The following is a 54,032-nucleotide window of genomic DNA, read 5'->3' on the forward strand; positions in this document are numbered from 1 at the left end:
CTTCCCCATCATGGAGGAAGTCCGCAAGCGAGTCCCCGGCGCGCGTATCGCGTTCGTGGGCGAGGGCCCGCTTTACGACGAAGTACGTTCCAGCGCTCCCGACTGGGCCGTCTTCACCGGCTACCTCTCGGGGGCCGAGCTCGCTGCCGCCTACGCTTCCGGCGATGTGTTGTTGTTCCCCTCCACCACCGAAACGCTTGGCTTCGCCGCACTTGAATCCTTCGCGTCGGGCCTTCCGGTCGTGGCTGCCAACGCCGGCGGCCTGCCCTTTGTCGTTGACGACGGCGAAACTGGCATCCTTGTGGATCCAGATGCGCCGGAAACCACGTGGGCCGATGAAATTGAGCGCGTGCTCCAAGACGACGCATTGCGCACCCAGCTTTCCACCGCAGCCCGGGCGGAGGCGCAGCGCTGGACGTGGCGAGCTTCCTCAGAGCAGGTGGTCGATTACTACGACGAGGTTATTCGAAACGCAGGACGGTGACCTCAGCGGTCTCCCCGCCCGCGTATTCGCGGGATTCCGTCGCTGTCCGCACCCTCGCCGAAGGATCAAATTCCTGGTAAGGGGTCACACCCGGACCACAGGCATCAACGTTGCGCGGGTCGAACCACTCGATATTTGCGCGGTCGTCTGCGATCACGCCGATGCCGGAGGCGGTCTCCCAAGCCTGGACATCGCTGTCAATGCCGGGCACGTCGTCTGGGTTGAAGCCGAGGCGCTGCGCTTCGGCCTTGTCCGTGTACGGGCAGAATACGTACGCCCGCTCCACTCCCGGCCCCGCCACATCCGCGACGGTGAAGTCTCCGGCGAGCGCGGCGTCCTGCAGCCCCATTTCGGTGCCGTGCGCACCGCAGCCGGCCAGCGCGAACACGCTGGCAACGACGGCGATCTTACGGCGCATGCCCATAGTTACTTGATGCTCTCCGGAGCCTTGCGCTCCGGGTAGATCTTCGGGCGCACGCCCGCGATCTCCTCCACCACGCGCACCACCTGGTGGGAGTAGCCGTACTCGTTGTCGTACCAGACGTAGAGCACCAGGTGGTTGCCGGAGGCGATCGTGGCCAGGCCGTCCACCACGGAGGCGTGCGTCGTGCCCAGCAGGTCCGTCGAGACGACCTCGGGCGACTGGATGTAGTCGATCTGCTGGCGCAAGTTGGAGTCCGTGGACACGCGACGCAGGAAGTTGTTGACCTCCTCCTTCTCCACCTCGGTCTCCAGATCCAGGTTCAGGACCGCCATGGATACGTCCGGGGTGGGAACGCGGATGGCGTTACCGGTGAGCTTGCCCTCGAATTCCGGCAGCGCCTTGGACACAGCCTTGGCGGCGCCGGTCTCGGTCAGCACCATGTTGAGACCAGCTGCGCGGCCGCGGCGGTCGCCCTTGTGGAAGTTGTCCGCCAGGTTCTGATCGTTCGTGTACGCGTGCACGGTCTCGACGTGGCCGTGCTTGACCCCGTAGCGGTCATTGATCACCTTGAGCACCGGCGTAATGCCGTTCGTGGTGCAGGACGCGGCGGACAGCACCTTTTCGTCGCCAATCATGCCCTCGTTGATGCCGTAGACAATGTTCGGGATGTCCCCCTTGCCCGGCGCGGTGAGCAGGACGCGGTCCACGCCCTTGGACTCGAGGTGCTTGGACAGCCCCTCGCGGTTACGCCACGCGCCGGTGTTGTCCACCACGATCGCGTCATTGATGCCGTAGGCGGTGTAGTCCACCTCAGCCGGATCGTTGGCGTAGATCATCTGGATCGGGGTGCCGTTCGCCCAGATGATTTCCTTTTCCTTATCCACGGTGATCGTGCCGTCGAACGCGCCGTGGACAGAGTCGCGGCGCAGCAAGGACGCGCGCTTCACAATGTCGTCCTCGCCCTTCTTGCGCACCACTACGGCTCGCAGACGCACGCCGCCGTAGGCAGCCTCGCGGGAAATGAGGATGCGGGCGAGCAGGCGACCGATGCGCCCGAAGCCGTACAGGACAACGTCGCGAGCCTGCAGCTCAGAGGAGGTCCCGACGACCTCGGCGAGCTCCTCTTCCAGGAACTCGCGCAGATCCTTGCCATCCGTGCGGGAGTAGTTTTTTGCCAGGCGGCCCAGGTCGATCGACGCGGTACCCAGGTCCATCTTGACCAGTTCCTTCAGGATGGGCAGCGTGTCATCAAGTGGCAGTTCGCGCTCGACGATGCGGCGCGCGTAGCGGTGCGCCTTGATGATGTCGATGTCCGTGGCCCCCAGGAGCAGGCGGCCGTAGATAGACGTGACCGCGTTGTGCTCGCGGTGCAGCTGGCTGATCAGCGGGAGCATCTCCTGCGCGAGGGTGAGCTTGTGGTTCCAGTCAGCGGCGGGGGTAGTTGATTGTGTCACTGTAGTCCTCAAATACGGTCGTTGGTGTACGAATCATGTTCGGTTCGGGGGCATTCCGAAGACCCACATGCACCCCTATATTAGCGCGCCCGGCCGCGCGCGATGACGAGAGTTCGCCCTAAAGAAAACCGCGTGTCACCTAGACATTCCCCGGCGCACACATCACACCTTTGATTGGTTCGGTGCCAGTTTCCGCGCACACCCCGGTTCGTACTTTCGCTCAGAGAGGGAGTTCCTGCGGCGCCAACACCGCTACTTCGGCGTAGCATGTCTGCCATGGATTTGAGCTCGCAGCTGAACTACAACATGCACTCCGGCGCGCAGGACCTTCGCGACGCACTTTTCACCCCGACGACGGAGATTCTGCCCGGATCGTGGCAGGCCTCCCTCAACGACCTGAGCTACTCAGTCATCGGCCTGTGGGACTCGATCGTCCGCGCAGTGGAGACGTTTCTGATTTAACCTCCCCTACTTCAGCACCTCCCTGTACTTCAGCACCTCCCTGTACTTCTCCGGCGACGGCTGGGGCGCGAACGACGGCGCCTGATCCTTGTCCACCAGCACCGCGCGCACACCCTCCGCAAAGTCCGGCTCTCCGCGCATCAGCTCGCCGAGCACGCGCTCATTGTCCAGGGAGTCGGCGAGGTCTTGGTTGGCGTTAGCGTGAAAAAGCTCGGCTGCGGCGACGAGCGCGGAGGGCGAGGCCTGCGCGGTAAGTTCGCGGACCTTGGCGCCGAATTCTCCGGCGGCGTCGAGGCGGCCCTCAATCTCGGCCCACGAACCGGAGAAGACCTCCTCGATCTGCTCGTACCACTGGGCAAGCCCGCTCTCGCCGGCGGGGAGGGCGAGAGCGTCAAGGGCGGTGACGCCCTCGTCGATAAGCCTTTCTACGAGCCCCTCGAGCGTCTCCACCTTGTGCGAGGCCAGGCCGAGCGCGAGCATGTCGTCCGCGGTCATACGGTAGCCGGTCAGCCCAAGGAACTTCCCGAGCGCGAGCGACGGGCGGGCCGGCAGGTGCTGCAGCTTCCAGGATTGGCCCACGTCCGTGATGTAGCCGATGTTCATCTCCGGCATGGAGGCGAACGCGTCCTTGTGCACCACCAGGTGCGAGCCGAGCGCCGAGATCCCCATGCCGCCGCCCATGTCCACGCCGGAGACCAGCGCGATATACGGCTTGGGGTAGTTGGCAATGTAGTTGTTCATCTCGTATTCCTCGGCGAAGAACGCGCTGATCTCCTCGGCCCTTCCGGCGAGGACGCCCTCGCGCGCGTACTTCACATCGCCGCCCGAGCAGAAGTGCTTGGAACTCGAGCAGACGATCACCTGCGTGATCGCCTCGTCGGCCTCCCACGCGCGCAGCGCCGTGTAAATGCCGTGGATCATCTCTCCGTTGAGCGAGTTCAGGGCCTTCGGCCGGTTGAGCGTGATGATGCCCGTGGTGCCGCGGACTTCGACGTTGAGCAATTCGGTATTCAAGGATTCAGTCATACCCCCTAGTGTTGCACATCACAGCGAATGCGGGTGTGGAGACAGCGGGTATGGTGTGAAGAATGAATGCCCCGCGCTTGGTTGCCCTCGATATGGACGGAACGCTGCTCGCCCCCAGCGGGGCGATCCCCGAGCACTTCTGGCACACGCTCGACCGGGCGCGCGCCGCAGGCATCACCGTCGCCCCCGCCTCCGGCCGCCAGCTAGCCACGCTGCGCTCCATGTTTGCGCGCAACGAACCCGACACCTTTATCGCGGAGAACGGAGCCGTGGTCCAGCACCTGGGCGAGATCGTCTCCGCCATCACCATGCCGGAGGACACCGTGCGCCGCTTTGTCGACGCCTTCCCGCACGCCCCCTTCACCGCCCACCCCGTCATGTGCACGCCCGAGGCCTCCTTCACGCTCGCCGACACCCCCACCGAGGTACAGCGCGAGGTGGACAAGTACTACCTGGCCAACGCGCAGATCAGCACGCTTGCCGACGCCCCCGCGCACCGCATCGTCAAAATCGCCCTCTTCGTCGACGGCGACGCCGAATTGGACGGCCTGCCCTGGGTCCGGGAGACGGTGCCGGAGCTCGAGGCGCTCGTGAGCTCCAAGCACTGGCTGGACATCATGCCGCCGGCCGCGTCCAAGGGCGCGGCGCTCACCGCGCTGGCGGCAACCCTCGGCATCGCGCAGGAGGACACCGCCGCGATCGGCGATTACCTCAACGACTTCTCCATGCTGCAGGCCGCCGGCACCGCCGTCGCGATGGGGAACGCGCACCCGGACCTCAAGGCGATTGCGCATGAGGTCATTGGGACGAATGGGGAGCACGCGGCCGTCGATAAGCTTGCCCAATGGGCCAAATGATCGACTTCGCACAACCCGCTGACCTCGTCGCCCCGCAGTTGCTCGGGTGCCTGATCACGCACCGCGGCGTGACGGTGCGGCTGACCGAGGTGGAGGCCTACACGGGCGCGAGCGACCCGGCCGCGCACACGCACCGGGGGAAGACCGCCCGCAACGCCGCCATGTTCGGGCCGGGCGGGCGGCTGTACGTCTACCTGTCGTACGGGATCCATCTCAACGGCAACATTGTCTGCGCGCCGGAGGGCGACGGGCAGGGCTGTCTCATGCGCGGCGGCGAAGTCATCGCGGGCGAGCCGCTGGCGCGGAAGCGACGGCAGCGGCCTGATCGCAACCGGATTCCCTTTGCAAATCTGGCGCGCGGTCCAGGGAATTTAGGGCAGGCGCTGGGGCTCGAGCTCGCGGACAACGGGACGCCAGTTGAGCTCACGCCGCGAGAGACGGAGCCGGAATGGGTGGCCGGGCCGCGCATTGGCATTAGCAAAAACGCAGACGCCCCACTCAGGTTCTGGATCCCGCGCGACCCGACCGTGTCCACGCCGCGCGGGTACCCGAAGCAGTAACGCTACTTCTTCTTCTTTTTGCCCTTCTTGTGCTTCTTGCCGGGCTTTTCCGACTCAACGCGGCGCTGCTCCAGCTTCGCGGCGGCGTCCGGCACGTAGCGGAACTCCTCGCGCGGGGGGCGCTCGTAGTCGGTGATCTCCGGGCGCTCCGGAATCTCCGGCAGGTCCACCTCGACGTGCTCGTAGGGCACCGTGGAAAGGAGGTGCGAGATGACGTTGATGCGCGAGCGCTTCTTGTCCTCGCTCTCCACCGTGTACCAGGGCGCGGACGGGATGTCGGTGTGGATAAACATCTCGTCCTTTGCGCGGGAGTAATCCTCCCAGCGCGTGATGGACTCCAAGTCCATTGGCGAGAGCTTCCACTGGCGCAGCGGGTCCTCCTTGCGGGACTGGAAGCGCTTGTATTGCTCCTCGTCGGACACCGAGAACCAGTACTTGCGCAGCATGATCCCGTCTTCTACCAGGAGACGCTCGAAAATCGGGGCCTGGTGGAGGAAGCGGCGGTACTCCTGCGAGGAGCAGAAGCCCATCACGCGCTCGACGCCGGCGCGGTTGTACCAGGAGCGATCAAAAATCACGATCTCGCCCGCTGCTGGGAGCCGCTCGACGTAGCGCTGGAAGTACCACTGCCCCTGCTCGCGCTCGGTCGGCTTTGGCAGCGCCTCGATACGGCACGTGCGCGGGTTGAGATACTGGGTGATTCGCTTGATCGCGGACCCCTTTCCGGCAGCGTCGCGCCCCTCCATCACGATGACGAGGCGCGCGCCGGTGCGCACGACCCATTGCTGCATCTGCACAAGCTCCGCCTGGAGTCGCACGAGCTCCTGCTCGTACGCCTTTTTGGAAAGCTTCGGCGGCTTCTTCGCCGCATGTTCTTCGCTCATGTCTTTCACCGTACCCAGGATGAAAGCTGCCGAGCAAAATGCTCAACCTAGCGGTTGACCTTGAACTCCGCCATCTCGTCCCACTCGGTCTTGCCCTCGATGAGCGTGTTGATGATGGTCGGGGTCTCCTTCAGGACCTTCGGGAACAGCTCCTGGGCGTCCTTGAAGTGCTGCGAGTTGACGTGCGCCTCAGCGGCGTCGTCCTTGAACGCCTCAACGAGCAGGTACTCCTTCGGGTCATCCTCGGAGCGGTACCAGTTGAAGAAGAGGCAGCCGTCCTCGGCGCGGCTGGCGTTGGTGAACTCCGACACGACCTCGCGGAAGTTCTCTACGTGCTCATCAAGCGGCTTGAATCGTACGTTAATCAAAATCATGTGGACCACCGTACCCGGACTTAGCGGATGGGGTTGCGCGCCAATTGTTCAACAACTCTGCGCTACGCTTGTCTGCAATGTACGCGCTCGCGCTCGGCCCGGTGCATAAAAGGGGGAGTTTCCCCTCCTCCACCCGGCTGTAGCGAGTACCGTAAATATGTTGTCTTCTTCCCCACCTCGAGCCGGATGCCATGCTTGCCCAAAATGTTGCCGCCGAAGTTCGCCGCGCCATCTCGCGTGGCGAGTTTTCACCTGGCCAGAAGCTCAACGAGGTAGCGCTGGCCGAACGTTTCGGCGTCTCGCGCAACACGCTGCGCGAGGCGTTTGCCATGCTGACATCGGAGGGGCTGTGCGAGCGACTTCCCAACCGCGGCGTATTTTTGGCCACCCCCTCCCCCGAGTTTGTCACGGACACCTACCGCGCCCGCGCCGCCATCGAGCCCGCGGCGTTGCTGTGGGGCGAGCACCTCGACATCGAGCGGCTCACCCTGCTCAACGAGGAAGCACGGGAGGCGATCGCACAGAACGATGATGACCTCGTCTCCGCGATCAATCAGGCGTTCCACCACGTCGTCCTCTCCGCGATGGGGTCCAAGACGTTGGGCGACACGATGGACCAGCTCGACGCCTTCTTGCGCCTGGCCACGCTGCCGATCGTGCAGCACCAGCCCACGTTTCACCGCCAGTTCATTGACGTCAACGAGCATCTCGTCGAGCTCCTGCTCGAGGAACGCCGGCAGGAAGCGTCCGATTACCTGCAGGAATCGCTGGAGGATCAGGGGCGGATGGTCAACGAGCTGATTGCCAAGATCAACAACGGCGAACCGATTTAGCCCACCGCATGCGTGGCGGAGTATAACTGTGTCAGGATCTGCCTGTGGCCCACGAGCCAGCACCCGCCTCGTGTGAGCCGCACCATGCATTCCGTCGCCCACGTTCAATGCTTCAGCTGTGAGAAGGGATGCCGCCTGTGAGCACCACCATTGACCTCAACGCCGACCTGGGAGAAACCACGGCCGGCAACCCCGTCGCCGACGACGCAGCCATGCTCGGCATGGTGTCGAGCGCCAACGTCGCCACCGGCTTCCACGCCGGCGACCCCCACACCATCGCGGCCACGCTGGCTGCCGCCGCGGAACACGGCGTCTCGGTCGGCGCCCACATCGCCTACCACGACCCGGCCGCGTTTGGCCGCCGCTTCGTGGACTACGAGCCGGGCATGCTTGCCAGCGAAACGCTCTACCAAATCGGCGCCCTCGACGCGCTCGCCCGCGCCCAGGGCCTGCAGGTGCGCTACGTCAAGCCCCATGGCGCCCTCTACAACGCGATCGTGCACCACGAGGCGCAGGCCAAGGCGGTCATTGACGGCATCAAGGCATTCGACCGCGACCTGCCCGTCATGCTGCTCCCGGGTGGCGTGGCCTGCGACATTGCTGAGCGCGCTGGGCTGCGCGTGATCCGCGAGGCCTTCGCCGACCGCGGCTACAACCCGGACGGCACGCTGGTGTCGCGCCGCGAGCCGAACGCGGTGATGCACGACCCCGAGCAGGTCGCCCAGCGCGTCCTGCAGGTCGCCGCAACCGGCTCCGTGACCGCCATCGACGGCACCGAGGTGCAGGTGCAGGCCGAGTCCGTTTGCGTCCACGGCGACTCGCCCGGCTCCGTCGAGCTCACCCGCAGCGTGGTCGAGCGGCTCGGCCAGTCCGGAATCACGATCGCGAGCTTCCTATGAGCGTACGCATCACCCCAGTAGGCACCCGCGGGCTCATGGTGGACCTGCCCGACCTGGCCACCGTGATGAACTGGCACGCCTTCCTCAAGGCGAACCCGCTGCCGCGCCAGACCGACGTCATCGCCGCGGCCCGCACCGTGCTCCTCACGTTCGACTCCCCGACGGCGACGCGTGAGGCGACGGACAGGTTGGCGTCGATAAGCCCGAGCTCCGCCGAGCAGCGCGCACCCCGCGACGTGGAGATCGCAGTGCTTTACGACGGCGCCGACACCGCCTCCCTGGCCGAATCCCTGCACATGAGCGTGGACGAGCTGATCGCGTGGCACACCTCCACGACGTGGGTCGCGGCCTTCGGCGGGTTTGCCCCCGGTTTTACCTACTGCGTGCCGGAGGACCCGGCGCGGGCGCTGAGCGTGCCGCGGCTGACTTCCCCGCGGACCGAGGTTCCCGCCGGCGCCGTGGCCGTGGCGGGCGAGTTCTCCGCGGTCTACCCACGCACCTCGCCGGGCGGCTGGCAGCTCATCGGCACCACGCACACCCCGATGTGGGACTCCGCCGCGACCCCGCCAGCGCTCGTCGCACCCGGCGACCGGGTTCACTACCGCGCCGTTGACGCGCTCGAGGACGCGACCGAGACGAGCCACTACCACCTGGCCACTCCGCCGCGCCGCCCCATCTTTTCCGTGGACGACCCGGGCATGCAGACCCTCTACCAGGACCTGGGGCGGCAGGGCAACGGCAACCTCGGCGTGACCACGTCCGGGTCGGCGGACCGGGCGAGCGCGCGCACCGCCAACGCCGCGGTGGGCAACAAGCGCAACGCCACCCTGCTGGAGAACATCGGCGGACTGACGCTGACGGCGCTAGCTGAGACGGTCATCTGCGTCACCGGCGCCGACGCGGACGTGACGGTAGGCGGCCGCCCCGCCCTACTGGCCACGCCGACGATCGTGCCCGCCGGCGCGGAGGTCGTCGTGGCGCCCGCCCGCCTGGGGATGCGCACCTACATTGCGGTGCGCGGCGGGCTCATCGCCGACACGGAGCTGGACTCCGCCGCGACAGACATGCTCTCCGGGCTCGGCCCCGATCCGATCCGCGCGGGTGACACCATCGCCATGTCGCTCACGCGGCCCCAGTCCGCGAACGCGCTGCTGTCCAACCCGCTACGCGTGCGCAAGGAGGGCGCGACCACCACGGGCACCGTCCGCGTAGTGCTCGGGCCGCGCGACGACTGGTTCAGCCCCGCGGCGATCGAGCAGTTCCTCTCCACCACCTACACCGTCACCGCGGAATCCAACCGCGTCGGCCTGAGGCTGGACTCCGAGCACGGCCTCGAGCGGGCGCGCACCGAGGAGCTGCCCTCCGAGGGCATGGTCGCCGGCTCCGTGCAGATCCCGCCGTCGGGCCAGCCCGTCGTGTTCCTGCGCGACCACGCCGTCACCGGCGGCTACCCGGTCATCGCCACGGTGATCAACGAGGACGTCGACATTGCCACCCAGCTCCCACCCGGGGGCACCATCCGCTTCGAACTGTTTGAGGAAAAGAATGACTAACGCCACCCCGCACCAGCCGCTGACCGCCGTCCTAATTGCCAACCGCGGAGAGATCGCCGTGCGCATCGCGCGCACCGCCCGCGACCTGGGCATCCGCTCCATCGCCGTCTACTCCGAGCCGGACACCGGCGCGCTGCACACCCAGGTGGCGGACGAGGCCTACCTCCTGCCGGGCAAGACCTCGGCGGAGACGTACATGAACATCCCGGCGCTGATCGACATCGCCTACCGCGCCGGCGCGGACTGCCTGCATCCCGGGTACGGCTTCCTGTCCGAAAACGCCGACTTCGCCCGCACCGTCGAGGAAGCGGGCCTGCGCTGGGTGGGCCCACCGCCGGAGGCTATCGAGCTGCTGGGCGACAAGCTGTCCGCCCGCGCGCTCGCCGTCAAGGTCGGCGCGCCGCTCGCGCCCGGCACCGGGGAGCCGCTGGAGACCTGGGAAGAGGCGCGCGACTTTGCCGCCGAGCACGGCATGCCCATCGCCATCAAGGCGGCGTTCGGCGGCGGCGGGCGCGGCCTGAAGGTCGTCTTCGACGAGGCCGACATTGAGGAGGGCTTTGCCTCCGCGGGCCGCGAGGCGAAAGAGGCGTTCGGGCGCGGCGAGTGCTACGTGGAGAAGTTCCTCGTCCACCCGCGCCACGTCGAGGCGCAGGTGCTTGCCGACGCCCACGGCAACGTCGCCGTCTTGAGCACCCGCGACTGCTCCACCCAGCGCCGCTTCCAGAAGCTCATCGAGGAGGCGCCGGCGCCGTTCCTCACCGACGAGCAGCGCACCGCCATCGAGGAGGGCGCGCGCGCCATCTGCCAGCAGGCCGGCTACCAGTCCGCGGGCACGGTGGAATACATCGTCTCCGAGGACGGCACGGTCTCCTTCCTGGAGGTCAACACCCGCGTGCAGGTGGAGCACCCGATTACCGAGCAGGTCACCGGCGTGGACATCATCGCCGAGCAGTTCCGCGTCGCCGCGGGCCTGCCCCTCTCCTTCGCCGGGAAGGACCCCGAGGTCAACGGCCACGCCTTCGAGTTCCGCATCAACGCCGAGGACATCACCAACGGCTTCGCCCCCTCCCCCGGCACGATCACCCGCTTCGACCTGCCCACCGGCCCCGGCATCCGCGTCGACTCCGGCGTGATGACCGGGTGGACCATCCCCGCCTACTACGACTCGCTGATGGGCAAGCTCGTCGTCTGGGGCCCGGACCGCGAGACCGCGATGCGCCGCGCCGAGCAGGCGCTCAAGGAGTTCTCCATCGGCGGCGTGCGCACCGTCCTGCCGTTCCACCGCGACATGATCACCGCGCCGGAGCTCACGGGCGACTCGCTCGACGTCTACACCGACTGGGTCGACCACAACTACTCACCCTCGGCGCAGCACGAGGTGGAGGACATTGAGCACATTTACGACGATCGCACGTCCCTGGTCATCGAAATCGACGGCAAACTTCACACCGTCGGCGTGCCGGTCGCACTGCTCTCCGGCAGCGGAGCTGCGGGCGGCGACGCCGAGCCTGCTCCCGGTACCGCTGATGCCGCTGGCGCAGTCACGGTGAAGTACGAGGCCACCATCGTTGAGTGGCTCGTTGCCGACGGCGACGTGGTGTCCAAGGGCGACGCCGTGGCCACCATCGAGGCAATGAAGATGGAGTCCAGCGTGAAGGCCACCCGCGACGGCCAGATCTCCCTGGCGGCGGCCGCGGGCGAGCGCGTGAAGGCGAACGCGACGATCGCCACGATTTCCTAGGGGACGCTAGGGCACCTGGTACTCGGCGTCGTGCACGTCCGTGATGAGCATCTTGCCCGGCGAGTGGCAGATGGCCAGGTCCGGCCTCGAGTGGATGACGATGGACTGCGGGGTCACCCCGCACGCCCAGAACACGGGGACGGTGCCCGCCGGGATGTCGATGGCGTCGCCGAAGTCGGGCTGCCCGAGGTCCTCGATGCCGATCAGGGAGGGGTCGCCCACGTGCACGGGCGCGCCGTGCACCGCCGGGTAGCGCGAGGTGATGCGCACCGCGTCTGCGACCTGGTCGGCCGGGATCGGGCGCATGGACACCACCATCGGGCCCGCGAATACGCCGGCGGGCTCGCACTGCAGGTTCGTGCGGTACATGGGCACGTTGCGGCCCTGGGCGATGTGGGCGACGGGGACGTGGGCGTCGAGAAGCGCCCGCTCAAACGTGAACGAACAACCGATGAGGAAGCCGACCATGTCTTTCGTCCAATACTCGGTGGCGTCGGTGGTTTCCTCAACGAGCTCGCCGTGGCGGTAGATGCGGTAGGCGGGGATGTCCGTGCGGATGTCGCCGCCCTCCATGAGGTGTGAGCTGACCTGGCCGGGCTCGAGGACGCCGATGACGGGGCACGGCTTCGGGTTGCGCTGCGCGAACAGCAGGAAGTCGAAGGCGTGCTGCTTGTCCACTGCGATCAGGTTGGCCTGCACGTTGCCCGGCGCGAAGCCTGCGGTCGTGGTGACGTTGTGCTCGCGGAAGTAGGCGCGCGCCTCCGCCGGATTCATGGCGGCCGGGTTTATGCCCACAGCGCGCTCAGCTTGGTCAGGGACATCACGCCCAGGACGACGGAGCCGAGCAGCACGACGAAGCCGATGATAAGCAGCGACTTCGGGTACCGGTACCCCTTGAGCAGGTCCGGGCGGCGCCACGCGGCCCACATGACCACGGCGAAACCGATGGGCAGGATGATGCCGTTGAACGCGCCCGCGAAGATGAGCAGCATCTGCGGCGCGGCGCCCATGAGCAGGTACGCCACCGCGCACACCACGATGAAGGAGACGGTGAGCAGGTTGCGGGTGCGCTCCGAGGTCGCTTGCGTGGTGACGAAGGAAACCGAGGTGTAGGAGCAGCCGATCACCGAGGACAGCCCGGCCGCGAAGAGAACGAGGCCGAACGCGCGGAGGCCGAACTCGCCGGCGGCCTGGTAGAAGGCGTCCGCCGCAGTGTTGTCCTCAGACAGCGCCACACCCGTCGCCACCACGCCAAGCACGGCGAGGAAGAGCAGCACGCGCATGATGCCAATGACGATGATGCCCAGCACCGAAGAGCTCGTGATTTGCTTGATGTTTTCCAAGCCCGAGTTACCGGAGTCAATGAGGCGGTGGACGCCAGCGAAGGTGATGTAGCCACCGACGGTGCCGCCGATCAGGGTGGTGATGGTGAGGAAGTCGACGCGCTCGGGCAGGACGGTCTGCTTCAGCGCCTCCCCCACCGGCGGCTGCGAGACGATCGCCACGTACAGCATGAGCAGGATCATGATGGCGCCGAGCGCCACCACAATGCGGTCCAGCGCCACGCCGGCGCGCTTGGACAGGAAGACGAGGACGGCGATCGCCGCGGAGATACCGCCGCCGATCTTCGGGTCCAGCCCCAGCATGGCGTTCACGCCCAGGCCGGTGCCCGCGATGTTGCCGATGTTGAAGACCAGCCCGCCGATGAACACCAGCACCGCCATGAACCAGCCCAGGCCCGGCAGCACGATGTTGCCCAGCTCGTTGGCGCGCAGCCCGGAGATGCCCAGGACGCGCCACACGTTGAGCTGGATCGCAATGTCCACGATGATGGACAACAGGATGGCAAAGCCAAGCGCTGCGCCCATCTGGACGGTAAAGACCGAGGTTTGGGTGAGGAACCCGGGGCCGATGGACGAGGTCGCCATGAGGAAGACGGCGCCGACCATCGCACCGATCCCCTTGCCAGAGCCTTGCGCGGCTTCTCTGGTCTGCTGCTCTTGAGTGGCCATTGCGGTGACCCCCATTTCGTTATACGCGGGAAAGTGACCCACGTAATGTTAGGCGATCATGTGACCTACGCGCCACTGCGCCCTACCCCTCGAGCTGCTCACCCAGCTCCAGCCACTCCATCTCCAGCTCGTCGCGCTGGTCCTTCAGCTCGCCGACCTGCCTCGTCTTCGCCCCGATCGCCTCGAAGTCGGGCGCGTCCTGCGCGGACATCGCAGCAATCTCGCCCTCCACGGCGGCGATCTGCTCGTCCGCCTTCGCAATCTTGCGGTCCAGCGCCTTCATCTTTTTCTGCAGCTCGCGCGCCTCCTGCGAGCTTAGGGCCTGTTGCTTCTCGACGCCCCCGTGCTCCTTCTCCCCCAAATCCAGGGGACCCGACGACGTGGACGTGGCCGCGCGCCGGTCCAGGTACTGCTGGATCCCGCCCGGCAGGTTGGTCAGCTTCCCGTCGCCGAACAGGGCGTAGGTGACGTCCGCGATGCGCTCGATGAGGTAGCGGTCGTGCGAGATCACCACGAGCGTGCCCGGCCAGGAGTCGAGCAGGTTTTCCAGCTCCTGGAGGGTGTCGATGTCCAGGTCGTTGGTCGGCTCGTCCAGGAGCAGCACGTTCGGCTCGCTCATGAGCACGCGGGTCAGCTGCAGGCGCCGGCGCTCGCCGCCCGAGAGGTCGCGCACCGGGGTGCGCTGCCGCTTCGGCGAGAACCCGAGCCGCTCGGCGAGCTGGGAGGCGGAGATCTCCTTGTTGCCCACGTGGACGTAGTTGGCCACGTCCTCCACCGCGTCGATGACGGTGCGGGAGGGATCCAGGTCGTCGAGCTCCTGGCGCAGCCAGCCGATGCGGGTGGTCTGGCCTTCGACGCGTTTGCCGTCACGAAGCGCGTGCTCGCCGGCGAGGGTGCGCAGCAGCGTGGTCTTGCCGGAGCCGTTGACCCCGACGAGGCCGATCCGCTCGCCCGGGGCGAGGCGCCAGGTGAGGTGGTCCACGAGGGTCCGGCCGTCGGGGGCGTCGATGCGCGCGTCCTCCAGCTCGATGACCACCTTGCCCTGGCGCTGCTTGGAAAAGGCCATGAGCTCGACCGAGTCGCGCGGGGCGGGCACGTCCGCGATGAGCGCCTCGGCGGCCTCGATGCGGTAGCGGGGCTTGGAGGTGCGGGCCGGGGCGCCGCGGCGCAGCCACGCGAGCTCCTTGCGCGCCAGGTTTTGCCGGCGTTGCTCAATCGCATCGGCTTGGCGGGCGCGCTCGGCGCGGGCGAACGTCCAGTCGTTGTAGCCGCCCTCGTACACGTCGACCGTGCCGTCGTGGACCTCCCAGGTCAGGGTAGCCACGGTGTCGAGAAACCAGCGGTCGTGGGTGACCACCACCACGGCGAGCTTGCGCGAGAGCAAGTGCTCGGCCAACCACTGCACCCCCTCCACGTCCAGGTGGTTGGTCGGCTCGTCGAGCACGATCAGGTCCAGGTCCTGCACGAGCGCGGCGGCGATGTTCACGCGGCGGCGCTCGCCTCCCGAGAGGTTGCCCACCTGGGTGTCCAGGCCGAGCTCCGCGACGCCGGTGCCCTGGAGGACTTCGCGCACCTTGCTATTCGACGCCCACTCGAACGTCTGCAACCCCAGCGGCTCCACCACCGCCTGGCCCACGGTGAGCTGCTCGTCCAGGTCGAAGCGCTGCGTCACCACCGCCATGCGCAGGTCCGAATTGTGCGACACGCGGCCCGCGTCCGGCGGCTCGATGCCGGTGAGCACCTCGAGCAGCGTGGTCTTGCCGCCGCCGTTGACGCCGACGATGCCGATGCGGTCGCCGGTCTGCACGCCGAGCGAGACCCCGTCCAGCAGGGTCTTCAGCCCCCACGTCTTGGACACGTTTTCCAGATTGATCAGATTCGCCATAACGAACCTGAGTTTACTGTGCCGCCTGTGCCCCCGGCGCAGGTCCCGTGGCGCCGAAGGACTCGTAGTCCGGGTAGCGCTCGCGCACCTGTCCCAGCACCTGCTCGGCCGCGGCGGCGTCGCGGCACAGCAGCGCGATCGTCGGCCCGGAGCCCGACACCATCGAGCGCGCGACGCCGGGCAGCGCTCCGGCAAAGGCGAGGATCTCCACGAGGATCGGGCGCATGGTCGTGGCGGCCGCCTCGAGGTCGTTGTGCATCGCGCGGCCGAGCTCGTGGGCGTCGCCCCGCGTCAGGGCCCGCGCTACCGTGGCGGTGCCCAGGCGCGGGACGAGTGCGGGGTCATTGTGCCGCAAGTCATCGAGCAGGCCGAACGCCTGCCCAGTCGGGATACCCACCTTGGGGTTGAGGAACACCCAGTGAGTGCTGCCGCGGGTGAGCATCTCCACGAGCTCGTCGCCGCGACCGGTGCCGAGCGCGGTGCCGCCCATGAGCGAGAACGGGACGTCCGCGCCCAGTTCTGCGGCGAGCCGGTGAAGCGTGTCTCGGCCGAGCTCGCTGCCGGCAAATTCGGCGAGGTAGGCGTTCGCCGCCACGAGCGCGGCCGCCGCGTCGGCGGAGCCGCCGGCCATCCCGCCGGCGACGAAGACCTGCTTGTCCACCTCGATGTGCACCGGCGGCAGCGCGGTGACCATCTCCGCGCCGCTGCGGCGGTACTCGTCCACCACCGCGTCCACGGCGCGCCAGGCCAGGTTGAAGGGGGCGTCGATGTGTTCCTCCGGGCGCCGCACCCCGAACGTGGTGGTCATACCGGTGACCACGCTGCCGGTGGACACCGGGGGCGCGTCCTGCACGACCAGCGTCACCGTCTCGCGGCGATCCACCGCCTGGAAGACGCTGACCAGGTCGTGGTAGCCGTCCGAGCGGGCCTCGCCAACGCCCAAGTGCAGGTTGACCTTGCCGGGGGCGGATGCGGAGAAGCGTTGCGCACCGTTGCTCATCGCGCCTCCCCGAGCCGGATGAAGTCCTCGACCCCCAGCTTTTCGCCGCGCAGTCCGGGGTCGATCCCGGCCGCCGTGAGCGCCTCCTCGGCGGCCGCGGGGGCGCCGTAGACCTGGGCGAGGGTCGAGCGCAGGGTTTTGCGGCGTTGGGAAAACGCGGCGTCGATAAGCGGGAAGACCTTGGGGCGCACGGCGCGGCGCGCGGCATCAGCGGTGACGTCGATGCGCACGAGGCCCGAGGAGATGTTCGGCGCGGGCCAGAAGACGTGCTTACCAATGGTGCCGGCGAGCGAAACGTCGCCGTAGAACGCGGCCTTGACGCTCGGCACGCCGTAGATCTTCGAGCCCGGCGCGGCCGCGAGGCGATCCGCCACCTCTTTTTGCACCATCACCAGCACGCGGCGGATGGTGGGGAACTCTTCCAGCAGGTGCAGCAGGACCGGCACGGAAACGTTGTAGGGCAGGTTTGCCACCAGCGCGGTCGGCGCGACGTCCAGGTCGGCGCGGGTCACCGCGAGCGCGTCGATATTGGTCACCGTCAGCTTCGCGGCGTGGTCGGGGGCACGCTTCTCGACGGTCTGCTGCAGCCGGCCCGCCAACCGCGGATCAATCTCCAAGGCGGTGACGTGGGCGGCGGTGTCCACCAGGCCGAGGGTGAGCGAGCCGAGCCCGGGGCCGACCTCGACGACGACGTCGTCCGGGGTCAGCTCCGCGGCGGCGACGATGCGGCGCACCGTGTTCGGGTCGTGCACGAAGTTCTGGCCGAGCTTCTTCGTCGGGGTGACGCCCAGCTCAGCGGCGAGCTCGCGGATCTCGACGGGGCCCAGCAGGTGGGATTGGCTCATGGGGACCCAGCTTACCCAGCCGGGTGGGGCGCGGAGCGACTAGCCAATGCCCAGCTTGGCGGTGCAGGCGGGCCATGCGCCCCAGCCCTGCGCCGCCTGAACCTTCTCGGCCACGGCGATCTGCTGCTCGCGGGTCGCCTGGTTGGCGCTCGGGGCGTAGGCGGTGCCGCCGAAGCCAGCCCAGGTGCTCGGGGTGAACTGCAGGCCGCCTTGGAAACCGTTGCCGGTGTCGATGGCCCAGTTTCCGCCGGACTCGCACTGCGCGATGGTGTCCCACACGGAGCCGCCCGCGACGGACGGGGCGGCGGCGCCGGTGTTGCCCTGCTCGGACTTGGCGGCCTTCTTGGTGCCGCGGTGGATCACGGCCGGGCGCGCTTCCTTGGTCTCGTGCGCGGACGCGATGAAGGTCTCCTCCGGCACGCCGTTGACCACGACGGTGTGGCGCACGACCTGCTTCTCGCCCAGCACCTCTTCCTTGCGGACCTCCTCGGTGCCCTCCTCGAGCTCCGGGTCGTCGACGTACTCGGCCGGTGCCTTCACGTCCATGATCTCGCGGTCCTTGAGCAGCTCGACGCGGTCCAGCGTGATCTGCATGTTCGGGGTCACCGGCGCGTCCAGGGCGACGTTGAGGCGGTCGTTCGAGTCGAAGGTCACGCCACGCTCGGCGAGCAGGTCGCCGACGGTCTTCGCGGCGGCGGAGGTGTAGGTGACGTTGCCGCCGTCATTGATGGCCACGATCTTCGGGGTGGTCACATCGACGTTCAGCCCCTCGGTCACCGGCTGGTCGCGGTCCACATCGGTCGCAGCGTTGGCCGCCAGGCCCGCCTCGTCCATGAGGTCACCCACGGTGGCGGCGGTGGAGGTCAGCTCCTGCGCCACGCCGTCAATCACCACGGCGACCGGCTTTGCGGTGCGCACCGTGACGGTGTCGCCGCTGGCCAGCTTCGCGCCAGGTGCCGGGTAGACCACGTCCTTCTCGCTCACCTGCACGCCGGCGGCCTCGAGGGCCTTGTTCACGTCGCCGGAGAAGGTGGAGACGTTGGTGGTCTCACCGTTCACGTCGACGGTAATGTCCTTCTGCGCGGCGACGGCAGCGGTGGCGCTGCCGACGATCGCGGCGCCAGCCACAGTGCTGGCCACAACGCGCCGTGCTGCGGGGGTACGGGAGGTGGTGCGGGACATAGCGGGGATGGTTCCTTCTGTGATACGACCGTGTACTACTGCGGTAACAATACGGTAACGGCGCGAGGTTTACAAGATTGTGACCTCCGCGCGTGTCGCACTCCACAGCCCAATGGCAAACGTGCCGCCACTCGGCGCTTCTCCCTCCTCAGGCACCACTTTTGTCACACGTTGAACACACGATCAAACGTTGCCGAGACCTCTTCGGCGAGCGCCTCGACCGCCAGCCCGCGCGCCTCGGCGACCACCTTTGCCGTGTGCCCGATGAGCGACGGCTCGTTGCGCGCGCCCCGGAACGGCTCCGGCGTCATGTAGGGAGCATCCGTCTCAATGAGCAGCTGGTCGGCCGGCGCGAGCGCCGCCGCCTCCCGCATGCCCTCGTTGCGCTTGAACGTCACGTTGCCCGCGAAGCTCAGCACGTAGCCGCGCTCGATTGCCTCGCGCGCCACCTCCACCGGCGAGGAGAAGCAGTGCAGCATCACCTCGCGCGGGGCAGGTGCGTCCGCCAAGATGCGCATCAGCTCGGCGTCGCCCTCGCGGTTGTGGATCATGAGCGCCTTCCCGCTCTCCACCGCCAGGTCGATGTGGAAACGCAGCGCCTCCTCCTGCACGTCCAGCGGGGCGGTGCCGTCCGCGTCGTGCTTGAGCCAGTACGTATCGATGCCGGTCTCCCCCACCGCCACGCAGCGCTCGTCCTGGACCATTTCGCGCAGGCGGTCTCTCGTGGGCGCGTCGAGCTCGTGCGCGCGGGTCGGGTGGATCGCGCAGGCGGCGAACACGCGCTCGTTGAAGTGCGCGGCAGTCAGTGCCAGCTCCGCCTCGGCCAGCCCATCGCCGACGGTGCACATCCGCTCGACGCCCGCGTCCACGGCGCGGGCCACCATCGCATCGACCTCGTCGCGGGTGCGGGCGCCGGCGGAGGCGAGGTGGGTGTGGGCGTCGATAAGCTTGGCGACGCGCTCTGCGGGCACTGGTGTGGGGCGTGGCTTCTTTTTGCTCATACAGTAGAGCCTATGGCATTCCAAGATTTGGACCCGCAGACCCGCACCCAGCTCGACCGCGACCTGGCCGAGGCCGCCGGCCGTGGCATCAACGGCGACGTCGACGCGGTGGTGAAGAGCTTCGAGCACACGCTCGGGTACTACCACCGGCTCCCCGAGGACGTGCGCCGCGGCTACCCGCGCGGCGAGACCGCCCGCATCTTCGGCGCAGCGCTTGGGGCCGCGCTCGTGCGCGACCACGGCTTTGCGTGGCAATTGCTTTTCGACGACTACGGCACCGACCTCGTCGTCGCCCGCGACATCGATACCGCCGAGCCGAAGTACGCCGCCCCCATGGTGATCGTGGACGCCCGCTTCGAGGACGCGGAGCCCGGCAAGCTCACCGCCTTCGTGCAGCAGTTCCTGTGAGCACTTTGCTAGGTTCAAGCCCATGGCTTCCTTTGATCGCGTCACCGTCCCCGCGCACACCGCAATCCTCGTGCGCGACACCGTCAGCCCCACCGAGATGGCCGCGCTGACCGGCGAGGCCCTGCCCAACCTGCGCGAGTTCCTCATCTCCACCGGCGCCGAGCCCGGGGCCGCGCGCGCCTACATCTTGTCCGAGCCTCACGGCACCTTCGACGTCGGCGTCGGCTTTGTGGTGGACGAGCAGGATCTGCCTCTGGTCGAGCCGTTCGCTGGGGATACTGGAGACGACCGCGTCGAGCTGGCGCGCTTCGATGCGACGTCGGCGCTTGTCCACCGCCACACCGGTCCGCGCACTGAATTATCTGTGGCGTGGCGCGAGTTCGCCGCCGAGGCCGAGGCCGCCGGCGAGCCGCTCGGCGCGGGCAGCTTCGAGGAGTTCGTCTCTGATACCGTGACGGACCTCTACCTGCACCTGCGCTAGCAAAGCAGCTTGTCGACGAGCCCCGCCCCCGTCACCTCGCGCGTCCCCGGCCCCAGGCGCGGGTCTAGGTCCTTTGCGCACGGCACCATATGACCGAAGCCCTCGATGGTGGCCAGGTGCACCGGGGCATCCCCGTCCCAGGTATCGAGGTGGACGTGCTCACTCAGCTGCGTCCGGCCCCGAAACGATGCGCCGTTGCGCGCCGCGAAGTACGCGGCGGAATCGACCGCCGAGCGGGTCACGCCGCGGTTGTTGCCGCCAATGCCGGCCATGCCTCCCTCGTACGGGACGAGCGGGTCTGCGGTCCCCTGCACGCACAGGATCGGGGTCGGGTGCCATGCTCGCGACGGGTCACGCGGGGGAAGCGTGTTCTCCTCGGTGGGCATGGATGCCCCGAAGAGGGCGGCTGAGTGGAGGGTGGCGGGGGCGTCGATAAGCATGCGGATGAGCATCTGGCCCCCGTTGGAGAATCCGCAGCCGATGACGCGCTCGTGGGGGTAACGCGCGAGGAGCGCGGTGAGGAAGCCGACGTCGTCGACGCCGAGCGTGCGAGCCGACTCACGGAAGCCGCGGCGCAGGTCGTTGAAGTGACGGCCCACCCCGTCCGGGTAGATGACGGTGTGGCCGAGCGACTCGAAGGTGCGGTCCGTGAAGTTGCGTGCGACGTTGCCCGACTGGCGCGAGCCGTGCAAAAACAGGATCAGCGTGCCGGTGTCCCCGCCGGGGACCTCGACCCAGGTGCGCGTGCGCCCGCCGAATTCCAGCGAGCGCTTCCGCGGTCGTTGCTCGGTCACCCTGCTACTGGACGGGCGCCCACTCGGGGCCCGTCTGCCCCAGCTCCGGATCCAGCTTGGCCACCAGCGGCTTCGGCTTGGCAAGCTCGGTGCCGGCCTCGATGTCCACGCGCTGCCACACCGCCTGCTGGCTGGTGTAATCGCCGGTGATGGTCAGGTACGTCTGCCCCTTCTCTGGCAGCCCGACGCCGACGAGGTCGTAGTCAACGTCGTCGGTGATCTCCTCAATACGCGGCTCCGCGGCCCACACGCCGGAGCGGCCGAGGGTCTCGTGGACCTTCTGCGCGGTGTGCGGCAGGAACGGGGTGAGCATCGCGTTGCAGTCCGAGACCACCTGCAGGGCGGTCCACAGGACGGTGGCCAGGCGCTCACGCTGCGTGTCGTCCTTTGCCAGCTTCCACGGCTCCTGGTCCGCGATGTAGGCGTTTGCCTCGCCGACGACGTGCATGACCTTCGTAATCGCCGCCTTGAAGTGCGCCTTGGACAGGTCCTCGCCGGCGGTGGCGAAGGTCTGCTCGGCCAGGTCCAGGATGGCTCGGTCCGCGTCCGCGAGGTGTCCCGGAGTGGGCACGGCACCGAAGTTCTTGTGCGCCATGGACACGGTGCGGTTGACCAGGTTGCCCCAGCCGTTCGCGAGCTCGTTGTTCACGCGGCGGACAAACTCGTCCCAGGTGAAGTCCGTGTCATTGTTCTCGGGGCCGGCCACCGCGATGAAGTAGCGCAGCGGGTCCGGGCCGAACTCCTTGAGGAAGTCCTTGACGTAGATGACCACGCCCTTGGAGGACGAGAACTTAGAGCCGGACATGGTGAGGAACTCGGAGGAGACGACCTCAGTGGGCAGGTTGAGCTCGCCGAGCGCGTGGGACTCGCCGCCCTTCGCCCCCTTACCGGCGTAGCCGAGCAGCTCGGCGGGCCAAATCTGGGAGTGGAAGGTGATGTTGTCCTTGCCCATGAAGTAGTAGCCCTCGGTGGCCGGGTCCTGCCAGAAGGTTTTCCACGCCTCCGGGTCGCCGGTGCGCGCGGCCCACTCGATGGAGGCAGACAGGTAGCCGATGACCGCGTCGAACCAGACGTAGAGCTTCTTCGACGGGTTGTCCTGCCAGTCCTCCACCGGGATCGGGATCCCCCAGTCGATGTCGCGCGTCATCGCGCGCGGGCGCATGTCCTCGAGCAGGTTGAGCGAGAACTTGAGCACGTTCGGGCGCCAGTCCTGCCGGGTCTCCAGCCACGACGCGAGCGCGTCGTGCATGGCGGGCAGGTCCAGCATGAAGTGCTCGGTCTCGATAAACTCCGGAGTTTCCCCGTTGATCTTGGAGACCGGGTTGATCAGGTCGGCCGGGTCGAGCTGGTTGCCGCAGGTGTCGCACTGGTCGCCGCGGGCGTCGTCGGCACCGCAGATTGGGCAGGTGCCCTCGATGTAGCGGTCCGGCAAGGTGCGGCCTGTCGACGGGGAGATCGCGCCCTTGGTGGTCTCCTTGACCATGTAGCCGTTGGCGTAGAGGCCCTTGAACAGCTCCTGGACCACCGCGTAGTGGTTGCGCGTGGTGGTGCGGGTGAACAGGTCGTAGGACAGGCCCAGACCAGCAAGGTCGTGGACGATTTGCTCGTTGTAGCGGTCCGCCAGCTCCTTCACAGTCACGCCCTCTTTGTCCGCCTGGACCAGGAGCGGGGTGCCGTGCTCATCAGTACCGGAGACCATGAGCACGTTCTTGCCGCGCATTCGCTGGTAGCGGGCAAACACGTCGGAGGGCACGCCGAAGCCGGCGACGTGGCCGATGTGGCGCGGGCCGTTGGCGTAGGGCCAGGCCACGCACACAAGAACGTTCTCAGGAGCCGTAGGGGTCTCAGGTAAAGTCATGGTGTTTAGCATAATCAACCCGCCCGGCCGGTCGAATCGGGGCATGAAAAATCCCCAGCACCCGGATGGTGGGGTGCTGGGGATGGTGGCGCGGTGGCGTCGAGAAGCGAGCGAGCGCTACTTGCGCTTGCCAGTGAAGGCGCGCTTGACCTGTGCCTTGCGCGCGTTCAGCTCGCGCTGATCGCGGTGCATGCGGCGCTCGATGGCCAGCTGGCGGGAGAAGCGCTCCTGCTCCTTCTTATCCAGGTAGATCGTGTCGTTGGACAGATCCTTCACAATCGCGAACATCAGCGCGATGAGGATAAGCAGGAACGGGGTTGCCGCGACGATGGTCACGGACTGCAGCGAGTTCAGCGCGTCCGAGCCACCGGAGATCAGCAGGGTGAGGCCGACGGCTGCGGTGGCCAGACCCCACATCGCGGCGATCCACGGCTTCGCGTCGGACTTGCCGTTCTGGGTCATGGATGCCATGACGGTGGAGGCGGAGTCCGCCGAGGTGATGAAGAAGGTGGCGAGCAGCAGCAGCGCGAACACGCCCATCACCACGCCACCCGGCAGGGAGTGCAGCAGGTTGAACAGCTGCTGCTCTGAGGAGCCGTCTGCGTAGATGGACTCGCCGGTCTGCTCCATGTGGATGGCGGTGCCGCCGAAGATGGCGAACCACACGGTGGACAGGCCGGACGGGACGAGCAGGACGCCCAGGCAGAACTCGCGGATGGTGCGGCCGCGGGAGATGCGAGCCAGGAAGGTGCCCACGAACGGGGACCAGGAGATCCACCATGCCCAGTAGAAGATGGTCCAGCTGGACAGGAAGTCGCCAGCCTCGCCGTCAGCACTCTCGGCGGTGCGGCCTGCCATCTCGAAGAAGTTCTGCAGGTAGGTGCCGACAGACGTCGGCAGCAGGTTGAGCTGTACGACGGTCGGGCCGAAGACGAACACGAAGATTGCCAGCAGCGCGGCGATCACCATGTTGGCGTTAGACAGCCACTGGATGCCCTTGGACACGCCGGACATGGCGGAGAGCAGGAACGCGAGCGTCAGCACGGCGACAATGCCGATGATGAGGCCGTTCGACGGGTCGTGGACAAAGCCGGATGCCTCGAGGCCGGAGCTGATCTGCATCGCGCCCAGGCCCAGGGAGCAGGCGGTACCGAAGATGGTGGCAAAGATGGCAAAGCCGTCAATGAGCTTGCCCAGCGGGCCGTCCGCGGCCTTCTGGCCGATCAGCGGGATGAACGCGCTGGACAGCAGCTGCTTGCGGCCGAGACGGAAGGTGGAGTACGCAATTGCGAGACCCATGATGGCGTAGACCGCCCACGGGTGCAGGGTCCAGTGGAACATGGTCTGCGACATCGCGGTGCCCACCTCGTGCGGCTCGTGGCCCGGCACGCCGTCGCGGTACATGGCCAGCGGCTCGGAGGCGCCGTAGAACATCAGGCCGATGCCCATGCCCGCGGCGAACATCATGGCGATCCAGGATGTCGTCTTAAACTCGGGCCGCTCGTCGGCGGAGCCCAGGCGGATGGTGCCGAAGTTCGAGCAGGCGATGACCAGCACGAAGACCACGAAGGCAGTGCCGCCGAGCACAAAGGCCCAGCCCAGATTGTTGATGACCCAGCCGAAGGCCGCGTCTGCGAAGTTGGAGAAATTCTCCGGCGCAAGCAAGCCCCACGCGACCATGGCGACCACGATGACCGCAATTGGCACAATGATGCCCCAGTCGACCGGCGCGTCCTCCGCGTCGGCCTGGCGCTCAATCTGCTCTTCCGGGTCCTGATAGTTGCCACGCTCGCCGGCACGATCGGCCTGCAGCAGCGAGACGAGCTCGCCAGCCGCGGACGGCGCGGGGTCGGTGGAGTTGTTCTCAATTTGCGGATCTGCAGTCCGCGGCTCTGCGCCCGGATCGTGCGGATCCAGGCCAGTCTCACGCTGAGACATTAATCACTCCTCAAAAGTATCGAAAAACTCGTATGACCTTTGCAGGGTATCTGATAAATAGTCTCAGCACGAACCGAGCGCAATCTTTTCCCGGATCTGGTAAAGGGGCGTTGTCGCTGCGTACGGCCGCGCCTAGTCCGCGCGCGCGGCAAGGGCCGCATTATAGAGGTCGCCCGTCTTCACGCCGTGCGCCTTGGCCACCGCCTTGCACGCGTCCTTCATCCGCTCACCCGCATCGACCCGCTCGAGGACGAGTTCCACCAGGTCCTCGGGGTTCTCCTCCGCCCTGGTGCCGCCCTCAATGACGACGGTGATCTCCCCGCGCACGCCTTCCTCGGCCCACGCGGCGAGCTCCTCCAGCGTGCCGCGCTTGACCTCCTCGTATGTCTTGGTCAGCTCGCGGCACACCGCGGCGCGGCGGTCGGCGCCCAAGATCTCGGCCGCGCGCGACAGGGTCGCGGCGATGCGGTGTGGGGACTCGAAGAAGCACACGGCGCGCTCCTGCCCCACCAGCGAGCGCAGCCAGGTCTCCTGGGCGCCGGGCTTGCGGGGCGCGAAGCCGTCGAAAAGAAAATGCCCCACGCTCAGGCCGGACAGGGCGAGCGCCGTGGTCACCGCGCTCGGCCCTGGCAGGCAGGTCACGGGAACGCCCGCGTCGTGCGCGGCGGCGACGATGGAGTGCCCAGGATCGGAGACCAGCGGCATGCCTGCGTCGGTGACCACCAGGACGACCCCGGCCCGCGCGTCCCGGAGCAGTTCCTCGGTGCGCGCGTCCTCGTTGTGGTCAAAGTTGGAGACGATCTTGCCGCGCGGCTCGACCCCCAGCGCCGCGGCCAGCGCGCGAGTCCGCCGGGTATCCTCCGCCGCGATCACGTCCGCGCGCTCGAGCAGTGTGCGCAGCCGCTCGCTCGCGTCCGCGACGTTGCCCAGCGGCGTGGCCGCGAGCACGATGCCGGTCTGTGGCAGCGAATCCTGGGGCAGATCTGTGGAGGCAACCATAAACGCCAAGCATACGCACGAACCAGTAAGATCCTTGTCCGTGAGTACCCAAGTGCCAGCTTCCGCCCCACCCGCGTCGCCTACGCTGCCGCCTGCGCCGAAGCGCTGGCGCGCGAAGCGCCCCGAGCCGTCCGCGCCCGTCACGGTCCCGTGGACCAAGCGCGATACCGTCTCCGCGACCGTGATCGGCGTGCTCGCACTGCTGACCCGCTTCATCGGGTTGACCCAGCCGACGTCGGGCGGCACGCCGGTGTTTGATGAGAAGCACTACGTCCCGCAAGCGTTCGACATGGTGCGCGACTACATCAACCCGGTCCTCGGCGGCATCGAGTCCAACCCTGGGTACGGCCTCGTCGTGCACCCGCCGCTGGGCAAGCAGCTGCTGGCGTGGGGCGAGCAGCTCTTCGGCTACACCCCGCTCGGCTGGCGCCTCATGACAGCGCTGGTCGGCACCGCCATCGTCGTCTTCGTCTTCCTCATCGCGCGCCGCGTAAGCCAGTCCACCAGTATCGGTTTGTTCGCGGGCATCATCGCGCTTTTCGACGGAGTGCTGCTGGTCACCGCCAAATTCGGCATGCTCGACGTGTTCGTGGTCTTCTTCGTCGTCGCGGCGGCGTGGACGCTCGCCGGCGACATGCAGCAGGTGCACCGCCGCTGGCACGACGCCTACCTGACCGGGAAGCTGGACGACACGGACGCGCTCGGCCCCCGCCTGGGCTTCCGCTGGTGGCGCTTCGCCACCGGTGTCCTGCTCGGCCTGGCCATGGCTGTGAAGTGGTCGGGCATGTACTACATCGCGTTCTACGGCCTGCTCTCCGCGTTCTGGGACCTCTGGCTGCGCAAGCGCTACGGGGTGAAAAAGCCGCTGGCGGGCGCGCTGCTTCGCGACGTCCCCTCCGCCCTCGCCTCCATCGTCCTCGTCCCCGCGCTGCTCTACATCTGGTCCTGGCGCGCCTGGTTCGCCTCCGAGACGTCCGTATACCGCCACGCGGTTGCTGACGGCACCGTGGCCGACTCCGACTGGCCCTGGCTGACCAACCTCCCCTCCCCCGCCGCGGACTGGCTGTACTACCACTTTTCCGTCCTCGAGTTCCACAGCTCGCTGACATCGTCCTCCGGGCACTCCCACCCGTGGGACTCCAAGCCCTGGTCCTGGCTCGTGGCCTCGCGCCCCATCCTCTACTACTCCAACACCGACCTGGCCTGCGGCGACGGCGGCACCTGCCGGGAAATGATCTTCCTCTTCGGCACCCCGGTGATCTGGTGGCTGACCATCCCGATCCTGCTGTGGGGCGCATGGGTGTGGATCACCCGCCGCGACTTCCGCGTCATCGTCCCGATGGTGGCGTTCATGGCCGGCTTCCTCCCGTGGCTGGCCGCCTTCGACCGCCAGATGTACTTCTTCTACGCCGCCCCGCTCGTCCCGTTCACCGCGGTCCTGCTCGCGCTCGCGCTGGGCAACCTGGCGCAGAAGGGCGCGCCCAGCGGCAACCGGCTCGTGCGGCGGTTCGCCGGCTCGGACCTGCGCACCGGGCAGCTCGCCGTGATCGTGTACCTGGCGCTGGTCGTAGCCAGCTTCGTGTACTGGTCCCCCATCCTCTACGGCTTCATGGTGCCGGAGGACTACTACCACTCGCTCATGTGGCTGCCCAGCTGGAAATAGCGCGCTAGCTGGGGTTCGCGTCCAGCAGATGCCAGGCGCGGCGGATTTCAATCCCGCGGTCCGCCACCCACGTCCAGACGAGCCCGAAGAGGGTAACCAGCGGGATGAGCACAATGCTGGGCACGAACTCGCCGGTGGAGAGCACCCAGTCGCGCACCGCGAAGCCCGCGGTAAAGGTGAACATCGTGCCCACGATGAGCAGGACGCCCGGGATCTGGCGCGGACGCCAGGCGGTGACGCCGAGCGCCAGCGCGACGCCGAACCGGACGGCCGCCGTAGACGTCTCCAGCGAGTCCGTACCGCCGCCGTGAACCAGCAGCAGCACCGCCCACACCGCCCACACCACCGCAGCGGCGATCAGCGCCACGCGACCAATCGCCAGGGTGATAAGGCGGCGCTGCTCGAGCTTGCGCCACGTATCGTCCACGCCCGCCATGATGACCTCGGAGAGGTCGTGGGGCGGCGCCATCCCGCCGTCCACTTCGGCGAAGCTCATGCGCCGGGAGAGGGAAAGCGCGCGCTCCCAGTAGGCGATGCACTCCTCGCACTGCGCCAGGTGGGCGTCCACGATGGCGTCGTCAAGCCCGGGCGACTCGCCGTCGATACGCGCGGAGAGCGCGGCCTGGACCTCCTCGTGGCTAACCACGGGTGAGCACCCCGTCCAGGCTCGCGCGGCCCGTGCCAAAGACCACGAGAGCGAAGAGCGCGGCGGCGAGCACCAGCGTGTACTCCACGCCTCCCTGCTCCACGAAGAAGCCGTTGCCCAGGTGCACGAAGTAGGCGGCGGCGAGTGAGAGGATGAGCAGCAACGACGCCGCGATCGTGGTGAGCAGACCGATCACCAGGAAGGTCCCGCCGATCAGCTCGACGGCGCCCGTCACATACGCGCTCAGCTGCGGCTGCGGTACCCCCGCGTACGCAAGCTGTTCGGCAGTTTTATTCATGCCGACAGCGAACCAGTGCTGGTAGCCGCGGGCAACAAACACGGCCCCAACGACCAGGCGTAAGAGTAGGAGGGCGAAGTCTCGAACGGCAGGCCTGTTCATGTCATTTACCCTACCGATGGAACCGAACGGCCATAAATCGAGTCAAATATATATGAGCAATTTCAACGAAACACCCAAGTCCCTGCCCATCACCTGCGACGACGGTCTGGTCCGCCCGCCGTGGGCCGCCACCGATCCCCTCCTGCGCGAGTACTACGACACCGAGTGGGGCATGCCGCTTACCGACGAAGCGTCGCTCTTCGAGCGCGTCTGCCTCGAAGGGTTCCAAGTCGGCCTGTCCTGGCGCCTGATCCTGTCCAAGCGCGACGCGTTCCGCGAGGCGTTCCATGGCTTCGACCCGGACGAAGTCGCCGCCATGGACTCCGTCGACCACCTGATGGACAACCCCGGGCTGATCCGCAACCCGAACAAGCTCAAGGCCGCGGTCACTAACGCGAGGGCGACCCTCGCGCTGCGCGAGGAGGGCACGCACCTCGGCGAGTTCATCTGGTCCTACAAACCGGCAACCACGCCGCGTCCCCGTACTGCTGAAGAAGTGCCCACCTCTTCGCCCGAATCGAAGGCGCTCGCGCGGGATTTGAAAAAGCGAGGCTTCACCTTCGTCGGCCCCGTCACCATGTACGCGCTCATGGAGTCCGTGGGCATCGTGGACACCAACCTCGTGGGGACGTGGCGGCGCGGCGCCTCCGGTGTGTGGAGCGCCGAGGAGCTCGGCGAGGGCTGACGAGGGGGTGAGCTAGCAGTCCTCCATATCCGCGAAGGCCTCCTCCACGGAGGCGTGCTCCTCGCGGGATTCCTTCCACACCTCCTTGGCTGCGGACAGGTTGATGACCGCGATGATCGCGCCGACGACGATGTCGAACCAGGCGGTGGACCACACGAACGTGAGGAGGCCTGCCACGATGATGAGGAGGTTGGCCAGGGCGTCGTTTCGCGCCGCGAGCCACGCGCCCTTGGCCAGCGAGGACCCCTGGTCCCGCAACCGCAGCAGAATGACGGCGCAGATCACGTTCACGACGAGCGCGCCGACCGCGACGCCGGTCAGCCCCTCGGGCGAGGGCGCAACCGGGTTGATGAGCTTGGTCACCACCATGACAATGGCGGCAATCGCCGGAATGAGGATCAGCGCGGCGAGCACGCTGCCGGCCGCGCGACGGCGCTGTGCCGGCCACGCGACCGCGAAGAAGACGAGCAGGTTGATCGCGGTGTCTTCCAGGAAGTCCGCGGAGTCCGCAGCGAGCGAGGCCGAGCCGATCGCGAGCGACGCGACGAACTCGACGAAAAAGTAGGCCAGGTTCAGCAGCGCGACGATGAGGACGGCGCGGCGGATGGTTTGTGTGGTCACGAGTCCCTCCTACACGAAACCCCCGTTGCCGGCACCGTTTGTGCTGGCAGCGGGGGTAGTTTCCCTGGTGGAGCTAAGGGGAATCGAACCCCTGACCTTCGCATTGCGAACGCGACGCTCTACCAACTGAGCTATAGCCCCTCGCTGGTTTGAAAGGTTACTCCTTTCAAACCAGAGCATGAAATCCGCAGGTCACTAGCTTGCGCGGGGCGTGTACTCGCCGTATCCGTCATCCCGCGGCTGCGGGCGCACGTAGCCAGGCAGCGCGTCGAAGTCCGGGTGTTCCTCGTCCAGGTCCAGGATCACGGAGCCGACGCGGCGGCGCTCGCGGGGGGTGGGCTGCGGGCGGTCCACGTCAACGCCGAGGCGGGCGCGGCGCAACTGGCGCACGCGGCGCTCGTGCAGCGCGCGCTCCTTCTTCACCACGCCACGCAGAACGATGAGGAACCAGGCAGTCAGGCCGGCGGTGATGGCGGGCAAGACCCAGGTCCACCCGCCCACGACGAACGCGACGACAAAAGTGACCACAAAAGAGGCGATGAGCACCAGCAGGGTGCGCTGGCGGCGCTGGAACCGGTCCGCCTTTGCGGTGCGCTCGCGCTCCGGGTCGTATCCGCCGCGCCCACGCCGGGTCTTGGCAAACTCCAGGTCGCTGTCATCCGGTTCAAAATCGGGCTCGGGTTCCGTTTCAGGTGCGGCCTCGGCGGTGGCGGAGTCGCCGGCGTCCTCAGAGCCCTCACCGTCCCCAGAGCCCTCGGGGGCGTAGCCGAAATCTGAGGGCGCGCCGTAGGACTCGCTCATCTCGTAGCGGTCGGCTTCCGCGTCAGTGTCCACGACGGTGGAGCCGCCCTGAGGCTCCCCGTCAATCGCCTCGTCACCCTTTTCGTCACTCTCCTCGTCAAGGTCGACGACGGTGGAACCCGCCTCCTCGTCCTCCGGCTCGGCGTCGATGACCACGGGGCGGTCTTCCTGGCTCGCGACCTCTTTGCGGAAGAAGTTGCGGAGGGTGGGTGTGTCGTCGATAAGCACCTGCTCCTCCTCGGCCTCGACGATCTCGACGTCATCTTCGGCGGCGGTGTGGTGGTGCACATCGGCGGACGTGAGCTTGGGGCGGCGGCGGGCAACGACGGGCTCGGTGCCGCCCTCGTGCAGGACGCGCGTTTCCTCGTACCCCTCGCCAGAGCGGCGAATCTTCTTCGTGTTCCCCAGCATCATCGGCGCAAGCACGATGACCCACACGACGAGAATGAGGACCAGAATGAGGCTCGGGCTGCCCATGGGCAATGCCACCTTTCAACGCAACCAATTGGGTGTGTACACAGAACTGGCCCCAACGCTATCCGTGCGCACTCGGCCCCACCGCCAGGCGCGCCGGACCCTGTGCCTGAAAAATTACTGAACCGGCCGAACGCGCCCCGCCGCGCGCAGCCGCTCCACGGCGGTGTGCGGGAAATCGTCCGCGTTCAGCGCCACGAAGTGGTGGTCGCGCCACTGCCCGTCGATGTGCAGGTTCTTGCGGAGGTAGCCCTCCTCGCGGTAGCCATTTGCCAGGAGCACGCTTTTCGACGCCGGGTTGTCCGGCAGGACCGTCGCCGTCACCCGGTGCATGCCCACCCTCGCAAAGGCGTGGTCCGTGCCGAGCGCGCACGCCGCTGTCGCGATGCCGCGCCCCATGAACGGCGAGTGGACCCAGTAGCCGATCCAGCACTCGCTCACCGCACCGTGCTGGATATTGCCCAGCGTCACCTGCCCGGCGAACTCGCCGTCCGCGACGATGACCAGCGGCACGACGACCCCGTCAGCCGCCAGCTTTTTCAGGTTGAGCCAGTTGGCACGCCAGGCTTGCGGCGAGTGCGCGTCAGCCCACGTCCCTTGTACGGTCGGCTCGACCGGCTTGAGCCAGTGCTCGTCCAGCACGCGGGTTTCGCTCCATGCGCGACCGTCGCCGGATTTGAGCGGGCGCAGGTGGACGTGTGTTCCGTCCGCCAGCCGCAGCGCGGGCGTCGTTTCCGGCCAGCCCGGCGTGGGCTCGCGGAAGAGTGCAAACAGGTCCACCGGGGCAGGTTCCTAGCTGCGCTGCTGCAGGAATTCAACATCCACGAACTCGCCCGGGCGCACCTGGAGCACGTCCTCGGGGATGCGAATCATGGCGTTGGCCTCGGCGAACCCGGCAAGCAGGTGCGCCGCGCTACCGTCGAGTGTGCCCAGCGACTCCACCAGGTACTCCCCCGTCTCCATATCGCGCATGAGGCGAGCGCGAATATAGCCGCGGCGGCCCTTGATGGAATCAATGTGGCGCACCGAGCGGGCCTGTACCGTGCGGCGCGCAACGTTCGCCTTCCCAAGCGACTGCCGGATCGCCGGGCGCACCAGCGTCTCCGCAATCACCAACGCGCTGACCGGGTTGGACGGCAGCAGGAAGACGGGCGTACGCTCCTCGCCGAGCAGACCGAAGCCTTGCACAGACCCGGGGTGCATGGCCACGCGCTGCGTGTCGAGCTCCCCCATCTCGCGCAGCACGTCCTGGATGACGTCCGCGCCCGAACCGCCAACGGCGCCGATCACGATGACTACTTCGGACCGCGCGATGTGCCCGGCGATGGTCTCGCGCAGGCGGCGCGGCTCCGCGTTGACGATGCCCGCGCGCACCACGTCCGCGCCGGCCTCCTCGGCGGCGGCTGCAACGGCGTACGACGCGACGTCGTACACCTGCCCAAGGCCCGGGTCGCGGTCTACGTCCACCAGCTCGAGGCCGTAGCTCATCACGGTCACGCGCGGGCGCGGGTAGACCAGCACCTTCTCGCGCCCCGCGGCGGCCACGAGCCCGATCTGCGCCGGCCCGAGCACCGAGCCCTGGCGCACGGCGATGTCCCCCGGCTGGATGTCCGAGCCGGGTTTGCGGACAAAGTCGCCGGTGCGCACTGCGCGCGACGGGGTGACGCGCTTGCGCCCCCGGTCACTCCATTCCAGCGGGAGGACGGCGTCCGCGAGCGTTGGCAGCGGCGCGCCGGTGGCAACGCGCACGGCCTGGCGCGGCTGGAGGCGAAGCGGCTTCTGCGAGCCCGCCGCGACCTCCCCCACCACGGGCAGCGTGCGGTCGCGGTGCGGTGTGCGGCGTTCCGTAGTCTCCCCGCCGTCCTGCTCCTCCGGGGGCTCCGCGGCGAGGCGCAGGCCCGCGGTGCCGCCCACGTCCACGGAGCGCACGGCGTAGCCGTCAACCACTGCCTGTGAAAAGCTGGGCAACGGGGCGGTTGCGGCGATTTCCTCGGCGCACATGAGGCCGAGAGCATCAAGGATTCCGACGCGGATCGGCTCAGGCGTCACCGCCGCGTCTACCACCATTGCTTGCTGGTCTTCAACGCTGCGCATTGGACCAATCCTAGTGGGAACTAGCGGACAATATCGGGATTCTCCGCTTCGAAGTCGCTGATAATCTGCTTCAGCGCCGTGTACAGGGCCGGACCATACTTCTCGTTGTGCAGCCCAAAGTCCACATTCGCCGGGATGTAACCACCCGGATTGCCCAAATCGTGGCGCTTCCCGTCATGCACCACCACGTGCACCGGGTGGCCCTCCGTGATCATCAGCTCGATCGCATCAGTCAGCTGCAACTCACCACCCTTGCCCGGCTCGATCCGACGCAACGCGTCAAAAATTGCCCGATCCAGCAGGTAGCGACCCGTAGCAACCAACGTCGACGGCGCATCCTCCACCGCAGGCTTTTCCACCATGCCACGCACACGCTTGACCTCAACACCATCAACCTCGGTGTCCACCTCCTCAACGTCAAACACGCCGTAGTTGAACACCTCCTCACGGCTGACGTTAAACGCGCACAACACCGAGCCACCAAGCTCCTCGCGCACCTTGACCATCTTCTCCATCACACCCGCCGGCAACACCAAATCATCCGGCAGCATGACAGCGACAACGTCCTCGTCATCATCCAGCGCGACCTCCGCACACCCCACGGCGTGCCCCAACCCCAGCGGCTTATCCTGCGTCACCGAAATCGCATCAATCAGCTCACCAGCGCGCGCAACCTTCGCCACCTGCTCGTCCTTACCGCGCGCAGCAAGCGTTTCGCGCAGCGTGGAAAACTCGCCGAAGTGAGCCATGATCTCCTCCTTCTGAGGAGCCACCACCACCGCCAAGCGCTGCGCCCCCAGCTGGGCCGCTTCCTCCGCGATCAGCTCAATACCGGGGGTATCCACCACCGGCAAAAGCTCCTTCGGCACCGTCTTCGTCGCCGGCAGAAAACGAGTACCCATACCCGCCGCCGGCACGACAACCGTCTTCACCGCACCATGGGAAGGCACGGATGATACTTCGTTAGAATTCCGCATAAATGTCGAGCCTACATGGCCAGTTGCTGCTATTTTGCTCCGACCCACGTTCTCCGCCCAACCCGAAGGGGGCCACCATGCCAACGCCAACCGAGGACAAGCGAACCCTGCGCGCCCGCCACACCGAATTCCGACGCCGGCTCCGCCGCGACGCCGCTCGCAAGGCATCGCTCGACGCGGCGATCCTGACCAACGCGGTTGCCTGCATCGACGCGTTCGGCGCACGTGGCGCCAACATCTCCGCTTACAATCCGCTCCCCACCGAGCCAGGCCCGGCAGACTTCGCTGCGCAGCTGCGCCGCCATGCGCGGAGCGTCTTCATCCCAATCTCGCTGCCGGACGGCGTGCTGGCGTGGTCGCTGGCGGACGGGGCGACGCAGCCCGGCGCGCTCGGCGTCGCGGAACCGACCGGTGCCCGGTTCACCTCCCGCGTCCTCTCCTCCTGCGCGCTGCTCCTGGTTCCCGCGCTAGCCGTCGATGCCCGGGGGATGCGACTGGGCAAGGGCGCCGGCTATTACGACCGGGCGCTCGCTGGGCTGGACGTGCCCACGGCGGCGGTGCTCTACGACGAGGAAGTCATCGACACGGTCCCCCACGACGCGCACGACGTCCCCGTGCACGCGATCATCACGCCGCGCGGGTGGCGGGAAATTTCGGTATAGAGGGAACCGCCGCGCGTCCGGCTGCGTCTAATATGCATGGACCTCTCGCAACGACTCACTGGACTCGCCCACCGCCTGCGCACCCCGGGCTATCGACGCTCCGTGCTCCTCCGACGCGCGCTCGCCGCCGCACTCGTCTGCGCCGCAGGCCTCAGCGCGCTGCTCAACGCGTCCCGCGCCGACCCCCTGGTTGTCACCTTCGCCCGCCCCGTCGCCGCGGGCGCCCGCGTCACCGATGAGGACCTGCAGCTGCAGCGGGTGCCCGAACGCGTCGTCCCGGAGGGCGCGCTGCGGGAGCAGTCCCTGGCCAGCGGGCACATCCTCGCCGCGGGCGCCGCGCCCGGCGAGGTGGTCACCTCCACCCGGCTCGTCGGCCCCGACCTGGTGAGCGAGCTCGTTGCGGGCCAGCCGGAAGGAGAGCCGTTCACCATGGTGCCGGTGGCGCTCGCGGAGCCGGACATCCTGCCCATGCTGCACCACGGCGCCGTCGTGGACGTGATCGCGGAGGGGCCGACGACGGTCGCCTCCGGCGGGCGCATTGTCACCGTTGGCGAAGAGGGCACGGTGCTCGTGCTGATGCGGCGGTCGCAGGCGTCGGCGGTGGCGGCGGCGTCGTTAAGCATGCCCCTCGCCGTTGTTTTGGCCTCTGCTGGCACGCCGGCATAAACTGCGTATCCTTGACACCTGCCATGCGCACGCATGGCGGTGCCGTTTCTTCCCCCACTACGCAATGCTCTTGCAAAGGAGTGCCTGTTTCATGCTGAAAGGTTTCCGCGATTATATTCTGCGCGGCAACGTCATCGATCTGGCCGTCGGTGTTGTCATCGGCGCCGCCTTCACCGGGCTGGTCACGGCGTTCTCTGACGCCATCATCAACCCGCTGCTCAACATCTTCGGCGACGCCGAGGTGGGCGAAGGCTGGAAGATTCCGGTCATCCCGGGCCGCCCCGAGACCGCCCTCGACCTGGGCATGCTGGTCTCCGCCGCGATCAACTTCCTGCTCATCGCCGCGGTGGTCTACTTCCTCATCGTCGCGCCGATGAACAAGCTCAATGAGATGCAGAAGCGAAAGCGGGGCATCCCCGAAGACGTCGCTGCCCCGACCGAAACGGAGCTGCTCACTGAGATCCGCGACCTGCTCGCCGGCCAGTCCCCGGAGCAGGCAGGCAGCACCACCCCGCCCGCGACCAGCAACTAGTCCCCACCGTGGTGGGGCGGGCGCTCGTAGTCGTAGAACTCCCGCCCCGTCAGCTCCGCGGCCGGGTCGCCGTCTTCCTCAAAGGACACCGCGCGTTCGCCATCGCCCCCGGCCCCCGTGAACGGCGCGTCCGCCGTGCGGTCGTAGTCCACGTCCGCGACGCGCCGCGCCCTTCGCCGCTGCCGCGTCATTTCTGCACGGTGTAGCTGTTGAGCTCCGAGATCAGGTGGTCCACCAGCGGCGCGATGGTGGCCACGCCGTCACGAATCGCCTGCCGGCTCGGAGCCAGGTTGACCACCACTGTGGAGCCGGACACACCACAGATGCCGCGGGAGGTGCACGCGTCGACGGCGCCGCAGGCCTGGCCGGAGGAGCGAACCGCCTGCGAGACGCCCGGCACCAGCTTGTCAATCACCGCGCGCGTGGCCTCCGGCGCCTTGTCGCGCGGGCCGACCCCGGTCGCGCCGACGGTGAGCACGAGGTCGACGCCGCCGACCACACCGGTCTCAATCACCTTGCGGATTTCGGACTTCTTCGACTTGGTGCGCACCACGCCATCGACGTGGTAGCCGTACTCGCCCAGCAACTCCGCGACCATCTCGTGCGTGTTGTCGCCGGGGGCCTCGTAGCGGTGATCACCGATGAGCACGATGATGGCCCGGGACGGGGCGGGAGTGTCCTCCGCGAGCTCGGTGGCCCGCAAAAACGCGTCGTCCGGCTCCACGTTTTCCAGCGCATCAAGTGTTGTGGACATGTGCCTTCTTTCCCTCTCTCGCTTCGACGTTGTTCCGGCCCCGCGACCGGAGGAGTGTCCTTTAACTTACTCGGAACTCAGCGTCACATCTACGGAAACGGGAGCCTCCTCCCCCTCCCGCCGGATCTGCAGGGTGACCGTCTCGCCGAAGTCGTGGGAACGCGTCGCCGCGATGAGCGCGTCGGCGGAATCGATCAGCCGGTCGCCCACTTTGGTGATCACGTCGCCCCTACGCACGCCAGCCTGCTCCGCCGGGCTATTCGGCTCCACGCCGGCGACGACGGCGCCGTCGTCGCCCATGTCCATGGCGCTGACTCGCACGCCCAGCATCGGCTGAGAGGCGCTGCCCTTGTCAATCAGCTGCTGCGCCACGCGCTTGGCAAAGTTGGACGGGATTGCAAAGCCCAGGCCGATGGAGCCGCCCTGCGATTCCTGCCCGTAGCCGCCCGCAGACAGCGACGCAATCACGGAGTTCATCCCGATGAGGTTGCCGTGCATGTCCACCAGCGGTCCGCCCGAGTTACCGGGGTTAATCGCGGCGTCCGTCTGGATGCCGTCCATCAGCGAGCTCTCGCCACCGCCTTGCGACGCCCGCACCGGTCGGTTCAGCGCCGAGACGATACCGCTGGTCACCGTCGCGGACAGGCCCAGCGGAGAGCCGACGGCCACCACCTCCTGGCCGACGGCGAGCTGGTCGGAGTCGCCGAACTGCATCGTCGGCAGGTCCTTCACGCCCTCAATCTTGATCACGCCGACGTCGGTGTTCACGTCGCTGGCCACGAAGGTGGCGTCGTGGCGCGAACCGTCATTCAGCGTGACCTGGATCTGGGACTGCGAGCTCGCCGCATCGGCGATCACGTGGTGGTTCGTCAGCACGTAGCCGTCCGAGGAGATAATGGAGCCGGAGCCTTCCGCCGACGCACGCGGCGTCTGCACCACGATCGAGACCACGGCGGGCAGGACCTGCGACGCCACGTCTTCGACCGAGCCCTTCGGCGCCGCGTGTGCCTCCCCCTGGTCGTTCTGCTGGTCGTTCTGCGGAGCCGGGGCTGCCGGCGCCTCCAGGGCGCTGTACGAGCTCTCCTCACCGTCGTTGGTTTTGCTCACCACGTACCCGGAGCTAGCGCCACCGACAAGCGCGGCGACGAGGGCGGTGGCGATGACGGTCCCCGCCCCGAAACGACGCTTCTCGCGAGCCCCCTCCGGCGCGCTTGGCACCTGGTCGACGTGGTACACGGTCGGCTGGCCCTGGCGCGTCTCGGTCAGTGCGGGAGATGTATCTGTGTTGCTGGTAACACGATCCGAGCCGCCGCTCGCTGCGCGACGGGGGTTGCGTGGATCCTCTGGAAAAGTCATGGAGGTAATTATCAACCTTTCTGCTGGAGCCAGTCTTGATGCCTGAACAGACTCCACCTAAAGTTATCTGAACGTTCCCTGTGCGCTGTGCACTGGTGCAATGCCGCTTATCGACGAAACCCCGCCCGGTGAGATCCCTCCCACCAAGCGGGGCAACGCGACCGTGCGCACACGCGCTTGCTAGTCCTCCGCGGGCGGGCGCCACCCCGGGAACACAACACGCATGCGGGTGCCCCCGTCGTCGGATTCCTCGACGAAGATCTGGGCGTCGTGGCGGTCGAGTACCTGTTTCACAATCGCCAGCCCCAGGCCCGAGCCCGGCATCGCGCGCGACTCCGGGGCGCGGTAGAACCGTTCGAAGACGCGGGCGCGCTCCTTCGGGGCAATGCCGGGGCCGGAATCGTCGACAATCAGCACCGCCTTCGTCGTGGCCGCCTTGAGCGAGATGCGGACGGTGCCGCCGTCCGGGGACCACTTGGCGGCGTTGTCGATCAGGTTAATCGGCGCGCGCCCCATGGCGAAGTGGTCGCCCATGATGACCCATGGGTCGGCGTGGAACTGGAACGTGACGTCCGGGCGGCGGCGACGCACGCGGTCCAGCGCCTCCTCCAGGATCATGTCGAGACGGAGCTCAGTAAACTCCGTGTTCGGAGAGTCCTCGCGCGCAAGGTCGACGAGGTCTCCAATCAGCGTGGACATCTCCTCCATCTGCGCCAGCACGTCCCGCTCCAGGTTCTCGCGCTCCTCGGGCGAGATCATGTCCTGGTGGCCGGACTTGTACATCATCATGAACAGCTCGATGTTGGTGCGCATGGACGTCAGCGGCGTCTTCAGCTCGTGGCCCGCGTCTGCGACGAGCTGCGTCTGTCGGGTACGCGAGTCCTGGAGCGTCTGGATCATCCGGTTGAACGAGCGGCTGATGTTCGCGAGCTCGTCGTCGCCCTCAACCGGGAGCGGCTTGAGCTCCTCGGTCCGGGTCACCTCGTCCACCGCTTTCTGCAGCCTGCGCAGTGGATACAAACCGGTCGCGGCGACAACGGACGCGACGGCCCATGCCATCGCAATGCCGAGGCACAGGATGACCAGCAGCGCCGCACCGGAGCTGCCCTGCAGCCGGCGCGAGGGATCCACCTGCTGGGCAAGCGCCACCGCAGAGCCGTCGTCCTTGCGGAGGACCAGGATGCGCTCCCCGCCCGCAGTACGGACCGAGATTTCTTCGCCGTCCGCTTCCCTGTGGAACGCCCCACCGATCGCGATCGCATCGCCGTAATAGCGATTGGACTGCGGCGGCGACACCGCTGCGTGGATTTGCGGGTTGAAGTACTTAAACGCCGCGATCTTCCCCTCAAGCTCATCGACGGGATGCCTTTCCACCTCGTCCATCAGCGCATCCGCCTTCACCCGGAGGTCGCTATCCATTGAATTCGTGATCGTCGTGGCGGCAGCCCAGAAGCTGACCAGGGCGGTGACCAAGATGGTGAAGGCGACCATCACGCCAGTCAGCACCACGAGCTGCTGGCGCAGAGAAAGTCCGAGCCCAAGGAACCGAGAGCCGCGGAAACCTGACGCCTCCGCGCCCCCCTGCTCGTCGATCCACGCGTCCTTATCGCGCTGGTAAGTCTCGGCTGATTGCCGAAGGATCACGGTGCAGTCTCCCGCAGCACGTAACCAACGCCTCGGACGGTGTGGATCAGGCGCGGCTCGCCCGCAGCCTCCGTCTTGCGCCGGAGGTAGCCGATGTACACCTCGAGCGCGTTGCCGGAGGTTGGGAAGTCGTAGCCCCACACCTCTTCCAGGATGGTCTGGCGGGTGAGCACGCGACGCGGGTTCTGCATCAGCAGGTGCAGCAGCGCGAACTCGGTGCGCGTCAGCGAGATGGTACGGGAGCCGCGCGTGACGTCTCGGGTCTCCGGGTTGAGCGTGAGGTCCTCGAACTTCAGCGCGGAGGACTCGTGGTCGCCGCCCTCGATGGAATCCGCGCGGGCACGGCGCAGCAGGGAGCGAACGCGGGCAAGGAGCTCTTCGAGCGCGAACGGCTTGGGAAGGTAGTCGTCGGCACCGGCATCCAGCCCCGCCACCCTGTCAGACACGCCGTCACGCGCCGTAAGCATCAGCACGGGCCGATCGTAGCCGGACGAACGCAGCGTACGGCACACGCCAAGCCCGTCAAGCTTAGGCATCATCACGTCAAGGATGGTCAGGTCCGGCTCTTCCGCGCGGATCAGATCCAGCGCCTCTTCGCCATCTTCCGCCAGGCACACCTCGTACCCGTTGAAGCGAAGAGAGCGCCGTAAGGATTCACGCACGGCCTGCTCATCATCGGCCACAAGAATTTTCATGTTTCTATTATGGCTTACTCGATGATTTTTGGTGCATAAGACCGCAAAAAAGCCGATTCCCCAGGTCAGGGAACCGGCTTCCGGTGGAGCTGCGTTTAGAACTGCTCCACGTCAATCAGGCCAGCCTGCGCGGCCTTGACCAGGCGACGCGGGATGCGAACTTCCTGGCCGTCGATCTTGACGGTCTGCAGTGCGGCGTTGTCAGCCTTCCACTGCGAGCGACGCATGCGGGTGTTTGCGCGGGACTTCTTAAACTTCGGGGTAGCCATTTCTCAATTCCTCCTTTACGCCTAGTTAGCGGACTTCTTCTTACGGCGAGCCATGCCACCGAAGCGCTGGTTGAACTTCTCAACGCGGCCAGCGGTGTCCATGAGGCGCTGTGCGCCGGTCCAGAACGGGTGGGACTCAGCGGTCACGTCGACAACGATGAGCGGGTACTCGTTGCCGTCCTCCCACTGATCGGTACGGTCGGAGGTCTTGGTGGAGCGAGTCAGGAACTTGTGGCCCGTGTTCGCGTCCTGGAAAATCACCGGGTGGTAATCCGGGTGAATATCCTTCTTCATATACTTCGTCTCCCTCAGGATTGAACTTCAGGTCGTCTCCTCCGCGAGGATCGTGCCTGAGTTGGGTGCGAAAATGGTCAAGTGCACAGCGATTGCTGAACAACCTGCAGAATTATACTGCTTCAGGGTGCATTTCCCTAATCGCGCATGTTTGCTTTTCGACGCCACAGCACCAGCGCCCCAGCCAACGCTTGCGCCAGGCCGAGCACGAGCCATGCAACGTTGCCCAGCTCAACCGGATAAGCCAAGCTCAATACCGCAAGCATGAGGTGCATGCCGCCGTGCGAGCCTGCGGCCCACCAGAAGCTACCAAAGCGGTAGACCAGCGCCGCACCCAAAATGGACATCCCGAAGGGCATCACCAGGTAGACGAGGTGGTCCAGCGCACTTTGTTGCCCACCGGCAGAAGTCAGGTGAATCAACGTGAAGGCGGCCGTTGTCCACACGATGGTGAGAGTTTCTCGGTGCCGCGTGAGATCGAACAGCCAGCCGCGGTAAAGCAGCTCTTCGGGGATCCCTTGCAGCAGGTATGCGCGCACCAGGATCCACGCCAATACTGCGCCCAGCGGATAGTCGCCAGCGTCGACTGCCTCTGGCACCGCCGGCCCGGGCCCGAGGATCGCCGCGAGCACCGCCCACCCCACGAGCATCGGCACGGACACCACGAGCGTGCCGCCGACAAGGCCCCAGGCCCCGCGCCAGTTGATGCTGGAGCGCTCAACGAAGCGCGCCCACACAACGACGAACGCGACCACCAGGACGGGTGTAAGGCAGAACAGGAGCGTTTCATCTACGTATGGGACGAGCGGGACCCGAGCGAAGTTTGCGCCCATGAGCACACCCGTAGCAATGATGGCGCGGAGCACGAGACCGAGTGCGTTAACAGGAATTCTTGGGTTCATGGTGCACGACTTTATTGAGCACACACTGGCTTAAATAGTGGATGCGGTCACCAAAATCCATGACCCGAGTCATGGGTGTCAGCCGGTACGTTTGGACACCATGAACCGTGTCCACCTCCACCTTTTGGACAGCATTCTGGTGTTCGCCACCATGCTGTACCTCAACTTCGCGTCAGCCGCGCTCGCGCGAGAGGAAGTACTTTTTGCGGTCGCCCTGCTCACCGTCGCGGCGTGGGTGGCGTGGCGCAAGACGGAGCATAAGGCTGCCGCAGTGGTCTTCTCCCTGTGCGCGTTCGCTGTCTTCGCTACGGCGAATAACCCGATCAGCATCCTCGTCCTGTGGTGCGCCGTCGTTGCGTTACATATGAGCCTGGGCAAACGTGCAGCGTACCTCTACGCTGGTGCGATCGTCGTGGCTTCTTTTCTCGCACAGCTGAAGGTCCAGGCCCCGGTGAGCAAGGTCGCGATCGAGACACTCTCCGGCGCTGCCGCAGCCGCAGCGGGACTCAACCTGGCTTCGACGGTCGCTCGGCAGCGCTGGCACGAGGCGCGCCAGCAGGACATGGCGATGGCGAAAGAGCGCGAGAGAATCGCCGCAACGCTTCACGACGCCCTCGGGCACCGCCTCACCACTATCGGGCTTAGCCTCGACTACGCACTCCGCATCCCCGACGCGGAAAAGCGCGATAGTGAGATCGCGAGGGCACGCGCTAGTGTCTCGGAAGCTTTGCACGAGATGCGGGCAACTGTGCGGGCGATGAAGCCTGCCGCACATCCGGACGAAGACATCGAGTCCGCACTTTCCCATTTAGCGGAGTCATTCGCCTCAACTTCGCTGGAGGTGCAATTCACCCACGCCCCGCACACAACGGGCGCAAAGCACTCCACCGAGGAGCGTATGCTCATGCTGCATTTTTGCCAGGAAGCATTGACAAATGTGTTGCGGCATTCGCACGCAACGAAAGCACAGATCCTGCTTGATCATGGCTCACTTGCCGTGGTTGACAACGGGACCGGCATGGCCGGGCCGGAGGCGTTCGGCATCACGTCTCTTCGCGAACGCGCCGCAGGCCTCGGGGGTGAGATCACTACGCTCGCCCACGGCGGCATTGACCGCGGGTTCCGCATCGAATTGCACCTGAAGGAGAAGTCATGACCACACGCGCGCTGCTTATCGACGACCACGAGATGCTCCTGCGCGGCCTCAGGCTCATCTTGGACACCAACGACCGGGTCGAAGTCGCCGCAACAACTACCGACGGAGCAGAAGCGCTCAACCTTGCCCGCCGCTATAACGTCGACGTGGTGGTCACCGATGCTGCAATGCCGGGCACCGACGGGCTCGAGGTCGTTCGCGCCTGCAACCCACACGTCCCTACCCTCGTGCTCACCACGTTTGATGACGCAAACCTGGTCAAGAGCTTGCTCGACGCCGGCGCCTCCGGATACATCCTGAAAGACGTTTCCCCGGAAGAATTGGCAAACGCTATCGTCGCGACCGCCCAAGGTGGACTCGTTCTCGACCCGCGGATCGCCCGCTACGCAGCGGGAAACCCGCAGCTGGCAATCCTAACCCCCACAGAACGCTCCGTCGCCGAAAAAGTCGCACGTGGAATGAGCAACCAGGAAATTGCCGGTGCGCTTTTCCTGGCTGAAGGCACCGTGAAAAACCACGTGTCCGCTCTACTCCGAAAACTCAAAGCACGCGACCGAACGGTGCTCGCCTTGCGTTTAGCCAAAGCATTAGGGCTCTAGGCTCCGCCCCCTGTGTGGCCGGGAAGCGAAATCGCCTGAGATTAGGAAATTTGGCGCTAAACATGTATCGTTGACTCTCGCTGTTGTCGAAGTACACGTATACGCCTACGTCAACCGATTGCACCAGACGCTCTCGCGGACCCTCACTCCGCTTTGCAGTGGCGTCATCCTCACTTGTGATCAGTGCGTGGGCGGCAGAAGAGAAAGAAGTCAACCCATGTCGGCACATTGCCAGGTCACGGGACGCGAGCCAAAGTTTGGCAAGACCGTCTCGCACTCGCACCGCCGCCACTCGCGCCGTTGGAACCCCAACGTGCAGAAGCGCCGGTTCTACCTGCCCTCCGAGGGCCGTACCATTACTCTGAACGTTTCTACCAAGGGTCTGAAGATCATCGACCGTGACGGCATCGAGTCCGTCGTGGCAAAGATCCGCGCACGAGGTGAGAAGATCTAATGGCACGTAACGATATTCGCCCGATCATCAAGCTGAAGAGCACCGCGGGCACTGGTTTTACCTACGTCACCCGCAAGAACAAGCGCAACAACCCGGATCGCATCACGCTGAAGAAGTACGACCCGGTTGTGCGCAAGCACGTCGAATTCCGCGAGGAGCGATAATCAATGGCTAAGAAGTCGAAGATCGCCAAGAACGAGAAGCGCAAGGAGATCGTTGCTCGTTACGCAGAGCGACGCAACGAGCTCAAGGCAATCATCCGCAACCCGGAGACCTCGGACGAGGACCGCCTGGACGCGCAGTTTGAGCTGAACCGCCAGCCCCGCGACGCTTCCCCGTCGCGCGTGCGCAACCGCGACTCTCGCGATGGCCGCCCCCGCGGCTACCTGCGTAAGTTCGGTGTGTCCCGTGTCCGTATGCGCGAGATGGCTCACCGCGGTGAGCTGCCTGGCGTCCGTAAGTCTTCGTGGTAAGGAGGAATTGACCAATGAAGCGCAATAACCAACGCAAGGCGCGCATGGAGCAGTCCCGCCGCCCGAAGAAGAACCCTCTCAAGGCCAAGGGCATTGAGAAGGTCGACTACAAGGATATTGAGACCCTGCGTCTGTTTATCTCTGACCGTCACAAGATCCGTTCCCGCCGCGTCACCGGCTTGACCCCGCAGCAGCAGCGTCAGGTTGCTACCGCCGTCAAGAACGCGCGCGAGATGGCTCTTCTGCCGTTCACCACCCGCTAACCAGCGGTTGACGTCAACAGCGTAGAGTTTTCGACCCAAAGCCTGCCCCGCCCGGATGTGATTCCGGTGCGGGGCAGGCTTTTTCATGCGCTGCCGCTACCTTTCTAACGATTGAAAGGCCGCGGCGTGCAGTAGACTAGGAACGCACACGCGTCGCTGCCTTCCCTGCAGACCGGCGCCGTTTTGAGAGGAGTAGTGGATGAGCGGAAACGTGGGTCGCCCCCGCAAGAACAGCCCCCGTCGTCGCGGCAAGACAGCCCGCGACGAAATCCTCGACGCTTCCTCGGAACTGTTCACCCGCCGCGGCTTCTCCACCACGTCCACGCACCAGATCGCGGAGGCCGTGGGCATCCGCCAGGCGTCGCTGTACTACCACTTCCCCTCCAAGAACGACATCTTCCTCACCCTGCTCAAGGGCACGATCCAGCCGGCGTTGGACCTCGCCTCGGACTTGGCGGAGTCGGACGCGTCGCCGGCGCTGAAGCTGTGGGCGCTGTGCGCCGCCGAGACGCGCATCCTGCTGTCTTCCAATTGGAACATCGGTCGCCTCTACCAGCTGCCGACGCTGGAATCGGAGGAGTTCGAGGAGTACCACGAGGCGCGCGCGAAGCTCGAGGGCATCTACCGCGACCTCGCGGCGCAAATCGTCGGCGATGACGACCCCCGCATCGAGCTTCCGTTCCACATGACGCTCGCCGCGATTGAGATGCGCGACAACACCGGTGTGGCGCCCTACCCGCTTGTCGACGATGCCCTACCCGCCCCCTCAGTCATGATCGCCGATGCCGTGCTCGACGTGCTCCACGCCGAGCTCCCCTCCTGCCGCGGCGAGCGCACCCTGGAGCTGGTGGCGAAGGTGTCGGGGAACCCGGAGTAGCAGCGGGGCTTACGGCTGGCAGCGCGCCGCCGGCAGAAACTCGGTCCCCTCCCCCAACCGCTGCGCCATCGCGTTGAGCATCTGCTGCCCTGTGTCGTACGCGCCGTCTGCGGGAAACGCGGTGAATGCCACGGGCGCGTAGCTCCCGTCCCCGCGCGGCACAAGCCCGAACTGCCGCACCTGATACATGCCGGCTGTGTCCGGGCCCCACCCACCCTTGAACAGGGCCCCAAGCGTCCCCAGGCCGTAGGACTGGCCCGGGTCGACCTGCCCCATGAGCTGGAGCACCTGCCCGGCGCCAGCAATGCACGCGAGCGAGTCGGCGAGCTGCGCTTCATCGCTGACCGAGAGGGCGGTCTGGCCGAACGTGGAGAACTCCGGGCGAGTCTTCGCCGTATTTACGGGCACGGTAAGGCCGGACTCGCTGAGCACCGCATCCACCGCGTCGGCACCTGCGGTGGCGTAGAGCCGTTCCGCAGCGGCGTTGTCCGAGGCGGTGATGGCGGCGGCGACGTCGCCGGAGGCAGCGGGATCGGCGCGGAGCGCGGCGATCGCGATGGGCACCTTGATCGTCGACCACGCCGCGGTCGCCCCCTGCTCCCCTGAGGCCACTACTCCGTTCGGCCCGGAGACGGCGGCGCCGGCGGTTCCCCAGGCGGAGGCGGCCTGCACGGTGGCGTCGAGAAGCGACTGCGCGTCTGGGGTCGCTGCGCTGTGCTCAGTCGTGGACGGGGCAGGTGCGGGCGCGGGCGGAGGCGTGACGAACTCGGTGGACTTCACCACGACTGTCGGTGGTTCCTGCTGCGGCCCAGTCGGCACGGTACAGGACGACAAGACGCAGGCGGACGCGGCGAGCGCAACGCCGAGCCGGAGAGGGGCTACCAAATCCGGACCCTGGCGTTATTGCCGCCGGAGCAGTACACGGTGCTGCCGCCGCTGCACGACATGGTGTAGGTGTATCCCGTCCGCGGGCTGTACGCAGAGATCGTGACGTTCGTGCTGCCCGAACTGTTGTACGCGTCGACGAACTCGCTGTACACGTTCGCGGCAAACGGCCCGGTGGTCACCCCGGTATCGGCCGCGTAATGCGAGTACGTGTGACGCGAGGGCGCCGGTGCTGCCGGGGCGGGCTCCTCGGCCTGCTGCTGGGCGGGCGCCTCCTGCTGGAGCGTCTGGGTCTCCACATCCGTAATGGTCACCGGCTCACTCGAGCCGCTGAACGCCCCGGAACCAAACAGGTACGCAAGCACGCCCACTATCGCGGCGAGCAGGACCCCAATGATGGCGATGAGCCACGGGGTCCAGTTTCGGCGATTCTCCTCGTGGTACGGGTACTGCCCCTGGCCGTACGCCGGACCGTATTGCTGTGGTGGATATTGCTGCGGTGCGTATTGCTGCTGGGGCTGCTGCGGGTACTGGCCCGAGAACTGTACCGTCTCGGTGTCCGCGGCGGCCCACTGCTCCGTGCTGGGGTTCACGTCGCCTTGGCCGTACTTACTGCTCATTGTCGCGCCTTTCCCGAGGCGCGGGGGCGCGCCGAGGGTCATGTATGCAAATTGGGGGTTCTGGGAAATGATAAATCAACATCTGCCAAAATGTTGAAATTCACCGCGCATTTCCCTCACCGCAAGCTGGGTGCGCTACCGGCTCGTCGTCGGGCTGGTCTTGGTCGTCTTCGAGGCTTGTGACTTCTTCGTCTTGCTCGCCGTTGCAGTGCTTGTCGACGCCCCCATGCTCGCCTTCGACGACGCCACAGCCGAGGACTTCTTCGACGTCTTTGAGGCTTTCGGTGTCTTCGACGTCTTCGGCGCCGTCGTGCTCGTCGGCGCGGGAGCCGGCGCCACCCTCGTCGTCGTCACCTCCGTGACCTGCGTCGACGTCACGACCATGGTGCTGGTGACGCTCTCAGGTTGCTTCGCGCCCTGCGCGAGGCCACTCACCGAGGTGTAAAAGAGCGCCCCCATGATGAGCGCGGCCGCCCCGACCAAGCCGCCGACGAGCCAGGTACCGATCCTCCCGCGACGGTCGTCGTCCTGAGTCTCGTCCTGATATTCATCGACCTGCTGCGCGGGAAGGACCTGGGTAGGCGGGTCAACCTCCTGGTCACGCTCGTACTCGCGTTGTCGGTCGACCACGCACTACCGCCTTTCTTATTTCGGCCTGCAGAGTGTGCAGGTTTCACAAGAGGTTAGCAGCGCGCGGTGGGCAGGGTCCCGCGCATCCCGTCAAGGCCGCGTGCGAGTTCGCTGAGCATTTGGGTGCTCTCCGCGTAGCCGCCGTGGCTGAACGCGGTGATCGCCACGGCGACATCGCCGTTCGGGCCCGGGACCAGGCCGAACTGCCGGGCCACGTAGCCGTCCTCGTGCGTGTTCCAGCCGCCCTTGAAGCGGGCACCGCCAATCTGGCCAAGGCCCCAGCGCTGGTCCGGGGTGATCTGCCCCATGAGGTCCAGCACCGGCTCGTGGCCCGCGACGCAGCGCAGCCCGGAGGCAAACTGCGCCTGGCCGGAGGTGTTCCAGAGGGTATCCATCCCGTACGCCGCGGAGGTCGTCGTGGCGGAACCCGCCTGCTGGATCACCTTGACGGACTCGGCGCCAGGGACCTGGTTGTACATGCGGTAGGCGGCGTCGTTGTCGGAGACCGTGATGGCCAGGCGGGCGTCGTTGGCAAAGCCCGGGCTCTGGCGCAGGGCGGCGATGGCCAGCGGCACCTTCATGGTGGAAAACGCCGGGTAAGCGGCGTTGTCTCCGGCGGTGATCTGCGCGCCGTTGCCCGCGACCGAGACGGCGACGCGGCCGTTGTGGTGCCCCTCCACCGCGCGTACCAGCCCGTCAAGGGCCGCCTGGTGGTCAACGGCGGGCTGCGCGGCGGCGCCCGGCGCGTGGGACGGCTGCCCCGCCTGGCCGGGCTGCTTCGGCCGCAGCTGCGGCGGGACCTGTTGCTTGATGTTGTCGGGCAGGCCGTTGTAGGCCTGCACGTACGCATCGCCGATGACGGGGAGATCCTCCACCGCCGGCATCACCGGCAGGGAGATCCCCATGGCCATCAGCGCCGCGGTAATTTGCTTCGCCCACGGCTGCGAAGAAAGTTGCGAGGACACGAATCTGCGCTCCCTACGTCACGTTACTGCCGTTTATTTACGGCTGACCTTAAAAGTATACGTAGGATACCATTCTGTGCCCCGCAAATTAGTGAGCGAAGTGGCGAGTCCCCGTCAGGTACATCGTCACACCGGCCTCCTTGGCGGCGGCGATGACTTCCTCATCGCGGATGGAGCCACCCGGCTGCACCACAGCCTTCACGCCCGAGTCGGCGAGCAGCTGGAAACCGTCGGCGAAGGGGAAGAACGCGTCGGAGGCTGCCACGGCCCCGTTGGTGCGGTTCTTGCCCTCGTCCAGGGTGTTGGCGCGGTCGACGGCGAGCTTCGCCGAGTCGACGCGGTTGACCTGGCCCATGCCAATGCCTACCGACGCCCCCTGGGCCGCAATCAAGATCGCATTGGACTTCACGCAACGCACACTGCGCCAGGCAAACTCCAGGTCGGTCAGGGTCTGCTCGTCGGCGGCCTCGCCGGCGACCAGCTTCCAGTTCGAGGCGGCGTCCCCCTCAGCCTGGTAGGCGTCGCGGTCCTGCACCAGCCAGCCGCCGGAGATCTGCTTCCGCTCCTCGCCGGGCTGCTTCGGCTCGACCTGCAGGATGCGCAGGTTCTTCTTCTCCTGAAGCACCTCGATCGCCCCGTCCTCGTAGGACGGAGCCAGGATGACCTCGGTGAAGATCGGCTTGACCTGCTCCGCCATCTCGACGGTGACCTCGCGGTTCGCGGCGACGACGCCGCCGTACGCGGAGACCGGGTCGCAGGCGTGGGCCTTCGCGTGCGCGTCGGCAATAGAATCGTCCGACACCGCGACACCGCACGGGTTTGCGTGCTTAATGATGGCCACGCAGGGGCGCTCGTGGTCCCAGGCCGCGCGCCACGCGGCGTCGGCGTCCTGGTAGTTGTTGTAGCTCATCTCCTTACCACCGAACTGGGTGGCGTTGGCGATGCCCCAGCCCTCGTTGACCAGGCGGGCTGCCTGGTGCGGGTTCTCGCCGTAGCGCAGTGCGTCGCCCTCGGCAGCCCCCTCGGCGCCGAGCTGTTCGGCGAACCAGGAGGAAACGGCGGCGTCGTACTGCGCCGTGTGCGTGAACGCCTCGAGCGCGAGGCGCTTGCGGTCCTCCAACTCGAAGCCGTCGCCCTTCACAGCATCAATGACGTCCGCGTAGCGGGACGGGTTGGTCACGACGGCGACGGACGGGTGGTTCTTCGCGGCGGCGCGCACCATGGAGGGGCCGCCGATGTCGATCTGCTCCACGCAAGCGTCGAAATCCGCCCCGGAGGCGACGGTCTCCTCGAACGGGTACAGGTTCACCACGACGAGCTGGAACGGCTCGATGCCCAGCTCCTTGAGCTGCTCGGCGTGGGCGTCCTTGCGCAGGTCCGCCAGGATGCCGGAGTGCACGCGCGGGTGCAGGGTCTTGACGCGCCCCTCGAGCACCTCGGGGAACCCGGTGAGCTCGGCGACCTCGGTGACGTGCACGCCGGCGTCGGCAATGCGCTTGGCGGTCGAGCCGGTGGAGACGATCTCTACGCCGGCCTCGCCGAGCGCGCGGGCGAGATCCTCCACGCCAGTCTTGTCGTACACGCTGATCAGCGCGCGCTTAATCTGAATTCCCATTGAACAGTACCTTCCCGTCGGAGATGGTGGCGCCGCGCAGCAGACCCACAATCTGCTCGCGCTCCGCCTGCTTGATTCGTTCGTGCAGAGTGGACTTCGTGTCGCCCTCCTGGATGCGCACCGCGCGCTGAGCGATGATCTCGCCGGTATCCATCCCAGCATCCACGTAGTGGACGGTGCAGCCGGTCACCTTCACGCCGTACTCCAGCGCGTCCTCGACGGCGTGCGCGCCCGGAAACGCGGGGAGCAAGGAGGGGTGAGTGTTAATTGTGCGCCCTTCAAACTCATCCAGGAACGCGCTGCCCAAGATACGCATAAAGCCCGCGGAAACGACCACGTCAGGCTGTGCCTTGGCCACGGTCGCCGCGAGCTCTCTATCCCAGGCAGCGCGATCATCGCCGACTGGCACGACCGCGGTGCGCACACCGGCGTTCTTCGCACGCTCGATGCCGGGACATACTTGGTCCGCGACGACAAGATCGACGCGGTACGGGCTCTGGATGTCGTCCAAAATCGCCTTGAGCAGGCTGCCTGTGCCGGAAACCAGCACAGCAACGGACAATGATTGGCTACTCACGGGCCATAGCTTAGTCATCCTGCTTCGCACTGCGGAATACGGCAACCGCCCACACCAGCAGGCTCAGCACCGCGAGCCACCCGAGCAGGAGGACTCCCAGCTTCCACGCGGTGGGGCCGACGGTCCCGTAGGCGCCGGCCTCGCCGGAGGTGAGCACGCCGAGGACCAGACCGATCACGCCGCCCCAGACGCCCGTTGCGCCAGCCTGTGCCAGCGTCGGCCGGACTTTCCAGAGCGACGCCAGGATCACGCCGGCCGGGATCAGCATGCACACCGGCGCCCACGCAGGCACACTCTCCGGCACCGCGGCCAGCAGCGGCAGCGGCGGCAGCGCGACGTTGCCGGAGGCGAACAGCGAGGTGGACACCCCGGCGTAGTCGAAGGACCCGCCGAGCAGGACCGCCATCGACGTCACCGCAGCGTTGGGCAGGTAGAGCAGGCACAGCAGCGTCAGCCACAGCCCACCCGCGGCCCCGAGGTTGGGGTAGGCGGCGACCAGGTCGCCGACCCGCTGGTAGTGCAGCGCCAGCACGACCAAGGCAACGACGCCGCCGGCGAGTGCGAGGTTCCGGATGGCGTTGAGGGCGGTGAGCGCGGCGTCGATAAGCACTTCCGGCACCCCGCCTCGCTTGGCCAGCGCGCGCCACAGGACGGTCCGAAGGCCGAAGCAGAAGCCAATGAAGTGCAGCGCTGGCGGCAGGAACAGCGCCAACGCGGCGGGCGGGGCGCTGACCGGGTAGACCGCCGAGGCGTCCGACACCATGAACAGGGCGATGCCGGACAGCGTGAGCGGGATGAGGAGAGTGAGTACGAGCAGCACCCCCAGGTCGAGGATGCTCACCCGGTGGGCGGTCGCGGCGCGGACGCGAGCAGCCACGATGGCGATCGCGCCGAGCGCAGGCAGCAGCGGGACCGCACCGAGGGTCACGCCGTCGAACTCGAACGGGACGCCGTGGCCGACCAGCCACGTCTCGCCGATGGCCATCGGGAGGTACGAGAGTGGCCAACCACCGATCAGCAGCACCGCGAAGCACAGTGCGATCGCGCCGAGCCCGAGTACCGCGTTGGGGACCAGCACGAAGCCAAGGTAGTGGCGGATGCGCTCGCTCCACGTCTGCGGGACCGCATCCGCCTTGTCGGTGCGGCCTCGCAGCTGCTGCGTGCGACGAGTCCGGTTGCCTTGTCGCAGCCGTTTGCGCTTCTCGACGCCTCCACGCGGCCGGCGAGCCTGCCCGCGCCCGCCAGCATCACTGCGCTCACTCGGCTCACTCGTCGCACTTGCTTCACTGTATTCTCGCTGTTCACGCAAGGTAACGCGCGGGCGGCTCCGCTGCGGCCTCGAGGAGGGCCCTGTTTGGGGGCTTGAATTGGTGCTCATCGTCGTTAACTTTGCCACTGAATTGCCGCTGCCCGATGTCCAACACTCCCCCGCGTACCCACGCAGCGGCGGTAAAATACCCGGACGACTCCCAACAAAATGCAACGTCCTGGGCCCGCCCGGGCATGAGGCGCTACACGCTCGCGTGCGAGCGCATTTATGCAACGAATCAACAACCTGAAAACGATTAAGAAAATTTTAGAATCCAGCTTGCCATGCCGAGACCAATTCGTTACAGTGACCTCTCGTAGATAACAGGAAGGTTACGATCCGCTACCGGGAAGGTTGCGGAACGCAGACCAACGGAACGCTTCAAAGAGGGCACATGTACAACGCATCGAAGCAGGGCGGCAAGCACCGCAAGCAGACCCCGAACAAGGGTCGCGTCGCCATGGTCGCCGTCACCACCGGCGCAGTCTCCACCGCCGGCCTCTCCGGCGCCGCCGCCGCAACCCTGGCTGCAGACGGTCCGCAGACCTCCAACGTTGACATCGAGCTGGCTGCGGATACCAACCAGCTTGTTGATCACGCCGTCGCCACCGCCGACGCCCTCGCCTCCTCCCCGCAGGTGCTGGCCATCTCCGAGTACAAGCCGGTCACCAACCTGACCGACCAGCTGGACAAGGCCGTTGCACACTCCGACGAAGTAGCAAAGGCCGACGAGGCCGCCCGCGCACCGCAGACCGTCAAGCCAGCAGAGGGCGCATTCACCTCCCCGTTCAGCCCGCGTTGGGGCTCCTTCCACTACGGCGTGGACATCGCAAACTCCCCGGGCACCCCGATCCTCGCCGTCATGGACGGCACCGTGATCGACTCCGGCCCGGCCCAGGGCTACGGCAACTGGATCCGCCTGCGCCACGACGACGGCTCCGTCTCCGTCTACGGCCACATGCAGACGCTCAACGTGGCAGTCGGCGAGCGCGTCCACGCCGGCCAGAACATCGCCGGCATGGGCAGCATGGGCTTCTCCACCGGCTCGCACCTGCACTTTGAGATCCACCCGGACGGCACCACGCCCGTCGACCCGGCCGCTTGGCTGGCAGAGCGCGGCATCTCGCTCTAAGACCTTCCTTCCCCTCTTGACGCCCCGGTTTTCCCGGGGCGTTTTGCGTTGCTGCGGCGTTCGCTGGGATCACGGGCCCGGCTCGGTGTGCCGTTGGGGTGCGCTTTGGCCTGTTTGACGAGAACGCGATGACGAAGACGCGGAATTTCGTCGCACCCTCGTCATCCAGTCTTCGTCATGCAGGACGGGCCGTTTGGGGCGCGCCTTTTCCACCCCAGGCCAGGTCGGGCGTGGAGCATCCGCCCAGCTTCCAACCAAACCGACCCCCCATCCCCGGACTCCCCCTCAACTCGCGTCACTTTTGCAACAATTTTCACTCCAGTAACACCCGTGTTGACCTGCGCGGATGGCGAAAAATAACACAACCTTTCGACAAAAATGCACGTCA

Annotated in this window: 61 protein-coding genes and 1 tRNA gene (1 of these 62 cut by a window edge); 23 read left to right on the top strand and 39 right to left on the bottom strand. The window is 66.7% G+C overall.

Going from position 1 to position 54,032, the window contains the following annotated elements; genetic code table 11:
* Nucleotides 1-484: the 3' end of a glycosyltransferase family 4 protein gene (locus tag OVO38_RS03370; RefSeq protein ID WP_095548471.1), read on the top strand. Its footprint begins 635 nt before the window's first position; 484 of the gene's 1,119 nt are visible here — the last part of the coding sequence; its start codon lies off the left edge, out of view; it ends in the stop codon at nt 482-484.
* Here OVO38_RS03370 and OVO38_RS03375 read toward each other — a convergent pair.
* Together OVO38_RS03375 and OVO38_RS03380 are read right to left on the bottom strand one after the other, a co-directional pair.
* Nucleotides 462-902 (bottom strand): hypothetical protein, encoded by a 441-nt coding sequence (locus OVO38_RS03375; RefSeq protein WP_133064844.1) that lies wholly within the window; start codon nt 900-902, stop codon nt 462-464. The two genes, OVO38_RS03370 and OVO38_RS03375, sit on opposite strands and share 23 nt — an antisense overlap.
* Nucleotides 903-910: 8 nt before the next feature.
* A complete protein-coding gene (locus OVO38_RS03380) occupies nt 911-2,362 on the bottom strand; it encodes a glyceraldehyde-3-phosphate dehydrogenase (protein WP_095537704.1) in 1,452 nt (483 codons plus the stop codon).
* Between the two features lie 276 nt (nt 2,363-2,638).
* Here OVO38_RS03380 and OVO38_RS03385 point away from each other — a divergent pair, with 276 nt between their 5' ends.
* Nucleotides 2,639-2,824, top strand: coding sequence for a hypothetical protein (locus OVO38_RS03385; RefSeq protein WP_122084866.1), 186 nt, complete (start codon nt 2,639-2,641; stop codon nt 2,822-2,824).
* Between the two features lie 6 nt (nt 2,825-2,830).
* Here the strand turns inward: OVO38_RS03385 and OVO38_RS03390 are convergent, their stop codons facing one another.
* Nucleotides 2,831-3,850 (bottom strand): 3-hydroxyisobutyryl-CoA hydrolase, encoded by a 1,020-nt coding sequence (locus tag OVO38_RS03390; RefSeq protein ID WP_267207754.1) that lies wholly within the window; start codon nt 3,848-3,850, stop codon nt 2,831-2,833.
* A 62-nt stretch (nt 3,851-3,912) separates the two neighbouring features.
* Between OVO38_RS03390 and OVO38_RS03395 the strand changes: the two genes are divergently transcribed.
* Nucleotides 3,913-4,707: an HAD family hydrolase gene (locus OVO38_RS03395; protein ID WP_267207755.1), complete on the top strand. Its 795-nt coding sequence runs from the start codon at nt 3,913-3,915 to the stop codon at nt 4,705-4,707.
* Nucleotides 4,704-5,267: a DNA-3-methyladenine glycosylase gene (locus OVO38_RS03400; protein WP_095535719.1), complete on the top strand. Its 564-nt coding sequence runs from the start codon at nt 4,704-4,706 to the stop codon at nt 5,265-5,267. The genes OVO38_RS03395 and OVO38_RS03400 overlap by 4 nt, the downstream gene beginning before the upstream one ends.
* 2 nt (nt 5,268-5,269) lie before the next feature.
* Here the strand turns inward: OVO38_RS03400 and ppk2 are convergent, their stop codons facing one another.
* Both ppk2 and OVO38_RS03410 read right to left on the bottom strand, forming a co-directional pair.
* Complete coding sequence (gene ppk2, locus OVO38_RS03405) at nt 5,270-6,151, bottom strand: polyphosphate kinase 2 (RefSeq protein ID WP_095537708.1); 882 nt, start codon at nt 6,149-6,151, stop codon at nt 5,270-5,272.
* A 47-nt stretch (nt 6,152-6,198) separates the two neighbouring features.
* Complete coding sequence (locus OVO38_RS03410; protein WP_095276950.1) at nt 6,199-6,525, bottom strand: putative quinol monooxygenase; 327 nt, start codon at nt 6,523-6,525, stop codon at nt 6,199-6,201.
* 191 nt (nt 6,526-6,716) lie between these two features.
* On the opposite strand from OVO38_RS03410, the gene OVO38_RS03415 reads away from it, so the two are divergent.
* The 4 genes from OVO38_RS03415 to OVO38_RS03430 all read left to right on the top strand — a co-directional run bounded on the left by OVO38_RS03415 (nt 6,717) and on the right by OVO38_RS03430 (nt 11,551).
* Entirely contained in the window at nt 6,717-7,358 is a 642-nt protein-coding gene (locus OVO38_RS03415; protein WP_095535721.1) for a GntR family transcriptional regulator, read from the top strand.
* 128 nt (nt 7,359-7,486) lie between these two features.
* Complete coding sequence (locus tag OVO38_RS03420) at nt 7,487-8,257, top strand: LamB/YcsF family protein (protein WP_095535722.1); 771 nt, start codon at nt 7,487-7,489, stop codon at nt 8,255-8,257.
* The gene (locus tag OVO38_RS03425; RefSeq protein WP_267207756.1) at nt 8,254-9,810 is read left to right on the top strand and encodes an urea amidolyase family protein; all 1,557 of its coding nucleotides are present in this window, start codon (nt 8,254-8,256) and stop codon (nt 9,808-9,810) included. Before OVO38_RS03420 ends, OVO38_RS03425 begins: the two co-directional genes overlap by 4 nt.
* Nucleotides 9,803-11,551, top strand: coding sequence for an acetyl/propionyl/methylcrotonyl-CoA carboxylase subunit alpha (locus tag OVO38_RS03430; protein WP_267207757.1), 1,749 nt, complete (start codon nt 9,803-9,805; stop codon nt 11,549-11,551). Before OVO38_RS03425 ends, OVO38_RS03430 begins: the two co-directional genes overlap by 8 nt.
* A gap of 6 nt (nt 11,552-11,557) precedes the next feature.
* Here OVO38_RS03430 and OVO38_RS03435 read toward each other — a convergent pair whose 3' ends face one another.
* From OVO38_RS03435 to OVO38_RS03465, 7 genes are all read right to left on the bottom strand, one after another.
* Nucleotides 11,558-12,346: a putative hydro-lyase gene (locus tag OVO38_RS03435; protein WP_416358565.1), complete on the bottom strand. Its 789-nt coding sequence runs from the start codon at nt 12,344-12,346 to the stop codon at nt 11,558-11,560.
* Nucleotides 12,337-13,500 carry an NRAMP family divalent metal transporter gene (locus OVO38_RS03440; RefSeq protein WP_416358567.1) on the bottom strand — a complete coding sequence of 388 codons (1,164 nt, stop codon included), beginning with the start codon at nt 13,498-13,500 and terminating at the stop codon, nt 12,337-12,339. Before OVO38_RS03440 ends, OVO38_RS03435 begins: the two co-directional genes overlap by 10 nt.
* Nucleotides 13,501-13,645: 145 nt before the next feature.
* Nucleotides 13,646-15,448 carry an ABC-F family ATP-binding cassette domain-containing protein gene (locus OVO38_RS03445; RefSeq protein ID WP_267207760.1) on the bottom strand — a complete coding sequence of 601 codons (1,803 nt, stop codon included), beginning with the start codon at nt 15,446-15,448 and terminating at the stop codon, nt 13,646-13,648.
* Between the two features lie 13 nt (nt 15,449-15,461).
* The gene (locus OVO38_RS03450; RefSeq protein WP_267207761.1) at nt 15,462-16,448 is read right to left on the bottom strand and encodes a 4-(cytidine 5'-diphospho)-2-C-methyl-D-erythritol kinase; all 987 of its coding nucleotides are present in this window, start codon (nt 16,446-16,448) and stop codon (nt 15,462-15,464) included.
* Nucleotides 16,445-17,293: a 16S rRNA (adenine(1518)-N(6)/adenine(1519)-N(6))-dimethyltransferase RsmA gene (rsmA, locus tag OVO38_RS03455; RefSeq protein ID WP_095553222.1), complete on the bottom strand. Its 849-nt coding sequence runs from the start codon at nt 17,291-17,293 to the stop codon at nt 16,445-16,447. The genes OVO38_RS03450 and rsmA overlap by 4 nt, the downstream gene beginning before the upstream one ends.
* A gap of 39 nt (nt 17,294-17,332) precedes the next feature.
* A complete protein-coding gene (locus OVO38_RS03460; protein ID WP_267207762.1) occupies nt 17,333-18,475 on the bottom strand; it encodes a resuscitation-promoting factor in 1,143 nt (380 codons plus the stop codon).
* Nucleotides 18,476-18,639: 164 nt separating this feature from the next.
* Nucleotides 18,640-19,476 carry a TatD family hydrolase gene (locus tag OVO38_RS03465; RefSeq protein ID WP_267207763.1) on the bottom strand — a complete coding sequence of 279 codons (837 nt, stop codon included), beginning with the start codon at nt 19,474-19,476 and terminating at the stop codon, nt 18,640-18,642.
* Nucleotides 19,477-19,488: 12 nt separating this feature from the next.
* Here OVO38_RS03465 and OVO38_RS03470 point away from each other — a divergent pair, with 12 nt between their 5' ends.
* Together OVO38_RS03470 and OVO38_RS03475 are read left to right on the top strand one after the other, a co-directional pair.
* A complete protein-coding gene (locus tag OVO38_RS03470; RefSeq protein ID WP_095276976.1) occupies nt 19,489-19,884 on the top strand; it encodes a DUF3806 domain-containing protein in 396 nt (131 codons plus the stop codon).
* A 22-nt stretch (nt 19,885-19,906) separates the two neighbouring features.
* Nucleotides 19,907-20,365, top strand: a complete 459-nt coding sequence (locus OVO38_RS03475) for a hypothetical protein (protein ID WP_267207764.1) — start codon at nt 19,907-19,909, stop codon at nt 20,363-20,365.
* Here the strand turns inward: OVO38_RS03475 and OVO38_RS03480 are convergent.
* From OVO38_RS03480 to rsmI, 4 genes are all read right to left on the bottom strand, one after another.
* A complete protein-coding gene (locus OVO38_RS03480) occupies nt 20,362-21,159 on the bottom strand; it encodes an alpha/beta hydrolase family esterase (protein ID WP_267207765.1) in 798 nt (265 codons plus the stop codon). The two genes, OVO38_RS03475 and OVO38_RS03480, sit on opposite strands and share 4 nt — an antisense overlap.
* Nucleotides 21,160-21,163: 4 nt before the next feature.
* On the bottom strand, nt 21,164-23,017 hold the full coding sequence (gene metG / locus OVO38_RS03485) for a methionine--tRNA ligase (RefSeq protein WP_267207766.1): 1,854 nt from the start codon (nt 23,015-23,017) through the stop codon (nt 21,164-21,166).
* Between the two features lie 117 nt (nt 23,018-23,134).
* Nucleotides 23,135-24,955, bottom strand: coding sequence for a BCCT family transporter (locus tag OVO38_RS03490; protein ID WP_154878826.1), 1,821 nt, complete (start codon nt 24,953-24,955; stop codon nt 23,135-23,137).
* 132 nt (nt 24,956-25,087) lie between these two features.
* Nucleotides 25,088-25,954 (bottom strand): 16S rRNA (cytidine(1402)-2'-O)-methyltransferase, encoded by an 867-nt coding sequence (gene rsmI / locus OVO38_RS03495; RefSeq protein ID WP_144717233.1) that lies wholly within the window; start codon nt 25,952-25,954, stop codon nt 25,088-25,090.
* A 34-nt stretch (nt 25,955-25,988) separates the two neighbouring features.
* Here rsmI and OVO38_RS03500 point away from each other — a divergent pair, with 34 nt between their 5' ends.
* Nucleotides 25,989-27,617, top strand: a complete 1,629-nt coding sequence (locus tag OVO38_RS03500) for a dolichyl-phosphate-mannose--protein mannosyltransferase (RefSeq protein ID WP_408910858.1) — start codon at nt 25,989-25,991, stop codon at nt 27,615-27,617.
* Nucleotides 27,618-27,621: 4 nt separating this feature from the next.
* Here the strand turns inward: OVO38_RS03500 and OVO38_RS03505 are convergent, their stop codons facing one another.
* Nucleotides 27,622-28,263, bottom strand: coding sequence for a zf-HC2 domain-containing protein (locus OVO38_RS03505; protein WP_267207768.1), 642 nt, complete (start codon nt 28,261-28,263; stop codon nt 27,622-27,624).
* Complete coding sequence (locus OVO38_RS03510) at nt 28,256-28,663, bottom strand: DoxX family protein (protein ID WP_095535738.1); 408 nt, start codon at nt 28,661-28,663, stop codon at nt 28,256-28,258. The genes OVO38_RS03505 and OVO38_RS03510 overlap by 8 nt, the downstream gene beginning before the upstream one ends.
* Before the next feature lie 52 nt (nt 28,664-28,715).
* Between OVO38_RS03510 and OVO38_RS03515 the strand changes: the two genes are divergently transcribed.
* A complete protein-coding gene (locus OVO38_RS03515; RefSeq protein ID WP_095548490.1) occupies nt 28,716-29,348 on the top strand; it encodes a DNA-3-methyladenine glycosylase I in 633 nt (210 codons plus the stop codon).
* A gap of 12 nt (nt 29,349-29,360) precedes the next feature.
* On the opposite strand, the gene OVO38_RS03520 is transcribed toward OVO38_RS03515, so the two are convergent.
* From OVO38_RS03520 to OVO38_RS03545, 6 genes are all read right to left on the bottom strand, one after another.
* Nucleotides 29,361-29,969 (bottom strand): cation transporter, encoded by a 609-nt coding sequence (locus tag OVO38_RS03520; protein WP_267207769.1) that lies wholly within the window; start codon nt 29,967-29,969, stop codon nt 29,361-29,363.
* 65 nt (nt 29,970-30,034) lie between these two features.
* Nucleotides 30,035-30,110 (bottom strand) — tRNA-Ala (locus OVO38_RS03525).
* Between the two features lie 54 nt (nt 30,111-30,164).
* Nucleotides 30,165-31,247, bottom strand: a complete 1,083-nt coding sequence (gene glpR, locus OVO38_RS03530) for a gephyrin-like molybdotransferase receptor GlpR (RefSeq protein ID WP_267207770.1) — start codon at nt 31,245-31,247, stop codon at nt 30,165-30,167.
* A gap of 114 nt (nt 31,248-31,361) precedes the next feature.
* Complete coding sequence (locus OVO38_RS03535) at nt 31,362-32,024, bottom strand: GNAT family N-acetyltransferase (protein ID WP_267207771.1); 663 nt, start codon at nt 32,022-32,024, stop codon at nt 31,362-31,364.
* 12 nt (nt 32,025-32,036) lie between these two features.
* Nucleotides 32,037-33,338, bottom strand: coding sequence for a gephyrin-like molybdotransferase Glp (glp, locus tag OVO38_RS03540; RefSeq protein ID WP_267207772.1), 1,302 nt, complete (start codon nt 33,336-33,338; stop codon nt 32,037-32,039).
* Nucleotides 33,339-33,358: 20 nt separating this feature from the next.
* Nucleotides 33,359-34,315 carry a UTP--glucose-1-phosphate uridylyltransferase gene (locus OVO38_RS03545; RefSeq protein WP_095277022.1) on the bottom strand — a complete coding sequence of 319 codons (957 nt, stop codon included), beginning with the start codon at nt 34,313-34,315 and terminating at the stop codon, nt 33,359-33,361.
* Between the two features lie 77 nt (nt 34,316-34,392).
* On the opposite strand from OVO38_RS03545, the gene OVO38_RS03550 reads away from it, so the two are divergent.
* From OVO38_RS03550 to mscL, 3 genes are all read left to right on the top strand, one after another.
* Complete coding sequence (locus OVO38_RS03550; RefSeq protein WP_267207773.1) at nt 34,393-34,977, top strand: 5-formyltetrahydrofolate cyclo-ligase; 585 nt, start codon at nt 34,393-34,395, stop codon at nt 34,975-34,977.
* Between the two features lie 36 nt (nt 34,978-35,013).
* Nucleotides 35,014-35,643 (top strand): SAF domain-containing protein, encoded by a 630-nt coding sequence (locus OVO38_RS03555; RefSeq protein ID WP_095535744.1) that lies wholly within the window; start codon nt 35,014-35,016, stop codon nt 35,641-35,643.
* A gap of 91 nt (nt 35,644-35,734) precedes the next feature.
* The gene (gene mscL, locus OVO38_RS03560) at nt 35,735-36,175 is read left to right on the top strand and encodes a large conductance mechanosensitive channel protein MscL (RefSeq protein ID WP_095545981.1); all 441 of its coding nucleotides are present in this window, start codon (nt 35,735-35,737) and stop codon (nt 36,173-36,175) included.
* Here the strand turns inward: mscL and OVO38_RS03565 are convergent.
* From OVO38_RS03565 to OVO38_RS03600, 8 genes are all read right to left on the bottom strand, one after another.
* Nucleotides 36,172-36,366 (bottom strand): hypothetical protein, encoded by a 195-nt coding sequence (locus OVO38_RS03565; RefSeq protein ID WP_133064050.1) that lies wholly within the window; start codon nt 36,364-36,366, stop codon nt 36,172-36,174. The genes mscL and OVO38_RS03565 overlap by 4 nt on opposite strands.
* Nucleotides 36,363-36,929 carry a MogA/MoaB family molybdenum cofactor biosynthesis protein gene (locus OVO38_RS03570; protein ID WP_095535746.1) on the bottom strand — a complete coding sequence of 189 codons (567 nt, stop codon included), beginning with the start codon at nt 36,927-36,929 and terminating at the stop codon, nt 36,363-36,365. The genes OVO38_RS03565 and OVO38_RS03570 overlap by 4 nt, the downstream gene beginning before the upstream one ends.
* A gap of 66 nt (nt 36,930-36,995) precedes the next feature.
* Nucleotides 36,996-38,285 carry a S1C family serine protease gene (locus OVO38_RS03575; protein WP_095553234.1) on the bottom strand — a complete coding sequence of 430 codons (1,290 nt, stop codon included), beginning with the start codon at nt 38,283-38,285 and terminating at the stop codon, nt 36,996-36,998.
* Nucleotides 38,286-38,465: 180 nt separating this feature from the next.
* Entirely contained in the window at nt 38,466-39,929 is a 1,464-nt protein-coding gene (locus OVO38_RS03580; RefSeq protein WP_233125473.1) for a sensor histidine kinase, read from the bottom strand.
* Nucleotides 39,926-40,624 carry a response regulator transcription factor gene (locus OVO38_RS03585; protein WP_095535748.1) on the bottom strand — a complete coding sequence of 233 codons (699 nt, stop codon included), beginning with the start codon at nt 40,622-40,624 and terminating at the stop codon, nt 39,926-39,928. Before OVO38_RS03585 ends, OVO38_RS03580 begins: the two co-directional genes overlap by 4 nt.
* A gap of 95 nt (nt 40,625-40,719) precedes the next feature.
* Entirely contained in the window at nt 40,720-40,893 is a 174-nt protein-coding gene (rpmF, locus tag OVO38_RS03590; protein WP_095277040.1) for a 50S ribosomal protein L32, read from the bottom strand.
* A 21-nt stretch (nt 40,894-40,914) separates the two neighbouring features.
* Complete coding sequence (locus OVO38_RS03595; protein WP_095277043.1) at nt 40,915-41,187, bottom strand: type B 50S ribosomal protein L31; 273 nt, start codon at nt 41,185-41,187, stop codon at nt 40,915-40,917.
* Nucleotides 41,188-41,324: 137 nt separating this feature from the next.
* Complete coding sequence (locus OVO38_RS03600; RefSeq protein ID WP_095535749.1) at nt 41,325-42,089, bottom strand: CPBP family intramembrane glutamic endopeptidase; 765 nt, start codon at nt 42,087-42,089, stop codon at nt 41,325-41,327.
* Nucleotides 42,090-42,126: 37 nt separating this feature from the next.
* On the opposite strand from OVO38_RS03600, the gene OVO38_RS03605 reads away from it, so the two are divergent.
* The 7 genes from OVO38_RS03605 to OVO38_RS03635 all read left to right on the top strand — a co-directional run bounded on the left by OVO38_RS03605 (nt 42,127) and on the right by OVO38_RS03635 (nt 45,911).
* Entirely contained in the window at nt 42,127-43,245 is a 1,119-nt protein-coding gene (locus OVO38_RS03605) for a sensor histidine kinase (protein ID WP_095545983.1), read from the top strand.
* Nucleotides 43,242-43,844, top strand: coding sequence for a response regulator (locus OVO38_RS03610; RefSeq protein ID WP_095545984.1), 603 nt, complete (start codon nt 43,242-43,244; stop codon nt 43,842-43,844). Before OVO38_RS03605 ends, OVO38_RS03610 begins: the two co-directional genes overlap by 4 nt.
* Nucleotides 43,845-44,061: 217 nt before the next feature.
* Entirely contained in the window at nt 44,062-44,298 is a 237-nt protein-coding gene (gene rpmB, locus OVO38_RS03615; RefSeq protein WP_095277046.1) for a 50S ribosomal protein L28, read from the top strand.
* Nucleotides 44,298-44,462: a 50S ribosomal protein L33 gene (gene rpmG, locus OVO38_RS03620; protein WP_006841072.1), complete on the top strand. Its 165-nt coding sequence runs from the start codon at nt 44,298-44,300 to the stop codon at nt 44,460-44,462. Before rpmB ends, rpmG begins: the two co-directional genes overlap by 1 nt.
* Nucleotides 44,463-44,465: 3 nt before the next feature.
* Nucleotides 44,466-44,771, top strand: a complete 306-nt coding sequence (gene rpsN, locus OVO38_RS03625) for a 30S ribosomal protein S14 (protein WP_095277048.1) — start codon at nt 44,466-44,468, stop codon at nt 44,769-44,771.
* 14 nt (nt 44,772-44,785) lie between these two features.
* The gene (gene rpsR, locus OVO38_RS03630; protein ID WP_095277051.1) at nt 44,786-45,034 is read left to right on the top strand and encodes a 30S ribosomal protein S18; all 249 of its coding nucleotides are present in this window, start codon (nt 44,786-44,788) and stop codon (nt 45,032-45,034) included.
* Between the two features lie 199 nt (nt 45,035-45,233).
* A complete protein-coding gene (locus tag OVO38_RS03635) occupies nt 45,234-45,911 on the top strand; it encodes a TetR/AcrR family transcriptional regulator (RefSeq protein WP_095277054.1) in 678 nt (225 codons plus the stop codon).
* Between the two features lie 9 nt (nt 45,912-45,920).
* Here OVO38_RS03635 and OVO38_RS03640 read toward each other — a convergent pair whose 3' ends face one another.
* The 7 genes from OVO38_RS03640 to OVO38_RS03670 form a co-directional block, all read right to left on the bottom strand.
* A complete protein-coding gene (locus OVO38_RS03640; protein WP_267207774.1) occupies nt 45,921-46,796 on the bottom strand; it encodes a hypothetical protein in 876 nt (291 codons plus the stop codon).
* On the bottom strand, nt 46,790-47,416 hold the full coding sequence (locus OVO38_RS03645) for a hypothetical protein (RefSeq protein WP_095537736.1): 627 nt from the start codon (nt 47,414-47,416) through the stop codon (nt 46,790-46,792). The genes OVO38_RS03640 and OVO38_RS03645 overlap by 7 nt, the downstream gene beginning before the upstream one ends.
* A 135-nt stretch (nt 47,417-47,551) precedes the next feature.
* Nucleotides 47,552-48,046, bottom strand: a complete 495-nt coding sequence (locus OVO38_RS03650) for a hypothetical protein (RefSeq protein ID WP_143340122.1) — start codon at nt 48,044-48,046, stop codon at nt 47,552-47,554.
* 53 nt (nt 48,047-48,099) lie between these two features.
* Nucleotides 48,100-49,011 (bottom strand): hypothetical protein, encoded by a 912-nt coding sequence (locus OVO38_RS03655; protein ID WP_095545987.1) that lies wholly within the window; start codon nt 49,009-49,011, stop codon nt 48,100-48,102.
* 88 nt (nt 49,012-49,099) lie between these two features.
* Nucleotides 49,100-50,626 (bottom strand): bifunctional phosphoribosylaminoimidazolecarboxamide formyltransferase/IMP cyclohydrolase, encoded by a 1,527-nt coding sequence (purH, locus tag OVO38_RS03660; protein ID WP_095545988.1) that lies wholly within the window; start codon nt 50,624-50,626, stop codon nt 49,100-49,102.
* On the bottom strand, nt 50,610-51,221 hold the full coding sequence (purN, locus tag OVO38_RS03665; RefSeq protein WP_095535756.1) for a phosphoribosylglycinamide formyltransferase: 612 nt from the start codon (nt 51,219-51,221) through the stop codon (nt 50,610-50,612). Before purN ends, purH begins: the two co-directional genes overlap by 17 nt.
* Entirely contained in the window at nt 51,214-52,512 is a 1,299-nt protein-coding gene (locus OVO38_RS03670; protein WP_143340123.1) for a DUF6350 family protein, read from the bottom strand. Before OVO38_RS03670 ends, purN begins: the two co-directional genes overlap by 8 nt.
* A gap of 394 nt (nt 52,513-52,906) precedes the next feature.
* Here OVO38_RS03670 and OVO38_RS03675 point away from each other — a divergent pair, with 394 nt between their 5' ends.
* Nucleotides 52,907-53,644, top strand: a complete 738-nt coding sequence (locus tag OVO38_RS03675) for a M23 family metallopeptidase (protein WP_095553236.1) — start codon at nt 52,907-52,909, stop codon at nt 53,642-53,644.
* Nucleotides 53,645-54,032: the final 388 nt, after the last annotated feature.

Origin of the sequence: Corynebacterium sp. Marseille-P8863 (assembly GCF_946902955.1) — a bacterium.
In the GTDB taxonomy this organism is placed as follows: Bacteria; Actinomycetota; Actinomycetes; order Mycobacteriales; family Mycobacteriaceae; genus Corynebacterium; species Corynebacterium gottingense.

Bases quoted from the DNA above. Each gene is read 5' to 3' on its own strand.
- purH (WP_095545988.1), bottom strand. From the start codon at position 50,626: ATGGGAATTCAGATTAAGCGCGCGCTGATCAGCGTGTACGACAAGACT.
- OVO38_RS03445 (WP_267207760.1), bottom strand. From the start codon at position 15,448: ATGGCGAATCTGATCAATCTGGAAAACGTGTCCAAGACGTGGGGGCTG.
- OVO38_RS03385 (WP_122084866.1), top strand. From the start codon at position 2,639: ATGGATTTGAGCTCGCAGCTGAACTACAACATGCACTCCGGCGCGCAG.
- OVO38_RS03475 (WP_267207764.1), top strand. From the start codon at position 19,907: ATGGCTTCCTTTGATCGCGTCACCGTCCCCGCGCACACCGCAATCCTC.
- OVO38_RS03400 (WP_095535719.1), top strand. From the start codon at position 4,704: ATGATCGACTTCGCACAACCCGCTGACCTCGTCGCCCCGCAGTTGCTC.
- OVO38_RS03635 (WP_095277054.1), top strand. From the start codon at position 45,234: ATGAGCGGAAACGTGGGTCGCCCCCGCAAGAACAGCCCCCGTCGTCGC.
- OVO38_RS03570 (WP_095535746.1), bottom strand. From the start codon at position 36,929: ATGTCCACAACACTTGATGCGCTGGAAAACGTGGAGCCGGACGACGCG.
- OVO38_RS03420 (WP_095535722.1), top strand. From the start codon at position 7,487: ATGCCGCCTGTGAGCACCACCATTGACCTCAACGCCGACCTGGGAGAA.
- OVO38_RS03555 (WP_095535744.1), top strand. From the start codon at position 35,014: ATGGACCTCTCGCAACGACTCACTGGACTCGCCCACCGCCTGCGCACC.
- glpR (WP_267207770.1), bottom strand. From the start codon at position 31,247: ATGGGCAGCCCGAGCCTCATTCTGGTCCTCATTCTCGTCGTGTGGGTC.
- OVO38_RS03375 (WP_133064844.1), bottom strand. From the start codon at position 902: ATGCGCCGTAAGATCGCCGTCGTTGCCAGCGTGTTCGCGCTGGCCGGC.
- ppk2 (WP_095537708.1), bottom strand. From the start codon at position 6,151: ATGAGCGAAGAACATGCGGCGAAGAAGCCGCCGAAGCTTTCCAAAAAG.
- metG (WP_267207766.1), bottom strand. From the start codon at position 23,017: ATGACTTTACCTGAGACCCCTACGGCTCCTGAGAACGTTCTTGTGTGC.
- OVO38_RS03575 (WP_095553234.1), bottom strand. From the start codon at position 38,285: ATGACTTTTCCAGAGGATCCACGCAACCCCCGTCGCGCAGCGAGCGGC.
- glp (WP_267207772.1), bottom strand. From the start codon at position 33,338: ATGCGCAGCGTTGAAGACCAGCAAGCAATGGTGGTAGACGCGGCGGTG.
- rpmG (WP_006841072.1), top strand. From the start codon at position 44,298: ATGGCACGTAACGATATTCGCCCGATCATCAAGCTGAAGAGCACCGCG.
- OVO38_RS03515 (WP_095548490.1), top strand. From the start codon at position 28,716: ATGAGCAATTTCAACGAAACACCCAAGTCCCTGCCCATCACCTGCGAC.
- OVO38_RS03675 (WP_095553236.1), top strand. From the start codon at position 52,907: ATGTACAACGCATCGAAGCAGGGCGGCAAGCACCGCAAGCAGACCCCG.
- OVO38_RS03470 (WP_095276976.1), top strand. From the start codon at position 19,489: ATGGCATTCCAAGATTTGGACCCGCAGACCCGCACCCAGCTCGACCGC.
- rpmB (WP_095277046.1), top strand. From the start codon at position 44,062: ATGTCGGCACATTGCCAGGTCACGGGACGCGAGCCAAAGTTTGGCAAG.
- rsmI (WP_144717233.1), bottom strand. From the start codon at position 25,954: ATGGTTGCCTCCACAGATCTGCCCCAGGATTCGCTGCCACAGACCGGC.
- OVO38_RS03395 (WP_267207755.1), top strand. From the start codon at position 3,913: ATGAATGCCCCGCGCTTGGTTGCCCTCGATATGGACGGAACGCTGCTC.
- OVO38_RS03545 (WP_095277022.1), bottom strand. From the start codon at position 34,315: ATGCGGAATTCTAACGAAGTATCATCCGTGCCTTCCCATGGTGCGGTG.
- OVO38_RS03430 (WP_267207757.1), top strand. From the start codon at position 9,803: ATGACTAACGCCACCCCGCACCAGCCGCTGACCGCCGTCCTAATTGCC.
- OVO38_RS03465 (WP_267207763.1), bottom strand. From the start codon at position 19,476: ATGAGCAAAAAGAAGCCACGCCCCACACCAGTGCCCGCAGAGCGCGTC.
- OVO38_RS03490 (WP_154878826.1), bottom strand. From the start codon at position 24,955: ATGTCTCAGCGTGAGACTGGCCTGGATCCGCACGATCCGGGCGCAGAG.
- OVO38_RS03600 (WP_095535749.1), bottom strand. From the start codon at position 42,089: ATGAACCCAAGAATTCCTGTTAACGCACTCGGTCTCGTGCTCCGCGCC.
- rsmA (WP_095553222.1), bottom strand. From the start codon at position 17,293: ATGAGCCAATCCCACCTGCTGGGCCCCGTCGAGATCCGCGAGCTCGCC.
- OVO38_RS03565 (WP_133064050.1), bottom strand. From the start codon at position 36,366: ATGACGCGGCAGCGGCGAAGGGCGCGGCGCGTCGCGGACGTGGACTAC.
- OVO38_RS03450 (WP_267207761.1), bottom strand. From the start codon at position 16,448: ATGAGCAACGGTGCGCAACGCTTCTCCGCATCCGCCCCCGGCAAGGTC.
- OVO38_RS03595 (WP_095277043.1), bottom strand. From the start codon at position 41,187: ATGAAGAAGGATATTCACCCGGATTACCACCCGGTGATTTTCCAGGAC.
- OVO38_RS03550 (WP_267207773.1), top strand. From the start codon at position 34,393: ATGCCAACGCCAACCGAGGACAAGCGAACCCTGCGCGCCCGCCACACC.
- rpsR (WP_095277051.1), top strand. From the start codon at position 44,786: ATGAAGCGCAATAACCAACGCAAGGCGCGCATGGAGCAGTCCCGCCGC.
- OVO38_RS03610 (WP_095545984.1), top strand. From the start codon at position 43,242: ATGACCACACGCGCGCTGCTTATCGACGACCACGAGATGCTCCTGCGC.
- OVO38_RS03460 (WP_267207762.1), bottom strand. From the start codon at position 18,475: ATGTCCCGCACCACCTCCCGTACCCCCGCAGCACGGCGCGTTGTGGCC.
- OVO38_RS03645 (WP_095537736.1), bottom strand. From the start codon at position 47,416: ATGAGCAGTAAGTACGGCCAAGGCGACGTGAACCCCAGCACGGAGCAG.
- rpmF (WP_095277040.1), bottom strand. From the start codon at position 40,893: ATGGCTACCCCGAAGTTTAAGAAGTCCCGCGCAAACACCCGCATGCGT.
- OVO38_RS03440 (WP_416358567.1), bottom strand. From the start codon at position 13,500: ATGGTCGGCGCCGTCTTCCTCATGGCGACCTCGTCCATCGGCCCCGGG.
- OVO38_RS03410 (WP_095276950.1), bottom strand. From the start codon at position 6,525: ATGATTTTGATTAACGTACGATTCAAGCCGCTTGATGAGCACGTAGAG.
- purN (WP_095535756.1), bottom strand. From the start codon at position 51,221: ATGACTAAGCTATGGCCCGTGAGTAGCCAATCATTGTCCGTTGCTGTG.
- OVO38_RS03510 (WP_095535738.1), bottom strand. From the start codon at position 28,663: ATGAACAGGCCTGCCGTTCGAGACTTCGCCCTCCTACTCTTACGCCTG.
- OVO38_RS03585 (WP_095535748.1), bottom strand. From the start codon at position 40,624: ATGAAAATTCTTGTGGCCGATGATGAGCAGGCCGTGCGTGAATCCTTA.
- rpsN (WP_095277048.1), top strand. From the start codon at position 44,466: ATGGCTAAGAAGTCGAAGATCGCCAAGAACGAGAAGCGCAAGGAGATC.
- OVO38_RS03390 (WP_267207754.1), bottom strand. From the start codon at position 3,850: ATGACTGAATCCTTGAATACCGAATTGCTCAACGTCGAAGTCCGCGGC.
- OVO38_RS03415 (WP_095535721.1), top strand. From the start codon at position 6,717: ATGCTTGCCCAAAATGTTGCCGCCGAAGTTCGCCGCGCCATCTCGCGT.
- OVO38_RS03425 (WP_267207756.1), top strand. From the start codon at position 8,254: ATGAGCGTACGCATCACCCCAGTAGGCACCCGCGGGCTCATGGTGGAC.
- mscL (WP_095545981.1), top strand. From the start codon at position 35,735: ATGCTGAAAGGTTTCCGCGATTATATTCTGCGCGGCAACGTCATCGAT.